The organism is Actinacidiphila sp. bgisy167, assembly GCF_965342175.1.
In the GTDB taxonomy this organism is placed as follows: domain Bacteria; phylum Actinomycetota; class Actinomycetes; order Streptomycetales; family Streptomycetaceae; genus Actinacidiphila.
On the sequence record NZ_CBDRBL010000011.1, the window covers coordinates 1 to 57671 of the forward strand.

General features: G+C 70.7%; 36 protein-coding genes (1 of these 36 running past the window's edge). 19 read left to right on the forward strand and 17 right to left on the reverse strand.

Translation table 11 applies throughout. The features are described from left to right. Positions 1-1097: 1097 nt before the first annotated feature. The 7 genes from ACRWND_RS06560 to ACRWND_RS06590 all read right to left on the reverse strand — a co-directional run bounded on the left by ACRWND_RS06560 (position 1098) and on the right by ACRWND_RS06590 (position 10348). Positions 1098-1877: a hypothetical protein gene (locus ACRWND_RS06560; protein WP_431946886.1), complete on the reverse strand. Its 780-nt coding sequence runs from the start codon at positions 1875-1877 to the stop codon at positions 1098-1100. A gap of 165 nt (positions 1878-2042) precedes the next feature. After that, complete coding sequence (locus tag ACRWND_RS06565; RefSeq protein ID WP_431946888.1) at positions 2043-4463, reverse strand: glycoside hydrolase family 95 protein; 2421 nt, start codon at positions 4461-4463, stop codon at positions 2043-2045. A 69-nt stretch (positions 4464-4532) separates the two neighbouring features. Next, complete coding sequence (locus ACRWND_RS06570) at positions 4533-5594, reverse strand: ABC transporter permease (RefSeq protein WP_431946890.1); 1062 nt, start codon at positions 5592-5594, stop codon at positions 4533-4535. Further along, the gene (locus ACRWND_RS06575) at positions 5587-7098 is read right to left on the reverse strand and encodes a sugar ABC transporter ATP-binding protein (protein WP_431946892.1); all 1512 of its coding nucleotides are present in this window, start codon (positions 7096-7098) and stop codon (positions 5587-5589) included. Before ACRWND_RS06575 ends, ACRWND_RS06570 begins: the two co-directional genes overlap by 8 nt. A gap of 21 nt (positions 7099-7119) precedes the next feature. After that, on the reverse strand, positions 7120-8193 hold the full coding sequence (locus ACRWND_RS06580) for a sugar ABC transporter substrate-binding protein (protein ID WP_431946894.1): 1074 nt from the start codon (positions 8191-8193) through the stop codon (positions 7120-7122). A 95-nt stretch (positions 8194-8288) separates the two neighbouring features. Continuing rightward, positions 8289-9044: an SDR family NAD(P)-dependent oxidoreductase gene (locus ACRWND_RS06585; RefSeq protein WP_431946897.1), complete on the reverse strand. Its 756-nt coding sequence runs from the start codon at positions 9042-9044 to the stop codon at positions 8289-8291. Continuing rightward, positions 9041-10348, reverse strand: coding sequence for an enolase C-terminal domain-like protein (locus tag ACRWND_RS06590; protein WP_431946899.1), 1308 nt, complete (start codon positions 10346-10348; stop codon positions 9041-9043). Before ACRWND_RS06590 ends, ACRWND_RS06585 begins: the two co-directional genes overlap by 4 nt. Positions 10349-10648: 300 nt before the next feature. On the opposite strand from ACRWND_RS06590, the gene ACRWND_RS06595 reads away from it, so the two are divergent. The 8 genes from ACRWND_RS06595 (at position 10649) to larE (ending at position 18194) form a co-directional block, all read left to right on the forward strand. After that, positions 10649-11368 (forward strand): FadR/GntR family transcriptional regulator, encoded by a 720-nt coding sequence (locus tag ACRWND_RS06595; protein WP_431946901.1) that lies wholly within the window; start codon positions 10649-10651, stop codon positions 11366-11368. 83 nt (positions 11369-11451) lie between these two features. Beyond that, positions 11452-12303 carry a fumarylacetoacetate hydrolase family protein gene (locus ACRWND_RS06600; RefSeq protein WP_431946903.1) on the forward strand — a complete coding sequence of 284 codons (852 nt, stop codon included), beginning with the start codon at positions 11452-11454 and terminating at the stop codon, positions 12301-12303. Then, positions 12303-13289 carry an aldo/keto reductase gene (locus tag ACRWND_RS06605; RefSeq protein ID WP_431946905.1) on the forward strand — a complete coding sequence of 329 codons (987 nt, stop codon included), beginning with the start codon at positions 12303-12305 and terminating at the stop codon, positions 13287-13289. Before ACRWND_RS06600 ends, ACRWND_RS06605 begins: the two co-directional genes overlap by 1 nt. After that, on the forward strand, positions 13289-14239 hold the full coding sequence (locus ACRWND_RS06610; RefSeq protein ID WP_431947023.1) for an amidohydrolase family protein: 951 nt from the start codon (positions 13289-13291) through the stop codon (positions 14237-14239). Before ACRWND_RS06605 ends, ACRWND_RS06610 begins: the two co-directional genes overlap by 1 nt. Next, on the forward strand, positions 14236-15516 hold the full coding sequence (gene larA, locus ACRWND_RS06615; RefSeq protein WP_431946907.1) for a nickel-dependent lactate racemase: 1281 nt from the start codon (positions 14236-14238) through the stop codon (positions 15514-15516). Before ACRWND_RS06610 ends, larA begins: the two co-directional genes overlap by 4 nt. Then, positions 15513-16202, forward strand: coding sequence for a nickel pincer cofactor biosynthesis protein LarB (gene larB / locus ACRWND_RS06620; protein WP_431946909.1), 690 nt, complete (start codon positions 15513-15515; stop codon positions 16200-16202). Before larA ends, larB begins: the two co-directional genes overlap by 4 nt. After that, the gene (gene larC / locus ACRWND_RS06625) at positions 16199-17380 is read left to right on the forward strand and encodes a nickel pincer cofactor biosynthesis protein LarC (protein WP_431946911.1); all 1182 of its coding nucleotides are present in this window, start codon (positions 16199-16201) and stop codon (positions 17378-17380) included. The genes larB and larC overlap by 4 nt, the downstream gene beginning before the upstream one ends. Continuing rightward, positions 17370-18194 (forward strand): ATP-dependent sacrificial sulfur transferase LarE, encoded by an 825-nt coding sequence (gene larE, locus ACRWND_RS06630; protein WP_431946913.1) that lies wholly within the window; start codon positions 17370-17372, stop codon positions 18192-18194. The genes larC and larE overlap by 11 nt, the downstream gene beginning before the upstream one ends. Before the next feature lie 476 nt (positions 18195-18670). On the opposite strand, the gene ACRWND_RS06635 is transcribed toward larE, so the two are convergent. Next, positions 18671-27145: a hypothetical protein gene (locus ACRWND_RS06635; RefSeq protein WP_431946915.1), complete on the reverse strand. Its 8475-nt coding sequence runs from the start codon at positions 27143-27145 to the stop codon at positions 18671-18673. A gap of 791 nt (positions 27146-27936) precedes the next feature. Between ACRWND_RS06635 and ACRWND_RS06640 the strand changes: the two genes are divergently transcribed. Both ACRWND_RS06640 and ACRWND_RS06645 read left to right on the forward strand, forming a co-directional pair. Beyond that, positions 27937-28539: a hypothetical protein gene (locus ACRWND_RS06640; protein ID WP_431946917.1), complete on the forward strand. Its 603-nt coding sequence runs from the start codon at positions 27937-27939 to the stop codon at positions 28537-28539. Beyond that, positions 28532-29005: an ATP-binding cassette domain-containing protein gene (locus ACRWND_RS06645; RefSeq protein WP_431946919.1), complete on the forward strand. Its 474-nt coding sequence runs from the start codon at positions 28532-28534 to the stop codon at positions 29003-29005. Before ACRWND_RS06640 ends, ACRWND_RS06645 begins: the two co-directional genes overlap by 8 nt. A 130-nt stretch (positions 29006-29135) precedes the next feature. On the opposite strand, the gene ACRWND_RS06650 is transcribed toward ACRWND_RS06645, so the two are convergent. Beyond that, complete coding sequence (locus ACRWND_RS06650) at positions 29136-29726, reverse strand: TetR/AcrR family transcriptional regulator (RefSeq protein WP_431946921.1); 591 nt, start codon at positions 29724-29726, stop codon at positions 29136-29138. A gap of 123 nt (positions 29727-29849) precedes the next feature. Between ACRWND_RS06650 and ACRWND_RS06655 the strand changes: the two genes are divergently transcribed. The 7 genes from ACRWND_RS06655 (at position 29850) to ACRWND_RS06685 (ending at position 41871) form a co-directional block, all read left to right on the forward strand. Then, entirely contained in the window at positions 29850-30578 is a 729-nt protein-coding gene (locus ACRWND_RS06655) for an SDR family oxidoreductase (protein ID WP_431946923.1), read from the forward strand. A 307-nt stretch (positions 30579-30885) separates the two neighbouring features. Beyond that, a complete protein-coding gene (locus tag ACRWND_RS06660; RefSeq protein ID WP_431946925.1) occupies positions 30886-32334 on the forward strand; it encodes an MFS transporter in 1449 nt (482 codons plus the stop codon). Positions 32335-32754: 420 nt separating this feature from the next. After that, entirely contained in the window at positions 32755-33237 is a 483-nt protein-coding gene (locus ACRWND_RS06665) for a transposase family protein (protein ID WP_431946927.1), read from the forward strand. A 767-nt stretch (positions 33238-34004) separates the two neighbouring features. Continuing rightward, on the forward strand, positions 34005-37397 hold the full coding sequence (locus tag ACRWND_RS06670) for a S8 family peptidase (protein ID WP_431946929.1): 3393 nt from the start codon (positions 34005-34007) through the stop codon (positions 37395-37397). 548 nt (positions 37398-37945) lie between these two features. Next, on the forward strand, positions 37946-38110 hold the full coding sequence (locus ACRWND_RS06675; protein WP_431946931.1) for a hypothetical protein: 165 nt from the start codon (positions 37946-37948) through the stop codon (positions 38108-38110). Positions 38111-38537: 427 nt separating this feature from the next. Next, positions 38538-41486, forward strand: coding sequence for a S8 family serine peptidase (locus tag ACRWND_RS06680; protein WP_431946933.1), 2949 nt, complete (start codon positions 38538-38540; stop codon positions 41484-41486). 169 nt (positions 41487-41655) lie between these two features. Next, the gene (locus ACRWND_RS06685; protein WP_431946934.1) at positions 41656-41871 is read left to right on the forward strand and encodes a hypothetical protein; all 216 of its coding nucleotides are present in this window, start codon (positions 41656-41658) and stop codon (positions 41869-41871) included. A gap of 35 nt (positions 41872-41906) precedes the next feature. Here ACRWND_RS06685 and ACRWND_RS06690 read toward each other — a convergent pair whose 3' ends face one another. Together ACRWND_RS06690 and ACRWND_RS06695 are read right to left on the reverse strand one after the other, a co-directional pair. Further along, positions 41907-42239, reverse strand: coding sequence for a hypothetical protein (locus tag ACRWND_RS06690; RefSeq protein WP_431946936.1), 333 nt, complete (start codon positions 42237-42239; stop codon positions 41907-41909). 413 nt (positions 42240-42652) lie between these two features. Next, positions 42653-43750, reverse strand: coding sequence for a mechanosensitive ion channel family protein (locus tag ACRWND_RS06695; protein WP_431946938.1), 1098 nt, complete (start codon positions 43748-43750; stop codon positions 42653-42655). 835 nt (positions 43751-44585) lie between these two features. On the opposite strand from ACRWND_RS06695, the gene ACRWND_RS06700 reads away from it, so the two are divergent. Next, positions 44586-45158: a GNAT family N-acetyltransferase gene (locus ACRWND_RS06700; RefSeq protein ID WP_431947025.1), complete on the forward strand. Its 573-nt coding sequence runs from the start codon at positions 44586-44588 to the stop codon at positions 45156-45158. Positions 45159-45201: 43 nt separating this feature from the next. Here the strand turns inward: ACRWND_RS06700 and ACRWND_RS06705 are convergent, their stop codons facing one another. Further along, complete coding sequence (locus ACRWND_RS06705) at positions 45202-45780, reverse strand: TetR/AcrR family transcriptional regulator (protein WP_431946940.1); 579 nt, start codon at positions 45778-45780, stop codon at positions 45202-45204. A gap of 298 nt (positions 45781-46078) precedes the next feature. Here ACRWND_RS06705 and ACRWND_RS06710 point away from each other — a divergent pair, with 298 nt between their 5' ends. Continuing rightward, positions 46079-47524 (forward strand): MFS transporter, encoded by a 1446-nt coding sequence (locus ACRWND_RS06710; RefSeq protein WP_431946942.1) that lies wholly within the window; start codon positions 46079-46081, stop codon positions 47522-47524. Positions 47525-47667: 143 nt separating this feature from the next. Here ACRWND_RS06710 and ACRWND_RS06715 read toward each other — a convergent pair whose 3' ends face one another. The 5 genes from ACRWND_RS06715 to ACRWND_RS06735 all read right to left on the reverse strand — a co-directional run. Then, complete coding sequence (locus tag ACRWND_RS06715) at positions 47668-53793, reverse strand: hypothetical protein (protein WP_431946944.1); 6126 nt, start codon at positions 53791-53793, stop codon at positions 47668-47670. A gap of 390 nt (positions 53794-54183) precedes the next feature. Further along, positions 54184-55329, reverse strand: a complete 1146-nt coding sequence (locus tag ACRWND_RS06720; RefSeq protein WP_431946946.1) for a PLP-dependent cysteine synthase family protein — start codon at positions 55327-55329, stop codon at positions 54184-54186. Further along, a complete protein-coding gene (locus ACRWND_RS06725; protein WP_431946948.1) occupies positions 55322-56074 on the reverse strand; it encodes a class II glutamine amidotransferase in 753 nt (250 codons plus the stop codon). The genes ACRWND_RS06720 and ACRWND_RS06725 overlap by 8 nt, the downstream gene beginning before the upstream one ends. A 230-nt stretch (positions 56075-56304) precedes the next feature. Then, on the reverse strand, positions 56305-57132 hold the full coding sequence (locus ACRWND_RS06730; RefSeq protein ID WP_431946950.1) for an amino acid ABC transporter permease: 828 nt from the start codon (positions 57130-57132) through the stop codon (positions 56305-56307). Positions 57133-57279: 147 nt separating this feature from the next. Continuing rightward, a protein-coding gene (locus tag ACRWND_RS06735) for an amino acid ABC transporter permease (protein ID WP_431946952.1) crosses the window boundary here: on the reverse strand, positions 57280-57671 show its 3' portion. Its footprint extends 250 nt past the window's final position; only the last 392 of its 642 coding nucleotides appear in the window; its start codon lies off the right edge, out of view; it ends in the stop codon at positions 57280-57282.

The following is a 57671-nucleotide window of genomic DNA, read 5'->3' on the forward strand; positions in this document are numbered from 1 at the left end:
CTTGAGGCTGCCGTGTGGTCGGCCGAGGTAACCGGCGAATGCGGAGTGGGAGCGCTGGAGCCGCTCCTGCCTCGCGGTGATGCGTGGCGGCACTGGAGCGAGCACCGGAACGGGCGCCTGTACGCTCCGCGCTCCTGGACGCAGGACCTCAACCGGTGTCGGGCGGCGGGAATCCCCGGAGGACTTGAGGTTCGCCACCAAGCCCGCTGGCCACCGGGATGGTCGCCCGGGCTCTGGACGCAGGCGTATCGGCCGCATGGGTCACCGGTAACGAGGTCTGGAGAGCCGTCAGATCGGCTACGCCTTGGCCGTCTCACGCAAGCGGCCGGTCCGCAGGCGTGCGGGCCTCCTCGAAGCAGGCATGCTTGCCACGCAGTTCACCGGGTCCCGCTTACCACGATGGCCAGGTCTTGTCGGGCATCGGCGGTGGACATCCACCGGAATCGACGCCCTGGCTGGATCCGGACCGCTCCCGGCCGAGTAGAGGGAAAGCTTCAGCTTGATACGTGCGCAACATCCGTATGGGAGGGTGTCCTACACTCACCCGACCACCGCTGCGGGTGGCGCCGGCACGCGGAACATCACCAACACCCTAATGCAGTGAACCATGGAGAGTACGTGGAGTTCCTTGACGGGCAGTTCAGCGGATACACGAAACGGCACCAGGATTACATGCACACGGGAGGCGGTCCGCAGTGATAACGCTGGAGGACGCCACGGTTACCGCGCAAGAATTCGCATCCCGCCGTCTCCCCAAAGGCGACGGATTCCAGTGGGGGTTTCGCTTTCGAGGGATTTCAAGTTCGGGCCTCTACCTGTTCCAGATCACCGTGAATCCACCGGCCCCGAACGGGAGGCCAAGGTTCGGCGGCAGCCCCGGATTCGTCGTCGACTCGAAGAGTGGGAGTTGCCGATCTGTGCGAGGCCACTCGGAGTACAAAGACCTTCTCAACCAGATAGCTGACAGAGCCACGTAAGGAAGCCGACGTACCCAGTGTGTCGCTCCGAGCATAGTTGCCCACCGAAGCGGCTGCGGGTGATGTCGGTGGGCAGGTCGGGACGGCCCCGCTCGGGGTGCGGGCGCCGGCCGCACCCGCTCAGCCGGCCGACGTGCTCTGCGTCGCCTCGCGTGCCGCGGTGAGGGCTCGCTGCCTGATGTCGCCGCCGAACAACTGCATCCCGGTGGCGGCCAGGACGTCATCCCTGCCGATGGTCCGCCCGTCCCCGCTGCGGGTGGCCAGGGCCCGGTGGGAATCCGTGAGGAACGGGGAGGGGGCCGGTTCGCCCGGCATCGCCAGGGTGACCGTGCCGAAACGTCTGACCCCGCCCTCGCGGACGACCATGGCCGCGTCTCGGGCAAGGTCCGTCAGGAACACGCTCGCGATCCCGTCCAGGTCGCGGACCATCGCCGGGACGGCCGTCACTCCCCGGCTCCGCAGCAGCTTCCTGACCCCGGCCTGGAACCTGTGGGCGCCGGCAACGGCACTCGGCCTGCGGGACCCACGGCGCCGGCGAGAAGGCACGACGGCGCCCTCGGCGTCGTGGAGGACACCGGTCAGGTTTCGGAACGTCGGGCTGTGGTCGTACCACTTCGTCCCCACGTCGAGCTCGACGTTCCGGTCGAGCGCCGAGAGGAGGTCCGCGGGGATCAGCTTCTTCCGGGCCTGCTCCGCCGCCGCTCTCCTCGCGCCGTCGATGATCTCCGTCAGCACCGTCCGCGTCACCGACGCGGCGGCCCACGCGGCCGACCGGGAGACGTGCATCGGGGTCACGTCCCTGAACACCGCTTTGACGAGAGAAGCCGTGAACGGCGCGACATCCGTCGCGGCGGCGGTCTCGAGTCGGCCGCGCCCAGGACCTGCGGACTGTGTGGTCATCGGAGGAAACGCTCCTTGCTGTCGGAGTGGGTCACCGCCCCACACCTCACCACATGGCCCCGCTCCCTTACTCATCCACCGTCTCTGCGGCACCCCGTCGAAGGGCGCGCCGCCCGCGCCCGCCGAGACATGAGGCCCGGCGGGCGCGAGCGGCGCTTTGCGGTGTCAGCGCGGCGTGATCACGTAGTCGCCGCGCGCCGCGGCCTCGAAGACGACGACGGTGCTCTCCGGACGTTCCACGGCGACCCGGCCGTGGGGACCGGTGGGGTGCACATCGACCGGAGCGGCCGTGCGCAGGCGGACGGTGCCGCCGTGCCGGGCCGTGAGCCGGGCCTGCGACAACGTGCCGTCGCGCCAGGTGAGATCGACGGTCAGGCCCCCGCGGGCGAGCAGGCCCGTGACGCGGCCGTCCGGCAGCTGCGGGGGCAGTGCGGGCAGCAGGTGGACCTCGTCGGTGTGGGACTGGAGCAGCCATTCGGTCACGCCGGCGGTGGCGCCGAAGTTGCCGTCTATCTGGAAGGGCGGGTGGAGGTCGAACAGGTTCGGCGCGGTGCGGCCGGGCGTGAGGAGGTCGCCGAGCAGCTTGTAGGAGCGGGCGCCGTCCTCGGCACGCGCCCAGAAGTTGATCTTCCAGGCGAGGGACCAGCCGGTTCCGGCGTCCCCGCGCAGCTCCAGCGTCTTCAGCGCGGCCTGGAAGAGGTCCGGCGTACCGCGCTTGGTGATCTGGTTGCTCGGGTGCAGGCCGTACAGGTGCGAGACGTGGCGGTGCTGGCGCTCCGGGGCTCCGGCGTCCCAGTCGTCCTGCCATTCCTGCAGCTGTCCCAGAGCGCCGATCTTCATCGGGGGCAGTTGGGCCCGGGCCGCACGCACCAGGTCGGCGTAGGGGCTGGTGTCGCCGAGGGCGTCGCAGGCCGCCAGGTACCCGTCGAACAGGTCACGCAGGATCTGGTTGTCCATGGTCGGTCCCGCGCACACCGACACGCCGCCGTGGTGGGCGTTCTCCGGTGACACGGAGGGACAGGTCACCAGGTGGCCCGTGCCGGGGTCGGGGACGAGCGAGTCGAGGAAGAAGCGGACCGCTCCCTCCACCACGGGCAGCCGGCGGCGCAGGGCTTCCCGGTCACCGGTGAAGCGGTAGTGCTCCCACACGGACGTCGCCAGCCAGGCGCCGCCGGTGGGCCACATCCCCCAGAAGGCGCCGTCCACGGGCGCGGTCCCACGCCAGGCGTCGGTGTTGTGGTGGGCCACCCAGCCGTCGGCGCCGTACTGCACCCGAGCGGTCTTCTGCCCCGCCTCCGCGAGGTCGTCGAGGAGAGCGAAGATCGGCTCCCAGCACTCCAGGAGGTTGGTGGAGGGCGCCGGCCAGTAGTTCATCTCCGTGTTGATGTTGATCGTGTACTTGGAGTCCCAGGGCGGGGACAGCTGGTCGTTCCAGATGCCCTGCAGATTCGCGGGCTGGGTGCCCGGACGGGAGGAGGCGATCAGCAGGTAGCGGCCGTACTGGTAGTGCAGGGCGACCAGTTGCGGGTCGTCTCCCTGGGCGAAGGCCGCGACCCGCCGGTCGGTCGGCGCGCCCGCCGCCTCGGTGGTGCCGAGGTCGAGCGTGACACGGCGGAAGAGCGCGCGGTGGTCGGCCACGTGCCGGGAGCGCAGCCGCCCGTACGGGGTGCCGCCCGCGGCGTTCAACGGGCCCTCGGCGCGGGCGCGGTGGTCGCCGGATGCGTCCTGGTAGTCGTTGTAGCTGGTGCCGACGGACACCAGCAGCGTCACCGCGTCGGCCCCGTTCACCGTGAGCGTGCCGTTCGCGCTGCTCACGGTGCCGCCCTCGGTGTGGGCGCGGACCAGGGCGCGGAAGCGGACCTGGCCGGTCACCCCCTCGCGGGTCTGTCCGGTCCCCTCCAGCCCCACGGTCATCGGGTCCGGGGAGTCCGTCCGGACCTGCTGCGGACTGTCGAAGGCGGCGGTGAAGGACAGGCTGCCGCGGGTGTCGGCGGTGAGCCGGACCACGATCACCTGATCCGGGTGGCTGGCGAACACCTCGCGCCGGTATGTGACGCCGCCGCGGGCGTACGTGGTGGTCGCGACGGCCGTGTCGAGGTTCAGCTCGCGGCGGTAGCCGGTGACCTCGCCCGCGCCCGGGACGGTCAGGCGCAGGTTGCCGACGGTCTGGTACATCAGCTCGCCGACCGGGGTGCCCATGAAGGAGGAGTCGATCAGACTCTGCGCGGCGCTCCACTCCCCGGCGAAGACCCTGCGCCGGATCTCCGGGAGGGCGGCCAGGCCCCGCGGGTTGGCGGGTTCGTAGGGGCCGCCGGCCCACAGGGTGTCCTCGTTGAGCTGGAGCTGTTCGGTGTCGACGCCGCCGAACACCATGGCGCCGAGGCGGCCGTTGCCGAGCGGCAGAGCCTCCAGCCACTGTCCGGCGGGCTTGTCGTACCACAGGGTGAGGGCGGAGGCCTCGCCGGCGGGGCCGGGCGGCGCAGCGGGGGCGGGAAGCGGGGCCGCGGTCGCCTCCACAGCGGGGAGGCCGGCGGCCAGAGCGGCGGACGCGGCTGCGGAGGCGACGAGGAACTCTCTTCGTTCCATGGATTGCCATGCCTTTCGGTCGCGGGTGCGGGCCGGACATCGAGGGCGTGCGTGTTCGGGGGGCGTCGCTCAGTCCTGGACCTTTCCTCCCGTGATGCGGGAGAGCGCCAGGGCGATGAGGATGATCGTGCCGTTGAGGGCGCCGATCCACTGTGCGGGGACGCCGCCGAGGGTGAGGACGTTCTGGATCATGAACAGGAGCAGGATGCCGGTGAAGGCGCCGAACATGGTGCCCTTGCCGCCGTTGAGGCTGATGCCGCCGATGACGGCTGCGGCGAAGACGGTGAAGATGTAGCCGTTGCCCTGGGCGGAGGCCACCGAGGCCAGGCGCCCCGAGAGCAGCAGGCCGCTGAGCGCTGCGAGGACGCTGGCGGCGACGATGACCGTCCACAGGACCCGGTCGGTGCGGATGCCGGCGGCCTTGGCCGCGTCGACGTTGCCGCCGATGGCGTAGAGGGAGCGGCCGAAACTGGTGAAGCCGAGCACCACGATCCCGACGGCGAACAGGAGCAGGCAGATCCAGACCGAAGCGGGCATGCCGGCCCACTGGGCGGTGCCGAGGTAGAGCATCGACGGTGGCAGTTGGAAGAACGTCTGGCCGCCGGAGATCCCGGTCAGGACGCCGCGGAGCACGATGAGCATGCCGAGCGTCACGATGAAGCCGTTGAGTCCGAACCGGATGATGAACAGGGCGTTGATCACGCCGATCAGCACGCCGACCGCCAGGGTGACGGGCACGGACCATCCGCCGGGCAGCAGGCCGATGCCGTGCGTGGCGCCGGCGGGTACGGTGAGCCACGCCGCGACCCCGGGCGCGATTCCGACGGTCGACTCCAGGGAGAGGTCCATTTTCTTGACGATCAGCACCAGGGTCTGAGCGAGGACCAGGAGCGCGATCTCGGACATGGTCTGCAGGACGTTGATCAGGTTGTCGGCCTGAAGGAACACCGGGTTGACGAGTTGTCCGACGATCGCCATGACGATGATCGCGGGAACGAGCGCGAGGTCGCGCAGCCGCGCGAAGGCGATCCTGCGTCCTCCTTGATCCCTGGTGGTCGGCTGCTCGCTCCCGGGCTCCGGCGGGCCGCCGTTCGGGGTCGTCGCGGCAGCCGCGGTCGCGCTGTCAGACATCGAGGTCCACTCCTTCCATCGCGGCCACGAGCTCGTGGTCGTGCCAGCCACCGGCCCTCTCGGCCACGACACGGCCCTGGAACATCACCAGGACCCGGTCACAGATGCGCAGGTCGTCCAGTTCGTCGGAGGCGATGAGCACTCCGGTGCCGGACCCGGCGATCTCCGCGACCTTGCCGAGGAGGAACTCCTTGGACCGCACGTCGACGCCGGCGGTCGGATTGATCAGCACCAGCACGTTCGGATCGTTGGCCATGGCCCGGGCCATCACGACCTTCTGCTGGTTGCCTCCGGAGAGCCCGGAGACGGGCAGGTGGGGTCCCGGTGCCTTGATCGCCAGCCTCTCGATCATGGAGCGGGCGTAGGCGTCCCGGCGGCGGCCGTCGATGAGACCATGCGGGCCGAGCCGCTCGGGGATGGTCAACGTCCCGTTGTCGGCGATGGACATCTGCGGTACCAGTCCCTGGTGGTGGCGGTCCTGCGGGACGAATCCCACTCCCGCCCGCAGCGCGGCCGGCACGCTGCCCGGCCGCGGGCGGACCCCCGCGATCCGCACCGTACCCCTGTCGGCGGACCGCAGTCCGACGACTGTCTCGGCGACCTCCGTGCGGCCGCTGCCGGCCGCGCCCGCCAACCCGACGATCTCCCCGCCGCGGACCGTGAAGGACACGTCCTGGTAGGCGCCCTCGACGACGGCGTCCTCCACCGCGAGCGCCGCCGGGGATGCGGCGGGCACCGGGCGGCGGCCTGCCCCGCCGGTCCCCTTGGTGGCGCCTTCGCCGGTCATGGCGGCCACGAGCTGGGCACGGGGAAGTTCGGCCACGGGCGCCGTCAGGATGTGCCGGGCGTCCCGGAACACCGTCACCGTGTCGCAGATCTCGTAGACCTCCTGGAGGTGATGGCTGATGAACAGGAAGGTGATGCCCTGCTGCTGGAGGTCGCGGATCCGGGCGAACAGCCGCCCGATGGCTGCTCCGTCCAGCTGTGCGGTCGGTTCGTCGAGGATGATGAAGCGCGCGCCGAACGACAGCGCCCGGGCGATCTCGACGAACTGCCGCTGCTCGATGTCGAGTTCGCCGGCGGGAACGCGCACGTCGACGTCGACCGACCACGTCCGCAGCACCTCGCGTGCCCTGTCGCGGACCGTTCGCCAGCTGATCAGGCCTCCGCGGCCACGGCCGTGCCGGTTCAGGAAGAGGTTCTCCGCCACGGTGAGCTGGGGGATGATGGTGGACTTCTGGTAGACGCAGGCCACCCGCTCCCGCCAGGCGTCCCGGTCCGCGAGCCGCGGCGCAGGCTCGCCCCCGAAGGACACCGATCCCTCGTCCGGTGCCTGAAGTCCCGTGAGGACGGAGACCAGGGTGGACTTCCCCGCCCCGTTGCGCCCCACGAGCGCGTGCGTCTGGCCGGGCATGATCGTGATGCCGGCGTCATGCAGCGCGACCGTGGGCCCGAACCGCTTCGTGATCCCCACCGCCTGGGCGACGGGGTGAGCCGTAACCATGCTTGTGTGTCGCCTTTCCGCTCAGCCGAGGTTGTTGCCCCACAGGGACGAGTCGTCGCTCTTGAGGCTGGGAACCCCGCCGTAGGTGCCGCCGTCCGCGGTCACGAGGGGAGCGGAGAGCTGGTCCTCCAACAGGCCGTCACGCACCTGGATGATGGTGCTGTCGTGGTCGGTCGGGCCGGGCTGGAACGTCTTGCCGTCGATCGCCGCCTTGAGGTAATAGAGGGCGTACTTCGCGTAGAGGTCGGCCGGCTGGGAGACGGTGGCGTCGATCTTCCCCTCGCCGATGTTCTTGAGCTCCTCGGGGATCCCGTCGTTGGAGACGATGTACACGTGCTTCTTGTCCTCGGGGCCCACCAGGAGGTTCTTCTGCTTGAGCACCTGGAGGGTGCCGGCGAGCGCGAAGCTGGACTGCATGTAGACGCCCTTGATGTCGGGGTGGGCCGTCAGGTCCGTCTGCAGCTTCTGCGCGGCCACCGCTCCGTCCCAGTTGGTGGCTTCACCGAAGACCTTGATGTCGGGGAAGTTCTTCTTCATGCACGCGTTGAAGGCCTCGGTGCGGTCACGGCCGTTGATCGACGCGAGGTCGCCCTGGAGCATGACGACCTTGCCCTTGCCGCCCAGCTTGGTGCCGAGGAACTGGCAGGCCTTCTCTCCGTAGGCGCGGTTGTCGGCACGGACCACCATGTAGACCTTGCCCGTGTCCGGGCGGGTGTCCACCGTGACGACCGGTATCTTCTTGGCTTCCATCTGCGCCAGCGTGGGCGCGATGGCCGCGGTGTCCTGGGGCGCCATGGCGACCCCCTTGACGCCCTGGCTGATGAAGGTCTGTGCGTTGGCGGTGAGTTTGGCGACGTCGTTCTGCGAGTTGGTGGTCTTCAGCTCCAGTCCGAGTTCCTTGGCGAACTCGGGGGTGTACTTGATGTATGAGTTCCAGAAGTCGGTGTCCGAGCGCGGGTAGTCGACCCCGATGACCGTCGAACCGCCGCCGCCCGCCCCCGACGCGGGTCCTGAGCCGCCGCAGGCGGTGAGCGCGAGGACGGTCAGGGCGGCGGTGCCGCCGAGGAAGGCGTGCCGGGTGAATCTGAGCTCCATTGCTCGTTCTCCTTGCCGGGTGAGTCGCGGTTAGAGCGGTACGCCGGCGGGTGCGGGAGCGGGTGCCGGTACCGCGGGTGAGGGAGGGGGCCGCTTCAGGCGCGCGGGCGAAGCCGCAGACCTTCCATGCCGCCGTCGACGGCGAGGTCCGTGCCGGTGGTCGAGCCGGACGACGGGCTCGCGAGGTAGGCGACGGCAGCGGCGACCTCGTCCGCGGAGACGAGGCGGCCCATGGGCTGGCGTGCGCACAGGGCCGCGCGCTCGGCGTCGGGGTCGGCCGCACGATCGAGGAGGCGGCCGATCCACGGCGTGTCGGCGGTCCCCGGATTCACGCAGTTCACACGGATGCCGTCGGGCACGAGGTCAGCGGCGGTCGCCCGGGTCAGGGCGAGCACGGCGCCCTTCGTCGCGGAGTACAGCGCCCGGTCCGGCAGTCCGGCGGTGGCGGCGATGGAACAGGTGTTGACGACGGACGCCTGACGGGAGCGGCGCAGGTGGGGAAGGGCCGCCCGGGTCACCCGGACCATGCCGACGACGTTGACGTCGAAAACCCGGTGCCACTCCTCGTCGGTGTTGTCCTCGATCGTGCCCTGGGCGCCGATCCCGGCGTTGTTGATCAGGACGTCGATGCCGTCGAGCACCCGCGCGGCCTCCTCGACGCCGGCCCGGACGCTCACGTCGTCGGCGACGTCCGCGCGGATGCCGACGAGGGGTTCGGGAAGCTCGTCCGGGGTGAGGTCGAGGCAGGCGACACGGGCGCCCCGCGCCGCGAGCAGACGGGCGGTGGCCAGCCCGATGCCGGAGGCGCCTCCGGTGACCAGGGCCTTGAGCCCCGCGAACTCGCCGCTCATGCGTCGGCCTCCGCGCTCCACACCGGTCCGTCGGGGTAGCGGTGTTCCTCCAGGGACCGCGTTCGCAGTTCGGCGCTGATTCCGGGCGCCTCGGGAGCGAGGTAGCGGCCGTCGCGGATGCGGACGGGGTCGGTGAAGTGCTCGTGCAGGTGGTCCACGTACTCGATCACCCGGTCCTCGGTGGTGCCGCTGACGGCCACGTAGTCGAACATCGCCAGGTGCTGCACCATCTCGCACAGTCCGACCCCTCCGGCGTGCGGGCAGACCGGGACACCGAACTTGGCGGCGAGCAGGAGGATGGCGACGTTCTCGGTGACGCCGGCGGTGCGGCTGGCGTCGAGCTGCAGCACGTCGAGCGCGTCCGCCTGGAGCAGTTGCTTGAACATCACCTGGTTGTGGGTGTGTTCGCCGGTGGCCACCTTGACCGGCGACAGCGCCCTGCGGATGGCGGCATGGCCGAGGATGTCGTCCGGGGAGGTGGGTTCCTCGATCCAGTACGGGTCGTAGGGCGCCAGCGCGGCCATCCAGTCGATCGCCTGCTGGACCCCCCATGCCTGGTTGGCGTCGACGGCGATCCTGACGTCCGGGCCCACCGCTTCGCGCGCCAGCCGCATGCGGCGTTCGTCCGCCTCGCGGTCGGCGCCGACCTTCAGCTTGATCTGGCCGAAGCCCTCGGCGACCGCCTCCTTGGCCAGCCGCACCAGTTTCTCGTCGTCATAGCCGAGCCACCCGGGGGTGGTGGTGTACGCGGGGTAGCCGTGCTCCAGCAGGTGCGCGGTGCGCCGGGCCCGGCCGGGCTCGGCGCGCCGCAGGATCTCCAGGGCCTCGTCACGGGTGAGGGCGTCCTCGAGGTAGCGGAAGTCGACGAGGTCGACGAGCTGCTCGGGGGAGAGTTCGGCGAGAAGCCGCCAGACCGGCTTTCCGGTGCGGCGCCCGTACAGGTCCCAGACCGCGTTGACGATCGCCGCGGCGGCCATGTGGATGGCCCCCTTCTCCGGGCCGAGCCACCGCAGTTGGCTGTCTCCGGTCAGGCGCCGCGAGAAGCCGCCGAGATCGGCCAGCACCTCCTGCACCGGCAGTCCCTCCACGAGCGGGGCCAGGGCGCGTACGGCGGCCACCTCGACGTCGTTCCCGCGTCCGACGGTGAAGGCGAGCCCGTACCCCTCCTCCCCCGCGCTCGTGCGGACGGTCACATAGGCGGCCGAGTAGTCGGGCTCGGGGTTCATGGCGTCGGAGCCGTCGAGCTCACGCGAGGTAGGGAACCGTACGTCGACCGCCTCGACGGCCGTGATCACCTCAGTCATGGCTTCCGCCACCTCCGGTGCGGAGGTGATGGTTCTGTCCCGGCATCATGGCAACCACCCGTCCTCATGTGTCGGCTAGATGTCCGTCGCGCTACGGCACTCGGACATTGGATGGATTTATAGGGTCGACTCGAGTCGGTGTCCATACCCTCGGACGGCAAAGGTTTCCGTCAAGCTTTCGACCTGCACACATGCGAAACTCTCGATCCGCAGAGCAGGGACCGGCCATCCCATGTCTTCCGCAGCGATGGGATGTATTGCTACGCTGCCGCCGCCTGAGCAGCCATCAGGGGGCAACGGATGTCATTGACGGACAAGGCGATCGACCGCATCAGGGACCTCATCCAATCCGGTGAGCTGCGGCCGGGGGCCAAACTCCCTCCCGAGCAGCAGCTGGCCACGGAGCTGGGCCTCTCCCGCAACCTGATGCGAGAGGCGGTGAAAGCGCTGGTCGTCGCACGGGTGTTGGAGATCCGCCGCGGTGACGGAACGTATGTGACCAGTCTGGAACCCGAGTTGCTGCTGAGCAGCATCGGCTCCGCGGTGGAGTTGCTGCGCGGTGACACCCTGCTGGAGCTGACCGAGATACGCCGGCTCTTCGAACCGGTCGCCACCGGGCTCGCCGCCACACGGATCTCGCCCGCGGGGCTGGCGGAGGTCGAACGGCATCTGGAGGCGATGCGGGCGACCCGCGACGACGTGGAACTGCTCACCGAGCACGACGCCGCGTTCCATCGCGCGGTCGTCGCCGCCACCGGCAACGCCACCCTCGCCACCGTGCTGGAGGGGATCTCCGGCCGGACACTGCATGCCCGCGTCTGGCGCGGACTGGTCGACGAGGACGCCGCGGGACGCACCGTGGCCGAGCACGAAACCATTCTCCGGGCATTGGCCGCCGGCGACGCCGCTCTGGCCGAAGCGGCCGCCCTCCTGCACGTCAGCACCACCGAGCAATGGCTGCGCGAGCACCTGGAACCCGACGGCGACGTCCCGGGCGGCGCCGCAGGCGACCCGCACTGACCGACACCCGAGGCCCCACCCGAAGACCGCCCGGGGCGTGCCGGTCACGGACGGGCACGCGTCACGAGCAAGGAGCACCCGCCATGAGATTCCTGCGCGTCGGCCCCGTGGGCCGCGAGCGTCCCGCCGTCCTCGACGCCGACGGCGTCGCCTACGACCTGACACCGCTCACGGGCGACATCGACGGGGCCTTCCTGGCCGGCGACGGCCCGGACCGCGTCCGCACCGCCCTGACCGACGGCGCCCTCCCGCGCGCCGACCTCACCGGCCTGCGCACCGGTGCTCCCGTGGCGCGTCCCGGAAAGGTCGTGTGCGTCGGACTCAACTACGTCGATCACGCCGCGGAGACCGCGACGCCCCTGCCGACGGAGCCGGTGGTCTTCATGAAGGCCTCCAACACGGTCGTCGGACCCGACGACACCGTCCTCGTACCGCGCACCAGCACCGCGACGGACTACGAGATCGAACTCGCTGCCGTCATCGGCCGGACCGCCCGCTATCTGGAGTCCCCCGACGCCGCTGCCGAGGTGATCGCGGGGTACGCCATCGCCGACGACGTCAGCGAGCGCTCCTTCCAGCACGAGCGCGGCGGGCAGTGGGACAAGGGGAAGTCCTGCGAGACGTTCAATCCGCTCGGTCCCTGGCTGGTGACGCCCGATGAGGCCGGGGACCCCCAGGACCTCGGGATGCGGCTGTGGGTCAACGGCGAATTGCGCCAGGACGGCCACACCAAGGACATGGTCTTCGGTGTGCACCACATCGTGTGGTACCTCAGCCAGTTCATGGTGCTCGATCCCGGCGACGTGATCAACACCGGCACCCCGGCCGGGGTCGCCTTCGGCGCCAACGACTTCGCCTACCTGCGGCCCGGCGACGTGGTCGAGGCGGCGATCGACCGGCTCGGCCGTCAGCGGCACGTCCTCGGGCAGGCCTGATGCTCTCCGCAGAAGGACCCTGGTACACCGAGCGGGTGCCTCTGGGACGTTCCGACGTGACCGTCAGCCGCCTCGGGGTGGGCACCGCGCCGCTCGGCGGTCTGTTCTCGGCCGTGGGAGAGCGGCAGGCCGCCGACACGCTGGAAGCCGCCTGGACGGCCGGGATCCGGTACTTCGACACCGCCCCGCACTACGGCGCCGGGCTCGCCGAGCGGCGGCTCGGCGCCTTCCTCACCGGGGCCGGCCACCCGCGCTCGGCCTACACGGTGTCGACAAAGGTCGGACGGCTGCTCGTACCCGGCGCGTCCGCTCCGGGCGACGAGGCCTTCCACGGCGCACCCGGGCTCGTCAGGGTCCGGGACTACAGTGCCGAAGGCGTCTACCGCTCGCTCGCCGAGAGCCTGGAGCGCTCCGGTCTCGACGCCTTCGACATCGTTCTCCTCCATGATCCGGACGAGCACTGGGAGGAGGCCGTCACGGGCGCCTACCCGGCTCTGGCCCGGCTGCGCGCGGAGGGAGCGGTACGGGCGATCGGCGCGGGTATGAACCAGACGGCGATGCTCACCCGTTTCGTCACCGAGACCGACCTCGACTGCGTGCTCGTCGCCGGCCGCTACTCCCTGCTGGATCGCAGCGCGGCCGACGAACTGCTCCCGGCGTGCGCCGAACGCAAGGTGGGCGTCCTGGTCGGCGGTGTGTTCAACAGCGGCATCCTCGCGAATCTGGCGCCGGACGCCATGTACGACTACGCGCCGGCCCCCGAGGCGGTCCGCCGCCACGCTCTCGCCCTCGGCGCATGCTGCGCCGAGTACGGCGTCCCCCTGGCCGCGGCGGCACTGCGTTTTCCACTGCGGCACCCGGCTGTCACCGGTGTCGTCATCGGCGCGCGCAGCGCGCAGGAGGTCACCGTGAACGTCGCGCACATCACCGCGACGATCCCCGAAGAGCTCTGGGCGAGGCTCGACGCCATGGAACGGAACGGATGATGAACAGGATCGACGCACACCACCACATCTGGCGGCCGGCATCGACCACCTCCCCCTCCCTTGATCCCGCTCCGCTCGCCGGCACCGGGCCTCGACGCCGTGTGCACGCGTGGCTCGACGCACCCGGGATGGCCCCGGTGCGACGGGACTTCACCTTGGCGGACCTGGCACCCGCCGCCGCGGCGGCGGGCATCGACCGCACGATCCTGGTCCAGGTCCTGCCCGACACCGACGAGACCGCGGATTTCCTGGCGCTGGCGGAGGCGGACGAGACGGTCGCCGGTGTCGTGGGCTGGGCGGACCTCACATCGGACCGGCTCACCGACACGCTCGACTCCCTGCGGGCGGCACCCGGCGGTGGACTCCTGGCGGGCGTGCGGCATCTCGTGCAGGGCGAACGGGACCCGGGCTGGCTGACACGTCCGGACGTGCGCCGCGGGCTGCGCACGGTGGCCGACGCCGGCCTCGCCTATGACCTGCTCGTCGTTCCCCGGCAGCTGCCCGCGGCCATCACCGCCGTCAGCGAGCTGCCGGAACTCACGTTCGTCCTCGACCATCTGGCCAAGCCGCCCATCGCCGGCGGCGAGACGGAGCCCTGGGCCTCGCTGATCCGCGAACTGGCGGCGCGTCCGAACGTGTTCTGCAAACTGTCCGGCATGGTCACCGAGGCGGGTCGCGACTGGAACGTGGCCGCCCTGCGTCCCTACGCCGACGTGGTGCTCGACGCCTTCGGACCGGACCGGGTGATGTTCGGATCGGACTGGCCGGTGTGCCTGCTCGCGGCCTCCTACGAGGAGGTCGTCACCGCCGCCGAGGCGCTGACCACCGGCCTCACCGATGCCGAGCGCTCCCGTGTCTTCGGCGGGACCGCGGAACGCGCCTATCGCCTGGGCGCGGGCCGCAGGCGGGAGCGGACCGGCGGCGAAGGGGCCGAGGAGGCGGTCCGGTGAAGCTGCGCCTCGCCTACGGGCGGTCGGGGCTCGAGATCGACGTCGATCCGCGCAGGACGACCGTCGTCGAGCCCGTCCACCACAAGGCGGCCGCGGACCAGGCGGCCGTGCTGCGCGCGGCCCTGCGCGACCCGGTCGCCGGGCCCCCGCTGCGCGAGAGGGTGCGCCCCGGGCAGACGGTCGCCATCTCGGCGTGCGACGGGACCCGTCCGCAGCCCCGGCGCCTGATGATCCCGGCCGTCCTGGACGAACTGGACGGCGTGGTCGACCGGGAGGACGTGGTGATCCTCGTGGCGACGGGTACCCACCGCGGCAACGACACGTCCGAGTTGAGGGCGATGTTCGGTGACGAGATCGTGGACACCGTGCGCATCGTCAACCACGACGCCCGCGACGCGGGGCAGCTGAAGTGGATGGGCAGGCACGGCAACGGCGTCCCGGTGTGGCTCAACCGGGAGTGGGCGGAGGCGGACGTCCGGATCACCACCGGCTTCGTCGAACCCCACTTCTTCGCCGGTTTCTCCGGCGGCCCGAAGCTCGTCGCCCCGGGGCTCGCGGCCCTGGAGACCGTGCTCGTGCTGCACGACGCGGCGCGCATCGGCGACGCGCGCGCCACCTGGGGCATCACCCGGGGAAACCCGGTCCACGACGACGTCCGCGCCATCGCCGAGGCCACCGGTGTCACCTTCGCCCTGGACGTGGTGCTCAACCGCGACAAGGACGTCGTCGCCGCGTTCGGCGGCGATCTGCTGCCGATGCACGCCGCCGCCACCGCCGCGGCCGCGCGGATGGCGATGCGCCCCGTACCGGCGCCCTTCGACGTCGTGGTCACCACCAACTCCGGATTTCCGCTGGACCAGAACCTCTACCAGGCGGTCAAGGGAATGTCGGCCGCCTATCAGGTGGTCCGGCCCGGAGGAACGATCGTGTGCGCGGCCGAGTGCCGTGACGGCTTCCCCGACCACGGCTCGTACCGCAGTGTGCTGGCCTCCGCCCCTTCCCCCCAGGCGCTGCTCGACGAGATCACCGCGCGGACCGAGACGGTTCCCGACCAGTGGCAGGTGCAGATCCAGGCCCGCATCCAGTCGGGCAGCCGCGTCATCATGCACACCTCCTTCCTCAGCGACGCGGAGCTGGCCTCGGCGCATCTGGAGCAGACCCACGACATCTCCGACACCGTCGCGGAGGCGCTGGCCGCCGCGGGCCCCGACGCCCGCTTGTGCGTTCTGCCGGAAGGTCCGCAGACCATCCCGTACGTCGAAGGAGGCCGGGCGTGAACGAGGTTCTGGATCTGGGGTACGCACGAGTCGACATCGGCCGCGAGGCACGGCAGGGGCTTCCGGAAGTCGTGTACGGCCCCGGCAAGACCGTGGCGCAGATCGCCGGCATCGTCACCGGTCTCCTCGAGCACAACAGCGGGCCCGTCCTCGCCACCCGCGTGGCCCCCGACACGGCGGCGGCCGTCCTGGAGCGGGTGGACGCCGGATCGTACGACGAGGAGGCCCGGCTGCTGCTGTGGCGACCGGCCGCCCCCGCCGGCTTCCACGTCGTGGTGGCCGCCGCCGGGACGTCCGACCGCCCGGTGGCCGCCGAGGCCACCGCTGTGGCATCCGCCGTCGGGCTGGCGACGACGGTCGTCCACGACGTGGGAGTCGCGGGACTCGACCGCGTCCTGCGGGTCCGCGAACTGCTGCGGTCCGCCGACGCGGTGATCGTCGTCGCGGGCATGGAGGGCGCCCTCGCCAGTGTCGTCGGCGGCCTCGTGCGCGCCCCCGTCGTGGCGGTGCCGGTCTCCACCGGGTACGGCGCCTCGCTGGAGGGTGTCACCGCGTTGCTCGCCATGCACGCCTCCTGCGCGGCCGGAGTGACCGTGGTCAACATCGACTCGGGGTTCTCCGCGGCCATGGCGGTCCACCGCATCGCCGTCTCCCGCCCGACGGCTGATCACGGGGGCAGCGCATGATCTGCTGGATCAACCCCTTCACAGGACTGGCCGGGGACATGTTGCTGGGCGCCCTGATCGACGCGGGAGCACCGCTCGACCGGATCCGGGCCGCCGTCGCCGCCACCGGCCTGACAGGCTGGGACCTGACGGCCGAACGCGTCACCGACCACGGGCTGTCCGCCACCCGCGTGCGCGTGGAGGTCTCCGATCCGTACACCGAGCGCCGCGCCGCCGAGGTGCTCGACCTCGCCACCCGGGCGGCTCCCCGGCCCGTGGCGGACATCGCCGTCGCCGCCCTGACCGCCGTCGCCGAGGCGGAGGGGCGGCTGCACGATACCGACCCGGCGGACGTCCACCTCCACGAACTCGGCGGGCACGACGCGCTCGTCGACATCGTCGGCAGCGCCGCGGCCCTGCACGCCCTCGGCGTCACCGAGGTCGTGAGCGCGCCCCTGCCACTCGGCCGGGGCGAGGTGAACTCCGCGCACGGCGTCCTGCCCTGTCCGGCACCCGCCACACTCGCCCTGCTGGCCGGCGCGAGCGTCAAGGGCAGCGACCTCCCCGGGGAGACGGTGACACCCACGGGCGCCGCGCTGCTGCACGCCGTCAGCGCCCGGTACGGCCCGCCCCCGCCCATGACGCTGGGCCGCACCGGCTACGGGGCGGGCACACGCAGCCTCCCCGACCGGCCCAACGTCGTCTCCGTCACCCTCGGCGCCCGGACCCCGGCCGGAGGGAACGAGGAAGTGGTCGTTCTGGAGACCAACCTCGACGACGTCACCGGAGAGCTCCTCGGCCACGTCATCAGCCGCGCGCTGGACGCGGGCGCACTCGACGCCTGGACGACGGCCGCGGTGATGAAGAAGGGCCGGCCCGCGCACGTCCTGCACGTCCTCACCGCCCCGCACCACGAAGGACGGCTGCGTGACCTGCTCCTGGCCGAGACCGGCACCCTCGGCATCCGGCGGATCGGCGCGACGCGCACGGTTCTGCCACGCGCCTTCGAGAGCGTCGACGTGGAGGGGCGTCCCGTCCGGATCAAACACGGTCCGCACGGGGCCAAGCCCGAGTACGACGACCTGGCGGCCGCGGCCGCGGATCTGGGTCTGCCGCTGCGCGTCGTCGCCGCGCGCGCACTGCGTCTGAGCCGAGAAGGGGCAGGCATGACGGACCGGGAGGAACCCTGTGCGCAGTGACGACGAACTGGAGCGCCGGCTCCTGGACCGCGTGCGCGCCCTCGGCGGTCCCCTCGCCGTCGCGTACTCGGGCGGCGCCGACTCCGCCCTCGTCCTCGCCGCGGGGGCACGGGCGCTCGGGCCGGAGCAGGTCCTTGCCGTCACCGCCGTCTCGGAGAGCCTGGCCGACGGCGAACTCTCCCGCGCGCGGCACCTGGCCGACGACCTCGGCGTCGTCCACCTGACGCCGCGCACCCATGAGTTGGCCCGAGCCGGATACCGGGCCAACGGACCCGACCGGTGCTACTTCTGCAAGTCCGAGGTCCTGGACACCATCTCCGCACTCGCTCGCGAGCGGGGCTTCGACGTGGTGGCCACCGGCACCAACGCCGACGACGCGGCGGACCCCTACCGCCCGGGCATCCGCGCCGGGCGGGAGCGCGGCATCCGCACGCCCCTCCTGGACGCCGCCCTGACGAAGGCGGACGTACGCCGCCTCAGCCGGCACTGGTCGCTGCCCACCTGGGACAAACCTGCCACTCCCTGCCTGGCCAGCCGTGTCCGCTACGGCGTCGAGGTCACCTCCTACCGCCTGGCACGCGTGGACCGCGCGGAAGCGGCCGTACGGGCGCTGGCGGCCGAGGCCGGGCTGCACCCGCGGGACCTTCGGGTCCGAGACCTCGGAGACCGGACCCGCGTCGAGGTGGATCCGCCCCTCGTGGCCCTGATGGCGGCGCTGCCGGGCATCGCCGAGGCACTCGCCGAAGCGGGCTTCGCCGGCCTGCCCCACCAGGTCGGGGCGTTTCGCTCGGGGCGGCTCAACACCGAGGGGTGACGGCCCCCGGATGTTCTTGGTGCTCCTTCAGGAGGGCCGCTGACCTTCGGGCCCGCATGACTGTCGCCCTATCTTCTTCACGGGTTCGCACCGGTCACTCGTAGGATCGGCGGAACCCAGGGGTTCCAGGTACGGCTGTGGCTGTTCCGCCGCCGGATGGCTCAGGGGGCTTGGCCACCCGGAACCCTGTGACGACTCGACCGCTGGTGGGGAGACGCGCCTCGATCGCTGCGTAGGGCAACGCCGGCGAGGTCGTCTGCGGGACCAACGTACGACGATCGGCCTATTGGTGCTGGCTGCGCTGCGGCGCAACGGCGGACGAATGAGGTTTTCTCAGCGAAATGATCTACGCGAAACGGCGTGAGCCGCCGCATGTGCGAGCGATCGACGCACCACCGCAGACCCACCCTGAGCCGGATTCCGGCGACTGGTGCCGACGCATGCGGCCGTCACCAGTCGCCGGGGGCCGAGCCCCGTCAGGAGGACGGGCAGAAATTCACCTCCGGGCCGTCCCCTCCCAGTCGGACCCGGATGGTGGCCTGCAACGCGTTCGCCGCGTGGCTGATGGCCGCCGACACCGCGCCCACGTGCTGGACGTCGACGACGAGGGTCACGACCCCCGGCGTCCGGGAACCCCAATGTCCAGCGATGTGCTTCGCCAGGTCGCCGCCCAGGGTGGCCATCGCACCGGCATCGTCTGTGGCGGCACCCAGGGCCGCGAGGATGCGGTCCAGGTGCAGGACCAGCAGCTCGGAAGGCACCGCCGGCCCGGCCGCGTCCGCCTCCACGACGGGCGGTTCCTCGGAGACACGGCCCGCGCCGGTCGCCCGCACCAGCCCCTTCGCGGCGCCGCCGGGCTCCGGCACCCGGCCCCACGACCGCAGGGAGCTGTGCGCGAGGGACCGCTCTGCGGACCCCGCGGTGCGATCCTCGCGCAGTTGACTCAACCTATCCCCATGCGACGGGGTTTCCTCGGGCGCCTCCCGCGCGGCGCCGGTAGCCGCAGGCCCGCCCGCGACGTCGAGGGAAACCGGTCGCGGCGCGTCCAGGAAGGCCATGGCGGATCCCTGACCGGTGCGCGCCGGTTCCGCGGCTTCAGCCCGCGTCCCGACGAAGGGGCCGGGGGGCGCTTCGGCCGTGTGCCGGTCCTTCCGGGGGTGCGCTTCCGCCTCGGGCAAGGCGGCTTCTTGCGCGGTAAGCGGCACGTCCTCACGGCTCGCGGACACGGGCGCCCCGTCAGCCGGACCGGTGCGAACACCCGCCTCTGGTTCGGTTACCTCCTCGATCGGGCGGCCCTGCCCGAAGAGCGCCCCGCCGTCGGCGTCAAGGAAGCGGTTGTCCCACCACTGGTCGAAGACGACGTCCGCATACGAGGCTGATGCCTGGTGGGGCTTCACGGTCGCGACGTGGCCGGGTACGGGGTACTCCGCCAGCTTGAGGTTGAGGACCTGCACACGGGAGTCGGACAGGACAGTCCGCTTGAGCTCCTTCTTGAACGCCGCTACGTCATCGAGCAGGGCGTCCTGGGACACGACCTCGTCGGCCAGTTGCGTGATCTGCGTCCGCAAGGACTCTCGAAGCCCGTTGACCATGCTGTCATCGGTGTTCGCCATTCCGATGAAAGCCGTGTGACCCCCTTGCGGTCCGACCTTGCTCGTGGCGGCTGCGGTGCGGATGGAGACCGGTGGCGCGGTGGCCATGGACGAGGTGAGGTAGCGGGTGGTGTGCGGGTCGTGGGTGCCGGGTTCCTCCCGTAGATCCTCGGCCGGTCGCCGTGCCGGGTGGAGCAGCTCACGGTCCTGTGTGGAGGTGCCGGTTACGCGGGCTGTGCGCTCGGGGGGTGTGGTCGGCTCCTGTGCCGACGTGTCCGCCTGGGACGCCGGGTCCACAAACGGGACGGTGCTACCGGGCCACCGGGCGGGACCCGCGGCCAGCGAGGACAGAGGTACGCTGACCAGTCCCTCGCCGGCGGTCTGACGGAACTGGACGAGATCGTGTGCCAGTCCGGGCAGGTGTCCCTCGGCTTGCGTCTGCTGATTACCGTGCCGCGTCTGGTCATCGCGGGACGTGCCGATGTTCTTGTCCAGCTCGGCCAGCCGTTCGTTGTGCTTGTCGCGGGCCCGAGTCGCCGGTCCGTGGCGGCGCTCGGCCGCATCCAGCCGCTCCTGAGCCGAGTTGAGTTCGCCCGAAAGCCCGCGAGTCTCCTCCTTGCCGGCTTCGGCGCCGGTCAGCCCCTGCTCAGCGGCGTCGTCGTCGAGCTTCCGCTTGGCGGCGGCGAGCTTGTCGAACTCCTCCTTGGCGGCGTCGAACTCTTTCTGGGCGGCCGTGAACTCGTCGTCAATGGCGGTCTGCTGCTCCGCGAGCGACTTCCTCTCGCCGAGCAGCTTCTCTTCCGCAGCACGAGCTTCTCGCTGCTTGCCGGCACTCTCAGTGATCGTCCCGACCTCGGCCGCGAACTTCTCATAGGCACCGGCGACCCGGGCATCGGCGGTTATGAGCGACCCGGTGCGATCGAAAAGCCAGTACTGCCAACCGGCCTCGGTACGGAACACGAGCTCCACGTCGCGGTCGGCGGTGACGGCGGTCCGGGATGCCGCGTACAGGGCCCGTCCCAGCAGTTTCGCGCCGCCCTCGGCGCCGGGGGCGAGCCACAGCTGAACGCCCTGCCGGTCGGCCGGGTCGAGTCGCCGGGCCAGTGCCTCCGGCAGGTCGGCCAGCGGATGGGTGGCCCAGTTCCGCAGGTGCTGCTCGGGTTGGTCGGCGAGCATCGACCGCACGTCGTACACGTTCCGCGAGGTACGCTCGTCGGTGACGCCGAAACCGAGAACGTCCCGCTCCAGCAGCCGTGTCACCGCGCTGCCGGTGACGTGCCGTACGCCTTCCGGGCCGGCGACCGTGATGACCATGTCCACGGTTGCCTCGTAGGTGCGGTTGCCCGGCTCCTTACCCGTCAGCGGCAGGGGTCCTCCGACAGCGGGGCCGAGCTTGAACCACTCCCGGCGATGGCTCATGGTGCCCGAACTCAGACTCTGACTGATCGGCTGCTGCGCCAGCAAAGGCACCGTCGCGCCCACGGTGTGCGACATACCGGCGTCGTAGGCGGTCTGCACGTTCAGCGCGGCTGCATTGCCGGCCGTGGTGGTACTGCCGGCGGCTGTGGCGGGGATGTGCAGCCGGTCGAGGGTGACACCGCCCGCGTCGGTGATGCGCCGGGGGTTGTAGACGGCGATCTGCAACGTGGCGGGGGCTTCCTGCGGCTCCTCCCCGGGATAGGCACCCGGCATGGAGCTGGTCATGCTGACCGAACGGGGAAGGTCGAGGCTGATCTTCCCGGCCTGGATGAGTTCCCCGAAGCGTACGGCGACGGTCTCCGCGGAGGAGGAGGCGGACAGCTGCTGCCAGTCGCTGGACAGCCGTGGTGCGACCTCGTGCAGGGCCTGGACGAGCTCGGTGTGGAAGTTGACGTGGAACACCGGAGTGGGCCCGGTGGGTACGAGGCGCAGGCCGTCGGCGATGCGGTTCTCCCCCGGAGTGGCATGCGGCGTTTCGGCCGGATGGCGGGTCGAGACACCGGGCGCCAGGAGATCGATCTCTTGTGCGGGCTTGGCCGTTTCCTCGGCCGGGAACCTCAGGCCGAGGCGCACCGGTACCGTCGCGGTGCGCACCGGCCGGCCGTTCAGCATCCGCTGCGCCCAGGCGGACACGCTCGTCCCGTCGCTCGCGTAGGCGCGGATGCCCTCTTCGGGCACTCCGGTGATGACGTTGGGCGGCCACTCGGTGACGAGTTCGGAGCGCACCTCGCCGATGTAGTTGTACAGGACCACGAACTGTGCCGCGGTTTCGGTGCGAAACCAGAAGCGCTGCTCATCGGTCGCGGAGACCCTGGCGGTCTGGGAGCGCGTGGCGCTGAGGGAGAGGGCGGGAGCGGTCCGGTCCGTCCGGGTGTCCTCGGCGGGGCGCAGGTAGTTGGCGTTGGGGGTGACCGTGGTGTTGTGCTGGCGGGTGGTGGTGACGCTTCGCGTGGTGTTCGCCGGGGCATGCAGGTGCATCTGCTCCATGCCGCTGCCGAGGGCCCCCGCGTTATAGCCGCGCACGGTGCGCAGGCCGGCGGCGTCCTGGCTCGGCTTGGCACTCAGTGCGACTTCCACCAGGCGGGCACGGCCGTAGGCCACGTGGCGGAAATGGAACCGCAGAACGCCCGCGGGGCCGCGGCCGGCCAGCACGCGCAGGGCGCTCGGCGACGTGGCGTCGGCGATCCTGGCCATCACACCGGGCATATAGGACGCATGACCTGGCTGCGTGGCACCCGGCGCCTCCTGTTCCACCAGGTCGGTCAGGACCCGGCGCAGCCGGTCGCGCTGTTCGTACAGGCGACCGGTGACCGGGTCCGGGGCGTCGCTGAGCTGCGTGACCGACAGGACGCTCGCCGAGCCGAGCTCGCGCGTATGGACGAACCGTTCCGGCAGGGGGAGATCAGCGAGAGGCCGTTGGGGCGGGGTCAGGCCGTCGACGTTCCGGAACCACCGCTCGTAGTCCAGCAGTTGTGCCGCGCTCATCATGAACTGGACCCCGCGCGGCAGGTCGACGGCGACCGTGACCGGCGGCGCGCTTCCGAGGTTCACCGTGTTGCCGACCACGTTCCGGGTTCCCCGGCGGACGGTGAGGAGGATCGTCGCGTCGGCGCCCATGCGGTATTGGGTGCCGCTCTCGGTCGGCAGCCGCATCACGCCGGTGGTCGACGTGAGCGTGTCGCTCTGCTCCGTCCGTCGGGTCTGGCCGTACCGCGCGGAGGAACCGGGCAAAGCTGACGGCTTGCCCTGGCCGGCGGCGTGACCGGGAACGACTCGGGGAGCCGACTGCTGCGCGTTGAGCGCGATCGCGGTCTGGTGCCCGCTCGACTTGCTCAGGTGCTGCGACGCGGTGTCCATGGCACCGAGGTCCGTCTCGAAGTACTGGCCTCCGGTGCTGATGTGCTTCGGCTGGTGCAGATAGCCCTGGAGCTCGATCGAGATTTCCTCGTCGGAGGCCAGGCCCGGCAGGGTCAGTCCCTCCACGACGTAGGAGCCGCTGAAGATCTGGTGGGCGCGGGCGGTCAGGTTGGCCGTGCTCAGCACGGCGTGCAGAGCCTCGGCGGCGGACGTGGTCTGGTCGTGCGCCGCGGCTCCGACCAGTTTCCGCGAAAACCAGTTCGCAGCCGTGGCCAGGGGCTGCGGAGTCCATGCGGCAGCGGTCTGCCGCACTGCCCCGAGCGTTCCGTGCTGCGTACTCGCACCCGGCTGGGTACCCGTGATGATCTGGTGGAACGCGTCCCTCAGCGCGGCCGAGGCATGCATCGTGTCGACGATGGCGTCGTCGGGGAGCCTGGTCGCCCCCGGGACGGTGCTGCCCGCCTCGTCCGTCATGGCCAGGCGGCGCTCGTCGTTCCGGTCGGACGCACGGATCCTCGGGGCCGGAAGGGCGGCCTCGTCCGGTCGCGTCGGCTCGATCGTACGCCGACGCGGCACCAGGAGCGTGATGCTTCCGGGCACGGTGTGCGCTGCGGCGCCTTGTTCCGCGGCGTCCGTCCGGTCTCCAGCGACGGGCTCGGCGAACCGCACCGTGGGGTCGCTGCTCGTCGCTTCGTAGACGTCGAGCGCGAACCGCGCCGGGATCCGGAAGGACTCGACGCTCTGCTCCTGGTCGTCGTAACCCCCCACCGAGGAGTTTCGGTAGAACTGGTCCTGGCTGAGACCGGCGCCGACGGTGGACGTGTGTCCGGTCTGCCGGGAGTGGGTGTAGTCGAGGCTGGGGCCGAGCGTCCACGGCTTGCCGGCCGTCCCGACAGGGAGCTTCGGACCGCCGCCGACGCCGGCCTGCCAGCCGTAGCTGTAGCCGTGCTGCTGGGAGCCGCCGACGCTGAACGTCGACATGCCGATGAGGTGGATGTCGGGCAGGTGTCGCACATGCCGGGTGGGCTTGCTGACGTCCCGGGACGCCGACAGCCGGAGCTGCACCCGACGTGTCCCGCCGGCGGCGCCGGGCTGGTCGAAGTACAGCGTCTGCCCGCCGTCGACCATGTTGTCGACCGCGGAGCGCAGACCTGCCCAGGAACGCGCCTGCTCGAAACGGCGCAGGTTCGCCAGCTGGGCCTGCACCCGCGCCTCGCTGAAGGGCCACCACGCTGTCGGCGTGGCCGGCGGCAGAAAACCCTCCCGGCGCAGCCACTTCTCGGCCCGGTCGAACAGGACCTCCGTTCCCTCCACCTTGAAAGGAGCCGCGGACACTCCGACACTCTGGAGATGCTCCAACTCCGCCGGCAATTTCCGCAGGGTGGTGGCGGGGTCAGGCACCTCCCCGCGTGCGGACTTCGCGTTGAGAACGCGCAAGTGCATTCCGTTTTCCCAGGGCCCGAAGTCGTGTGTGACGAAGCCGCCACGGGCACGGATGAGGGTGACGGTGTGCCTCACCTGGGCCGGGACGAGTGACTGGTCCCGGTTGCTGCGCACGGAGTGCATCATGACGGCCGAGCCGCCCGAGGCGAGCGAGTCGCTGGTCTGCCACTTCCCGCCGAGTTTGCCAAGAGCGCCACCCGTGATCACCGGTTGGCGGGCAGAGGTCAGCGACGGGCCCGCGCTGCCGTCGAGACTCAGACCGCTGGACACCTTGGCCGAGCTGTCCACCCTCGTGATCTGCTGGAGGTGGCTTTCCAGGATGACCTTGCGCTTGGTACCGGAGACGGCCTTGCCGGGGACGACTTCGGTGGTCAGCTGGAACACCCCGATCGCCCGGCCGCTGCCGTCCAGCAGGGTCGGCGACAGCACGCCGCCTTGCCGCTGCATCTGGATCGTGCCCCGGAGAGCCGATTCGGAGAAGAACGCCTGCACATCCTTCGCCGAGGTCTCTGACATGCCCGCCAGCTCGGTCGCGAACTTCCGCCGCACCCCGAGCAGCAGTCTGGCGGGGTCCCTGACGTCTTCCACGCCCCATACCGGCAGGTCGTCAAGGTCTGCGGGCCTGGGCGGCTCCTCCGCGGAGTCGGTGTAAAGGTGTTCAGGGAACCAGATGGTGACCGGGCCGTGCTCCGCCTTGTCCCATGCCGTCGGCGCGTTGGAAGCGGAGCCGTCGGTGCGCACCTCCCAGACGGACTGGAAGTCGACAGGCCGGAACAGTTCACGTCCGCGCAGCACGCCGTACGACAGCACACCGTTGGTGACCACGGTCGACAGCGACAGCTCGTTGTGCGTGAGGCCGAGCGAAAGCCCGGCGTCGATCCCCTTGACCAGTGCTGCTGCGTGAACGGGGAACGAAGCGGACCAGGGCACCGACACCGTGCGGACCGTACCCGCGGACACGCCGTTGGCCGACTCCTGTATCCCGAGGGCGCGCCGTTCCACGCGCGCTGAGGGGTCCTCCTCCAGGTCGGTGGCCCCGTACCGCTGCGAGGCCGTCGGAGACGTCAGCGCCATCCGAACGTCCACACTGTGTTCCCGACCCGCCACCTGAACCATGACCCGGTGGCCGGTACTGCCCCGCAAATACGGCATGTGCACGCTGAGTTCTTCGGCGCTCAGCCGGTCGCGCAGCTGCGTCATCACCTGGTCGTGTTCAGCCGCCGACGCCTGGATACCCAGAGTCCTCATGACGTGCTGATGCAGTCCGTCGACCACAGGAGCCGGGATCGGCTCGATGTTCGTCATGCCGATGATGCCGTCGTGCCGGGAGCCGTAGTTCCGGATGTAGGCGGAGAGCTCCGCGGACCAGCTCCTGGGGGCCTGGCTGACGTCCCAGCGATCGTCCCGCTCGTCGACGTGCGGCAGGACTTCGTACGCCGCCTTGCCGGGGAACTCGGCGAGCGGCTTCAGGGGGTGACTGCGCACGACGGGACCGGAGTCGGCGACCTCTTCGAAAATCCTCAGGTCGTCCTCCGTCACGACCACGTCGGGCAGCTCGTCGGTACGCGCCATCACACCGCGGTCGTCGGCTCTCCCGGCCAGCCTGCGGAACAGCGAGTTGTCGTCCTGGGCCCGGTCCGGCAGACCCGCGTAGTGCATCACCTCGTGCAGCACGGTGGCGTCGTTCACGTTCCGGAGCCGCTGCGCTGCCTCCGCAGTGGCCGACGGAACGACGGCGTGCAGACGGAAGTGCAGTTGGTCGGAGGGGGCGGGGCCGGTGGTCCTGCTCAGCTCGATCGCCTCGGGGTGCTCCGGGGCGAGGGTGAACGACAGGTCGAAGTGGACCTGGTCACCCGAACCAGGCAACGTGAGACCGCGGTTGACATGGCGGTCCAGCAGCTCGCGCATCCGGTTCTGGAAATCATCCAGCTGTTCGGGGCCGAACCCCTGGCCGAGCCGTACCGGAAGGTTGAGGGAGAGACTGCGCACCCAGCGCCCGTCGTACGCCTGGATCCGACCGATCCACATCCGGATGAGAGTCATGCGGCCGTGCAACCTGCCCGGCGCCTGCTGGGACGGATCCCGTCCGGGATCGAACCTCTCGGTGCGCAGCAGCGCGGCAGGAGCGTCCTGCCGACGGGACCGCCACTGCTCGGGACGGATCGGCTCGCGCGACGGAACCGCCGGACGCGGCGCGACGGCCTCCTCGGAAACGGGTCCGGCCGGCTTGGCCGCAGGGGTGCGGTCGACCACCTCGGCGCGTGTCTCCGGCGCGGCGGCGCTCCCCGTCCCTTGCGGCCAGTCCTGTCGGGGGGCGGCCAGCAGCCGTTCGTCCAGCCTCTCCCGAGTCAGATCGGTGAGGCGGTGGGACGGAATCCGCACGAGTGCCCGTAGGGCCTGCTCTCGCGTCAGCCCTAGGGGCGGATGCGCCACCACGTCCCGGTACACCTCGATCACCGCGTGGGCATCTGCCGCGAAGCCATCGAATGCGGAGATGTCAAGGCTTCCCGTCCCTGCGAGGACTTCATGCAAAGACGCGGGCAGCCCGAAGCAGATCCGGTCGAGGGCGCGGGGACTCACCGATCGTTCCTTTCACGGTGGACGATGGGGCGGGATCGTCTCCCGAAAGACAGGGCTCGGTGGGCGATCCGTCCACCGCGACCAGCCCAGCCTGAAGCCCGTACGACTCTGTCTACGCGGGTCCTCCTCCGGGTTCCAGCCGAGGGAGCGCTTTTTAACGCTTTCCGAGCGCGGGGCATCGAACGGGGAAACCGAGGTGGAACGGCCCAAGGGTCGGGGTCACGCTCCTGCGCGATGATCGCGCTGGCACGTCCCCTCCCGCGGTGGCGGCGGCGCTTCGCCTGGAACGCCTCCCGGCCGGCTTCGCCACGGCACGCTGGGGGCGACGACATAACCTTCTCGCCGCTGCCGAGGCGTATGCAGTCGCCGGGCTGCACTGTCTTGGACGCGAAATGTGCACGCCCGCGAATGAGGTCGGCGAGCACGTCCCGCAGAGCCGGCACGACGGCGAGACCGCCCACGCCGAGGGCGGTGGTCAGGGGCGTGACCGAGATGCCCAGGGTCTGCTCACGAAGATCGCCGCGGAGGCGGCGACCGCGGAGCGGGACAGCGCCGGCGATGCGGGGGGGCAGTGGGTCGCAGCGGACTTTCGGTTGCGGGCCCGCTGCCGGCACCGGGCCGGCGAGGACACCGGGTTCGCCTCGTGCGGGGACGGAGGCGCGACGCCCGCGGCACGCCAACGCGCGTCCGGGCTCCCCTCGGCCACCGGGGGCCCAATGCCGGGCCGTGGTCCAGCCTCCTCCCGCACCGTCGGCACACGGCCCCCCTGCGCCCGACCCGCTTGACGGGATGTGCGGCACGACCGGTCCGGCGCGGCGCGCTTCGAGCCGGGACGGCGCCCAGGTCGGCGCGGTGCTGTCGGGGCGACCCGGCACGCGCGGGCGCACTCCGCCTCCGCGCTGCTGGGCCTGCCCCGTTCGGACCGCGACGAGCGCCTGCTGCGCCACCGCTCGCTGGCCGTCCTGCGGGAACTCGGCGCCGCGGACTGGGCCGGCCGACTGCCCGGGGAACCCCCTACGGGGTGGGCAAGCAGGTCGCGCTCGCCCGGGCGCTGGTCGGCGAGCCGCGGCTGCTGCTGCTCGACGAACCGGCGTCGGGGCTGTCCGAGGACGGCATTGCGCGACCTCGGCGAGGTCATCGCGGGCCTGCGCGAACGGATGGCGGTCGTCCTCGTCGAGCACCACATGGACCTCGTCATGCGGGTCTGCGACCGGGTCCTCGTCCTCGACATCGGCAAGGTCATCGCCCACGGCACCCCGGACGAGGTGCGCGACGGCCGGCTGGTCACCGAGGCGTACCTCGGCGACGAGGTCGGCGAGGGGATCGCGGCGGCGCCGTCCGGCAGCGCCGCACCGGCTTCGGATGGCCCCGGGAAGGAGTCCCCCCGTGCTTGAGGTACGCGAACTCATCGTCTCCTACGGCATGGTGCGGGCCCTGGACGCGGTGTCGATCAGCGTGGACCGGGGCGGAATCACCGCCGTGCTCGGCGCCAACGGCGCCGGCAAGACCACGCTCCTGCGCGTCGTCGGCGGACTCGTCCGGCCCCGCTCCGGCAGCGTCCTGCTCGACGGCGCCGACATCACCGGACTGCCCGCCGAGGAGGTCGTGCGGCTGGGGCTGGCCCATGTGCCCGAGGGCCGCGGGGTCATCACCGAGCTGACCGTCCATGACAACCTTCGCATGGCGTCCTGTGGTGCGAGGAGTTCTCGGTTCCCAGTGCCCGCGGATCGCGGCGGCCAGATCGGCCGGGCCGGCCTGGTGGGCGTCCAGGCTGGTCACGGCGTAGACGCTCTCGCGCTGGCCGGTGGGCGTGCGGCGGCGGTGGACGCGGATGGCCAGGCGGGCGTGGGGAGAACTTGAAGCCGCCCTGGCAGACCAGCGGTCGCTCCACGCCCGCAACCGAACAGCCCGCCCCCATCACCGAAGGCAAGCACTCACGAAGTCAGCCGGTGGATTCGGGCTCAGTGGACCGGTGACCGGACCGCCTGGCTCACGCGCCGATCAAGATGCCGCGGACCGCGGTCAGGAATTCCTCCGACAGCGGGTCTCCGGCCGTGGCCCGCGCCAGCGTGAGTGCTCCCACCATGGCCGCGACATCGAAGACCGCGCGGCGCCTGATGGCTTCGCCGTCACCGTCGGGCACGTCCATGGCCCGTTCGAACTCCACAAGGAAACGCTTCACGCCCTCGACGTACGACCGCCGCAACGCGCTGTCCGCGGCGGCCCGGGTGGCGTCGGTGGCGAAGGCGGTGCCGGCGCATCCGGTTCCGGGCGAGTCGCGGTGCTCGGCCGTCAGGTACTCGTCCAGCAGCCCGGCTCGCCGGCCGGAGACGTCCGTGGTCTCCTCAACGGCCTGGTTCAGCAGGGACAGCAGGCCGTCGAACGACTCCGCGACGGCGAGACCCGTCAGCTCCTCCTTCGACGCGAACTGCTTGTAGAAGCCGCCGTGGGTCAGTCCGGCCGCCGACATGACCTCCTGAACGCTGACCGCGGAGCTCCCGCGTTCACGGAACAGCCTGGCGGCCGCGGTCACCACCTCGTCGCGGTGCTTCGCCGCCTCGGCACGTGTCGCCTTGGCCATGTCCTCCTCCTTCGCCCGAAGCGGATGATCACCGCCTAATTTAAATGGTAACCCTCATCTAAGTTGACATCCCGCCGAACCTCTTAGATTATGGAAGACATCCAACTTTGAAAGGAAGCCCCCGTGAAACTCGAAGACTCCGTGGTCGTGGTGACAGGCGGAAACCGCGGCTTCGGCCAGCACCTCGTGTCGCAGCTCATCGAACGTGGCGCCAAGGTGTACGCTGCAGCCCGCAGGCCGGAAACGGTCCAGACGCCCGGAGCCATCCCGCTCCAGCTGGACATCACCGACCCCGAGTCGGTGGCGGCTGCGGCCAAGACGGCATCCGACGCCACCCTGCTGATCAACAACGCCGGAACCCACAGCCGCGCCCACCTGATGGACGGCGACTTCGAGAGCATCCGTCACGAGATGGAGGTCTCCTACTTCGGGACCCTCAACGTCACCCGCCACTTCGCCCCGGTCATCGAGGGCAACGGCGGCGGCGCGATCCTGAACGTCTGCTCCCAGCTCTCCTGGATCCACTGGCCGGACTACGGCGCCTACAACGGCGCGAAGGCCGCGGAATGGGCCATGACCAACGTGTTGCGGCAGGAGCTGGCCCCGCGCGGAATCCTGGTCTCGGGCCTCTACGTCGGATACATGGACACCGAGATGGTGTCCTACGCCCCGGCCGTCCTGAAGAACGACCCGGCCGCGATCGCTACGCTCACCCTCGACGCGCTCGCGGCCGACGAGCCGGAGATCGTCGCGGACGACATGACCAAGCTGATCAAGCAGAACCTGCCGGCGGCGCCCGGCGAGCTCAACGGCAAGGTCGTCGAGATCCTGACCGGGATCCTGAGCGCCTGAGCGCCTGAGCGCCTGAGCCCACAGTCCGTGGTGGCACGTTCGGGAGCGTGCCACCACGATCCTCGGCAGAATTACAGCGGCGTGCACCGCCCTCCTATCGTCATGCACCTGGCAATGAGTGCACTCGACGGCGGATGCCGCCATCACCGCGGCCCGCCCCTGGACGCAGCGACACGATGCCGCGCGATTGCCGCTTGACGGCCCTGTCGAGTCAACAGGAGTGCATGCCCACGGGCTCGGACCCGGCGGTGCACCGCCTGACGTGACCTCCAGCAGATTCACCATACGCATCTAGGTCGTTGAGCAAATGAACACGAACGAACGTTGGACCCCCCGCGTCTGGGGGACGCTGATTGTCCTCTGCGCCGCACTCTTCATGGACGGCCTCGACCTGTCGATGGTGGGAGTCACCCTTCCCTCCATCGGCCACGATCTGGGCATGTCGACCTCCGCGCTCCAGTGGGTGGTTAGTGGATACGTCCTCGGCTACGGCGGACTCCTGCTGCTGGGCGGCCGGGCCGCCGATCTCATGGGGCGCAGGGAAGTGTTCCTGGTGGCGCTGGGAGTATTCGCGGCCGCCTCACTCTTCGGTGGCCTCGTGGACAGCGGAGGTCTCGTTATCGCCTCCCGCTTCATCAAGGGCGCCAGCGCGGCGTTCACCGCTCCCGCCGCACTGTCCCTGATCGTTACCACCTTCCCCGAGGGCCCGCAGCGGAACAAGGCCCTCGGCATTTTCTCCGCGACCGCGGCGAGCGGATTCTCGCTCGGCCTCGTCATCAGCGGGCTGCTGACCGAAATCGGCTGGCGCTGGGCGTTCTTGCTGCCCTTCCCCATCGCCACCATCGCGTTGTTCGCGGGTATACGGCTCATCCCGCACCAGCCCGCCCCGCCGCGGGCCGAGCGCCGCTATGACAGCGCCGGGGCCATCGTGGGCACCGGCTCGCTCTCCCTGCTCGTCTACACCGTGACCCAGGCTGCCGACGCCGGCTGGGGCAGCGCGAGGACCATCGGGTCACTCGCCGGTGTCGTCGTCATGGCCGTGGCCTTCCTGATCATCGAGTCCCGCTCGGCCGCTCCGCTGGTCAGGCTCGGCATCTTCACGAACGGCAATGTCAGCAGAGCGAATATCGGGGCCCTGCTCTTCTTCGGCGCCTACACCGGCTTCCAGTTCGTGCTGACGCTCTATCTGCAGGACCTGCTGGGCTGGTCCGCCCTCACGGTGGCCATGGCACTGCTCCCTAGCTCACTGATGGTCATCCTGGGATCCACCCAGATGCCCCGGCTGTTCGCGCGGTTCGGCCCGGCCAAGATCATGGCCGGCGGATTCATCGCCTACGTGGCCGGCTACGCGCTGCTCCTGAGGATCGGGCTGCAGACCTCCTATGCGCCGGTCCTCCTGCCGTCCGTCGTACTCGTCGGGATCGGATTCGTCCTCTGCTTCTCGTCGAGCACGGTTGCCGGCACCATGAACGTCCGCGACGAGGAACAAGGCCTCGCCTCGGGCCTGGTCCAGACGTCCCTCCAGATCGGCGGCGCGATCGTGCTCGCCGTTGTCACCGCGGTCGTCACCTCGGGAAGCCACGGTGCGGCCGATGCACATGGTCAACTGGAGGGTTACCGCACCGGGATCGCGGTGGTCGTGGGCGTCGCCCTACTCGGATTCGTCATCAGCCTGTTCGGTGTGATCACGGAACAACGCAGCCGGATCGCACCCCACCCCGAGTCCGCGGACGCGGCCTCGCTCCCGGTCGGCTGATTTCCCGCTCGCGGGGCACGCATCCCCGACCGAGCGCATGCGCCGGGTGGCGCCGCCCTGGTCGACGCGGTTCTGTTCGCTTCGGCTTGCGGGAGTCACCACAGCGCACCGATGCTCCTGCTTCTGCTCGGTGCCCCCGATGTCGTCGTGGGCGATCACGGGCTGGGAACCGGGCGGCTCGGGCGTGCCAGACGGAGAATGTCGAAGGGCCCCACCGCGACCGGTGGGGCCCTTCGACAACGTGCCCGGTGAGGCACTGGCGGAGGATATCAGGGCGGCTTCAAGTTCCGCGCTCGCGGTAGTTGTTGCGTGAGGGGTAGACAGCAGTGCAGGCACGAGCTTGGTGATCATTGTGGTGTCTTACGCCCGATGATCATGAGGTGGCCCGTGCCTGCCGCTGTATCTTCTCCGATCCCTGCCGTGCCGGGGAAGCTGGGTCCGCTGAACGTCGGCCAGGTCGCCGACCTGCGTCCCTACTTCGACTCGATCCCCGACCCGCGCTCGCGGCGGGGCCGGCGGTACTCGCTGACGTCGATCCTGCTGGTGTGTGCCTGCGCGGTTGTCTCGGGTGCCAAGAGCATCGACGAGCTCGCCGAATGGGGTGCGAGGGCCTCGGGCAGGCTGCTGGCGGCCCTGGGTATCCGCCGTCATCTGCTCGGGTGGCGGCGCACCCCCTCGCCCGTGACGATCGGGCGCGTGCTGGGCGCCGTGGACGGTGATGCCCTGGACCGGGCGGTGGGCGCCTACCTGACCGACCGGCACCACGCCGCCACCGGCGCCGCGACCAAGGCCACGGGGCAGCCGACGGCGCCCGCACCCGGGCGGCTGCGCGTCCTCGCCCTCGACGGCAAAACACTCCCGATCCTGGGCATCACCACTGACACGGACACCTACGGAACTTGATCAAGCCCTGGGGGCCGCCGAGAAATAAGTCGTGTGGAGAAGCTCTTGACGGCGCAGCTCAGACTGGGTGTTCACCGAGGAGTTATTTTTCGGCAGCTCCCTGGCCGGATGCCCCTGCCGACGGCATCCCGGCGTCCTGAACACCCAGGGTGCGATGCCGGGTGCCGCCCCTGGTGTGGTGGCACTCGGCGCCGCGCGGCCGCGAGAGGGGACGGGCGGGCCCGATGGCGAGTAGCCCGCCATATCGAACTCTCCAAACTCCGCTTGCAGGATGGGCTGTTGGGGCCGATACCGGTCCCGACACCCCGCCGGGCGCCGAGCCACGGGGAACCGTAATGCATGGCATAACCGGCCCACGGTCGCGGGCAACTCCTCCCCCGTGCATTCGGCCGGCGCTTCCCCACATGATCACCCCCATCCGGACGAAAGGACCCTGCGGAGACATCGCCTTATGGCAGACGACGCCATCACCTCGCGGATGTCATGAGATCTTCCCCCTAGCACACCGGTCTCCGTCGCCGGCGTCCGACGGTGACAGCGCAGGCCGCACACGGTCTGTGCCTGTCTAGCCGGATAGCGAGCGAGTTGGGGTCGAAAGTGCGGAAATTCCGTTCACAATACAGCAGTCCACCGTCCTTACACCTTCCGTCAATTCGATTTCAACCCGTTGACTTCCTCTCGGGACCGGTGCTTCGCTGTGCGGCGCGCACCCCAAGCCCACCGTGATATCCACGCGCCGGCGCGGGGTGAACGAGTGAGAGGAAACCGTGAAATTCACGTCCAAGAGACCTGCCGTCGGCACGGTCTTGGGAATCAGCATGCTGCTGGTCGCCGCCACCCCGTCGGCGTCCCTTGCACTTTCCGGCCCCACCGCAACGGCGTCGTCACCCGCGCCGTTCCCCGCCTCGGCGTCGGTCCCGGCCTTCCCCGCGGACTCCACGTCCACGGGTGCCGCGGCCGCCACCGGCGGACAGCGGTGGATCCCGCTGGTCACCGGCGACCGGATAGCGGTGAACGCGAAGGGCGAGATCGTCGGCGCGCGTCCCGCCAAGGGCCGGGAGGGCATCCCCATCCGGGTGGAGTCCCGTGACGGCCACACCTACGCCCTGCCCGACGACGCCCGGGACCTGGTCCGCAGCGGCCGGGTGGACCGGCGTCTGTTCGACATCACCACGCTGAGCTCGCCGGCCTACGCCGACCGCCGCGACCTGCGGCTCATCGTGATGTACGACGCGGCCCGTCCGGCGGCCAGGACGGCCCTGCGCACCGCCGGCGGAGCCGAGGTCCGGCGCACGCTGCCGAGCGTCAACGCCGACGCCGTCGCCGCATCCGCCGACGGCACCGCGGAGCTGTGGTCCGCGGTCACCGAAGGTTCCGCCGACGCCGGGAAGCGCACCGTCGCACCTGGTATCGCCTCGGTGTGGCTGGACAGCGTCGTCCAGGCGAGCCTGGACCGGAGCGTCCCCCAGATCGGCGCTCCCGAGGCGTGGGCCGCGGGCTTCGACGGCACCCGTACGCGCATCGCCGTCCTCGACTCGGGCGTCGACACCACCCACCCGGATCTGGCCGGGCAGGTCGTCGCCGAGAAGAACTTCTCCGACGCGCCGGACACGGGGGACCACTACGGTCACGGCACGCACGTCGCGTCGATCACGGCCGGCACCGGCGCCAAGTCCGGCGGCGTCTACAAGGGGGTGGCGCCAGGAGCCCGCCTGCTCAACGGCAAGGTCCTCGGCGACAGCGGCAGCGGCAGCATGTCGCAGATCATCGCGGGCATGGAGTGGGCCGTCGCCGAGAAGGCGGACGTCGTCAACCTCAGCCTCGGCGGCTACGACTCGCCGGAGGTCGATCCGGCCGAGGCGGCCGTCAACAGGCTGTCGGCCGAGAGCGGGGCGCTGTTCGTCATCGCGGCGGGCAACAACGGCGAGCAGGGAGCCGGAACGGTGGGCTCGCCGGGCAGCGCCGACGCCGCCCTCACCGTCGGCGCGGTCGACAAGCAGGACAAGCTGGCCCCGTTCTCCAGCACCGGCCCTCGCGCCGGTGACGGCGGCATCAAGCCGGACCTGACCGCGCCCGGTGTGGCCATCGGGGCCGCAGCCGCGCACGACAGCTACCTGGCCAGTGTCGCCCCCTCCGTCGCTGACGGCTACATCGCCCTCAACGGCACCTCCATGGCCACCCCGCACGTCGCCGGCGCCGCCGCGATCCTCGCCCAGCAGCACCCCGACTGGACCGGCGACGACATCAAGGACGCGCTGGTCTCCTCGACGACGCCCGGCGGATACACCGCCTTCGAGCAAGGCTCGGGCCGGGTCGACCTGCGCAAGGCGATCAAGCAGACCGTCGTCGCCCGCGAAACCTCCCTCAACTACGGTGTCGCGCAGTGGCCGCACACCGACGACCAGCCGGTCACCAAGGACCTCACCTACCGCAACTCCGGCGACGCCCCGGTCACCCTGAAGCTGACCGTGGACGCCACCGGACCGGACGGAAACCCCGCCCCCGGCGGGATGTTCACCGCTGACGAGCAGGTCACCGTCCCGGCGCACGGCGAGGCGACCGTCAAGGTCACCGCCGACACCCGCCTCGGCGGCGACACCACCGGCGCCTTCACCGGACGGGTCACGGCCACCGGCGACGGGCAGACGGTGGGCACCGCACTGGCCGTGGAGCGCGAGTCCGAGAAGTACACCGTCACGGTCAAGGCCCTCGACCGCATGGGCAAGCCGGCGCCGGCTCCCGCCTGGGACGCCCAGCTGCAGAGTCTGACGGGACCCTCCAGGGGCTCCAACATCGCGCTGGCCGGCGACACGCACTCGGTGCGCGTCCCCAAGGGCCGGTACTTCCTCAACAGCATGGTCCGGGTCGATCCGGAGGGCTCCTACGACAAGGGCGGTGACTGGTTCAACCAGCCCAACCTCGTCGTCGACAAGGACACCACGGTGACGGTGGACGCGCGCACCGCCAAGGCGCTCGACATCACCGTCCCCGACCGCTCCGCCCAGCCCGTCCTCGGCTACTTCAGCGCGGGCATCGAGATGCCCGACGGATTCGGCACCCGTTACGGGGTCTTCACCAACTCCCTCGCGCAGTACCGCACCGGCCACCTCGGCCCCAAGGCCGCCGCGGGCGACCTGCTGACCCAGCAGCTCATGACCACCTTCTCCACCGGCACGGGCGGGCACGACGAGTACCACCTGGTGTACCAGCCGACCGGCGACCGCTACCTCACCGGCTTCACCCACCACGCCAAGGCCCGGGAGTTCGCCGAGGTGACGACGAAGCTCGGAGCGCCCGCAAAGGGCAAGTTCGGGTTCGTCACACCGGTCACCGAGGGCGGCGCCGGCCTCGGCACCGTGCACGCCCTGCCCTACACCGGCACCCTGCACCTGTTCTCGGGGAACCCCTCGTGGCAGCTGGGCTTCATGCAGACCGACGCGAACGACTCCTACGAGTCCTCTTACGACGCGCTGCCGCGGACGTTCAAGCCCGGGCGCTCCTACGAGCACGTCTTCAACGTCGGTGTCTTCGGGCCGGATCTACCGGAGGACGCCGGACTCGTCGGATTCATCCGGGCCGACGAGGCGATCGACGGTCGGCTGCCGCTCTTCTCGGACAGCGAGGGGAACACCAGCGACAACAACGCACCGGTCGAGAGCGCGCGGACGTCCCTCTACCGCAACGGTGAGCTGGTCAGCACCAGCATCTACCCGATGGACGTCTTCTACATCGCGGAGAACGAGCGGGCCGACTACCGGGTCACCGTCTCGGTCAACCGCGGCGCGGTAGCCGACGTGTCCACGAGCATGACCGCGAGCTGGACGTTCTCCTCCGAGTTCGCCCCGGGGATCACCAAGCTCCCGACCTCCGTCGTGCGCTTCACCCCCGTACTGTCCCTCGACAGCACGGGCAAGGCCGGCGCGAAGGTCTGGGTGCCGGTCACCGTCCGCGGCACCGCCGCGGGCGGGAACCTCAAGTCCCTGAGCGTGTGGGCCTCCTACGACCAGGGAGCCCACTGGCAGAAGCTGAGCGTGCGCGACGGCCGGGTCCGGGTCACCAACCCGAAGGCCGGCGGCAGTGTCTCGTTCAAGGCGCAGGCCGTGGACAAGCAGGGCAACACCGTCGACGAGACCATCGTCGACGCCTACCGGACGAAGTAGCCGCGCCGGGCCGGGACCGCGGCGGGGTACCACCCGCCGTGGTTCCGGCCCGCGTACGTCCGGGCTTCCCGCGTTCGCGACGGCGCCCCGGGGCCGTGCTCAAGGCACGGCGATCACCGGGCACCGGGCGCGGCGCGCCAGGCGGTCCGCGACCGGGCGCAAGAGTGTGGTGCCGTCTCCCCTCCCGCGCCCCACGATGACGGCGTTCGCCCGGCAACTGCGACCGGCTTCCCCAGCTCTTTCGCGACGGCGCCCCTGCGGTGGACGAGCGTCCAGGGCAGGCCCGACAGGTAGTCCTCACGAGCGAGCCGCCGCAGGAGCGCCTGCACGGTGCCCGTCGCCGGACTCGTGCCGTCCATGTGGCTGCTGCACCGCGGGGCCGCCGGGGCCCCCTCCGTGCTCTTCGCGGTACACGTGCGCGCCGGGGCGGCGGTTCCCGCCGCGACCTTCGGCCCCCCCGGTTCTCCTGGCGGGCGCCGTCGCGGCGCTCCTGGTCGCCGCGACCTGCGTCCCGCGCAGCGGCACGGCCGCACGCACGCCCGGGTCCGGTGGCGGCCTCAGCCTCGTCGTTCCTCCTCTTCCTGACCGAGGGCGGCGCCGGCCTCCTCGCGGCGGCCGGCACCGAGGGCGCGGTCCCGGAAATCGACATCCGGCTCGTCAACGTGGAGTTGGTAGGCGCGGCGTGCCCTGCTGAAACACTCGGCCAGCCGTGAACGTGCCCACGGTGTCGGCATCCCGACACCTGTCTGCAAGACGCCAGACAGGCGGGTGCCCACGTCGCTCAGGTCGTCGGCACCGTGCCACCTCCCGGGAACCCCGCTTTCCGCACTCGGGAGCACGGACCGAACCGCGGTCACGCGTAGGCAGGTCTGCGCTCGTCACAGCTCCGAGATGCGCAATTCCCCCTCGCACTAAGGCGATCGACCGGACATCGTTCCCGTCGCGCTGCACTTACCGCGCAGCGGCGGCGAGATACCCCGCAGGCAGCCGCGGCGACGCCGGGGGCGACGGATCGTCATCCGGATGTGATCTCCACGTGATCGATCAGGGATTGGGTGTGATCGACATACGCACCGTTCACTACATGGGAGGAGACTCGTGGTCACGAGCGCGAGCCTTCGACAACGACGCCGAATAGTCGTGGCGTCGGCAATCACCGTCCTCGCCACACTCTTGAGCGGCCTGGGGAACACCGGGCCGGCCGCGGCACAGACCGGCACTCCGCTGCCGGACCTGCAGCCGGGCCGGTCCGACCACACCCCGGCATCGCTCACCGGCGGTGGCGCCCTGCACACCGACGCGCAGCCCGACACCATCAAGGGCCAATACGTCGTGCGGCTGCGGGAAGCGCCCGTCACTTCGTACACGGGCGGCGTCGAGGGACTCGCGGCGACGAGGCCGGCGGCCGGGCAGGAGCTCCAACCTCATTCGGCCGCGGCCGAGAAGTACCGCCGGCACCTCGGCGAAGCGCAGCGTGACGTACTCGGCGACTTCGGTGTGCGGGCCCAGCAGACGTACACCACCGCCTTCAACGGCTTCGCCGCCAAACTGACCGGAACGCAGGTCGGCGAGCTGGCCAAGGACCCGCGCGTCGAGGCGGTCACCCCGGCCCGACTCGTGAAGGCCGACACGGCGACGGCCCTGACCGCGCAAGCGGCGCAGCACACCGCACAGGCGCCGGCGCGGACGGCGTCCGGGACGGCGGCGCAGACCAAGCCGGTCCACGGCTCCGATGTGGTCGTCGGCGTGATCGACACCGGGATCTGGCCGGAGAGCGCCTCCTTCGCCGCCACCATGGCGCCGCCCGCGGGCTGGCACGGCACCTGCCAGAGCAGTGGGGACTTCCCGGCCTCCGCCTGCAACGGCAAGATCGTCGGGGCGCGGTACTTCGCCGACGGGTACCTCAGCGCCCACGGCTCGCTGCCCGAGGGCGAGAACCTCTCGCCCCGGGACATGATCGGGCACGGCACCCACACCGCCTCCACCGCGGCGGGTCTTCCCGTCAAGCACGCGATGGTCCTCGGGCACGACTACGGCGCGATCTCCGGGGTGGCGCCCGACGCGCGGATCGCCGTGTACAAGGCGCTGTGGGGCGGCATGGGCACGGACGCCGACATCATCGCGGCGATCGACGCGGCGGTGGCCGACGGCGTCCAGGTGATCAACTACTCGATCGGCTACGAGATGGGGGACGCCCAGCCGAACAGCCCGATCGGGAACGCCTTCCTCAACGCGTACCTCGCCGGCGTCTTCGTCGCCGCATCCGCCGGCAACGACGGCATGTCCGGAATGATCAGCAACGCCGAACCCTGGGTCACCACGGTCGGTGCGGCGGTGTTGCGGTCCCACGAGGCGACCGTACGACTCGGCGACGGCACGCGCATCATCGGCACCTCCATGGACGAGCTGCCGTCCCGTCGCAGCACGCCGATCGTCTTCGCCGACCAGGCCGGATCGCTCGTCGACGGGGCGCGCTACTGCTCGGCCGGAAGCCTCGACCCCGCCAAGGTCAAGGGCAAGATCGTGGCCTGCGACTTCCTTGACGCCGAAGAGGCGGTGGCGACGGTCAAGGCCGCCGGCGGTGTCAGCGTGGTGCTGTTCCAGTCGACCGGCAACGCACGCCTCAACGTGATCTACGACTTCCCGACCGTCTACCTGTGGAGCGCCGAACAGGCGGGAAGGCTCTTCAACTACCTGTGGGCGCACCGTACCGACGGGACCGCGTCGCTGACCGAGGGCGGGGACGGCAGCAGCGTCGTGGGACTGCCGAGCGTCGCGAGCCTGTCGTCCTACGGCCCCGACCAGGTGCACACCGGACTCCAGAAGCCCGACCTCGTCGCGGACGGCATCGACGTGGTCGCGGCGGTGTCGCCGATGACCGGCGGGCGTCTCTTCGACGCCTACTCCGGCACCTCGATGGCGGCCCCGCACGTGGCCGGCATGGCCGCACTGCTGCGCACCAGGCACCCGAACTGGTCGCCCGGCGCGACCGCCTCGGCACTGCGCACCACCGCCACCGACACCCGGGGCACGACCAGCCCCCTGCGCCAGGGCTCGGGCCTGCCGCAGACCTCGTCCGCAGACGACCCCGGCCTGGTCATCGAGCCCTCGGCCGCCGAACTGACCGCTTTCGCGGCCGCGGCGACGCCCGACGGCAAAGAGATCAACCTGCCGTCGATCGCGCTGCGCGAGTACGACGGGACAAAGCCGGTACGGCTCACGCGCCGGCTGACCAACGTCGGCACGCGGACCGAGACGTACACGGCGCGCGTCGACGGGCTCGCCGGGATGAAGGTGACGGTCAGCCCCCGGGCGGTCTCGGTGAAGCCCGGAGCGACCGCCACGGTGACCATCACCCTGGAGCGCGGCACCGCGACCTGGGACCGCTACACCACCGGGTCGCTGACCTTCGTCAGCCCCCAGCACCGGGTGCGCCTGACGGTCGCCGGCCGGCCGTGGGGACTCACGCCGCGGCCGTACGACGACACGGGCATCGAGTTCGGCCGCATCGGCGGGCAGGGCCAGGCGAACATGGAACCCGGCTTCACCGGCCCGCTGGCCGGCCGCACCACCGGGTACGTCCCCGTAACCTGGACGGACAAGAAGCTCACGACGTCCGTCACCGGCGGCGTCTTCTCCCCGGGCGGGGTGGGCACCCAGGGCACGAAGATCGTCGTGCCGCGCGGCTCGGCCGGGCTGGTCGTGCAGACGGCCTCGGACGACCCGGACACCAACCTCGACCTCTACCTCTACAAGGACGGCGAACTCGTCGACCGGAGCTGGGCGTCCTGGCACAGCAACGAACGCAGCGCGCGGTTCTTCCCCGAACCCGGCGTCTACACCGCCTACGTGCACGCCCGGACGACGACCTCGCCCGAGGTTCCCTACCGGCTCGGGGTGACCGTCATCCCTGAGAAGGCCGACGGGCGCAACGCCACCTTGACCGCACCGTCCCAGGTGAAGCGGGACGAAAGCTACCAGGTGACGCTGAACCCCGTGGGCCCGCAGCCCGACGTCGAGCAGTGGGCGTACACCGAGTTCCGCACCGGCAAAACCGTCGTGCCCGGCCTGCTGATCAGCTCCCGCTGACCGCGGACCGCGGACCGATGCGCTGACCGGCGCACGCCGACCGCTGGGGCCGGCCTTCCCGAGGGAGGGCCGGCGTGCGCGGCGGCGGTGGGGGCCGGGTTCGCCGTCAGCGTCTCCCTGGCCACCGGGAGCGGCCATCCGGCTCCCTCGCGCGGCGGCCGCCTACACGGTGCCCGTCGCCGGATTCGTGCTGTCCGTGTGGCTGCTGCACCGCGGGGCCGCCGGGCGCCCCTCCGCGCCCGACGCGGTGCACGGGATCGCCGTGGCGGCGGTCCTCGCCGCGACCTTCAGCCCCGCCCCGGTCCTCGTGGCGGGCGCCGTCGCGGCGCTCCTGGTCGCCGCGACCTGCGTCCCGCACGGGCGCGTACGCGCGTTGGCGGTCTGAAGGGGGCGCGCGGGAACGAGCCGCTACCGCCGCGCTCAGCAGTAGGCGTTCCAGCCCGCGCGGTAGCCGTCGCGGTAGCCACGGCGGTATTCGGAGTTCCAGCTCTGGGGACGGTAGTTGTCCCACTGGTTACGGCAGCGGGGGCGCGAGCGGGCGTCGTAGCGTCCGTCGTCCCGCCCGTCGCGGAAACCGCGCCAGTAGCGCTTTCCCGTTTGCTGGGCAAGGGTGTGCGCGGCCTGCGCCTGGACGGTGCCGGCCGTGACGTGGCCGGTGGCCGTCGCGGCCTGCGCGGGCGCCGCCGGCAGCACCGCCAGGGCTCCGATGGCCACTGGGCCTGCGAGCAGTGCGAGAGATCGCTGCGCGCGCATGGCTGTCTCCCCTCTCGGGAGCGTGCGGGGTGGGTGCGTCGTCCTCGGTCGCATCCAAGTCCATGCGCGGACAGTGCGATTGAGGAGTGCCGGGGCTCGGCTTCAGGAGTGGTCTACCCACACCCCGACCGTATCGAGCACGGTCCGCCATGTCCACTTATGGAGTAGTAGACCCGTATTGTCCCGGTCCGCGAATACCGTCCTCGGCCTCCGCCGTGGGCACGTGCGGACGCCGCCCTCGTCGTGATGGCCCGCGGCACCCTGCGGCGGCACGCGGTGCCGGGCGGTCGGCTGCCCGGCACCGCAGGACCGGCCCCGCAGGGCGGCGCGTCCGTCTCCCGGCGTACGGGAGGCCGCCGGGCACGCGCCCGGGAGTGCCCGCCCGGACCGAGCCGCCTGTCAGGTGCCGGCGGTCAGCTGCCGGCGGCGCGGCCCGGTGCCGCCGGGACCGTACGCTGCTGCGGCAGCGTCATCTCGCCGGGCTGCCCCTGACGCAGCACCACATTCCGTGTCGGGAAGGCGATGTCGATGCCCTCCTCCCGGAAGCGGCGGTGCAGGCGCTTGATGAACTCGTGCTTGATCCGGTACTGCTCCCCGTACTCCGAGGTCCGCAGGATCACCGAGAAGTCGATCCGCGACTCGCCGAAGGTGTGGAAGCGGACGGCCGCCTCGTGCTCGGGGATGCCGCCTTCGACGTGCGCCATGACCTCGTCGGCGACCTTTATCGTCACCCGCTCCACGTGCTCGAGGTCGTTGTCGTATCCCACGCCCGCCTGGACGATGAGCGACATTTGCTGCTCGGGCTGGTGGAAGTTGGTGGCGATCGCACTCGCTAGCTTCGCGTTGGGGACGATCACCAGGTTGTCGGACAACTGGCGCACCACGGTGTTGCGCCAGTTGATGTCGACGACATAGCCCTCCTCGCCGCTGCTGAGGCGTATGTAGTCGCCGGGCTGCACCGTCTTGGACGCGAGGATGTGCACGCCCGCGAAGAGGTTGGCGAGCGTGTCCTGCAGAGCCAGCGCGACGGCGAGACCGCCGACGCCGAGGGCGGTGATCAGGGGCGTGACCGAGATGCCCAGGGTCTGCAGCAGGACCAGGAAGCCCATCGCCAGCACGACGACGCGGGTGATGTTGACGAAGATCGTCGCGGAGGCGGCGACCCCGGAGCGGGACAGCGCCAGCGATCGCACCGTCTCGGCGACCATGCGGCCCGCGGCGATCGTGGTCGCCAGGATCAGCACCGCGACGAGCACCTGGTTGACCGTCCGGTCGACGACACGGGTCAGCGGCAGCGCCGCGGCGCCCACCCAGCCACCTGCCGCGAGCGCGGCCCACGGCACGGCGGTGCGCAGGGCGGTGACGACGATGTCGTCGCCGCCCCACCTCGTACGCGTGGCCCGTTCGCCGAGCCACCTCAGGGCCAGGCGCAGCAGCAGCCCGGCCAGGACGCCGGCGGTGATCGCCGCACCGGCGACGATCAGATCGTGCAGCGTGAGGGCGCGGTTCACCGGCCGCCTCCGCACAGGGGTGCGGACTCGCCCAAGGGGCGCGGGAGTTGCTGTGTGGTCACGGGTCGCCTCATCGATCGGGGAACGTTCAGCGATGTGCGGGAACGTTCGGATGCTCGCGAGCGCCGGGCCGAACGGACGTCGGCCCGGCGCGATCTGACACATCCTCCCGCAGTTTCGGCGCGCTCCGCACGCGGCCCCCGCCACCGCGACCCGATCCCGCGAAGATCGTGGCGGGCGGGCGGCGCATCGGTGGACGTGCCGGTATCCTCCCTGGTCACGCCCCTCGCTCGCTGGGCGTTCCCGTCGCTTCGTTCCGGGTGCGCGCCCGGCGGCGCCCCGGGTCTTCCTGTACAACGCCGTCGGCCTGAGTCCGGGCGGCAGCACGGGGGCTCTCCACACACCCGGCATCCCCCGGCGCGGCGGCGGACATCCGCTCCTGCCACGCCCAGGCCCGCCGCGCCGACCGGCGATGTATCCACGAGCAACTGACCGACGCCTCGCCGACGCCTATGACGGCCGCGGCCTGCTCGGTTCGGCGACGGACGCCCTGGGCCGCAGGACGACCTGCGAGTACAACGACGCCGGGCAGTCGCCGTCGGCGCGCGCGCCTGCGAGCGCCACCGCCACGCCCGGCTACGACGGCGCGGGGAACCTGACCCGGACCACCGTCCAGGCAGGGGCGACGCCACCGCAGCGGATGCCGCCGGACTCGGACGGCCGTCAGACCCCGCCCGGTCGCGGCCCGACCAACCACCCGCCCCCGTACTCGCCCGAGCCCTGCGGGGTGACCACGGCACCGCCACGCCTCGGCCCCCTGTGGTTGCATACCCCGGTGCGCGAAGAGACGGCAGGTGCGGTGATCCGGGTCCGGCGGCGGGAGGAGCGCGACCTCGACGCGTGCGTGCGGGTGCTGGCCGCGGTCCACCAGCGGGACGGCTACCCCGTCGACTGGCCCGCCGCGCCGGCGGAGTGGCTCACCGGGGCGGGCTCGCTCGGCGCGTGGGTCGCCGCATCGGACGGCGCCGTCGTCGGCCACGTCGGTCTCGGTCGGGGCGCCGAGGGCGACGCGGCACCCGGGCTGTGGAGCGCGCGCGAGGGGGCGGCCGCCGCCCCGGTCGCGGTCGTCGGCCGGCTCTTCGTCGCTCCGGCGGCCCGGGGCCACGGCATCGGGGCCCGGCTGATGGCCGCGGCCGTCGAGGAGGCGCGGCTGCGGGGCCTGCACCCGGTGCTCGACGTCGTCGCGTCGGACACGGCCGCCGCGGCCCTGTACGAACGGCTGGGGTGGACGCTGCTGGCCACCGTCGAGCAGCGTTGGGGCCCGGACCGGAGGGTCTCCGTCCGCGCCTACGCCGCGCCACGCGGGGCGACGGCGACTGCGACTGCGACTGCCGCCGAGGGTGCCTGAACTGCGGGGGCACCTGACCTGCGCGGCCCTGACCGCCTCGGCCTCAGCGGCGCACGCGGACGCCGTCGAGCGCGACGGACAGGATCCGGTCGCGCTGGGCGTCGTCGAGGAAGTTCGTCGCGCTGATGCCGGCGATCATGCGCAGTAGGTCGTCGAAGGAGATGTCGCCGCGGGCCTCGCCTGCCTGCTGGGCCCGCTCGAAGAGGGGCCCGCCGGCCTGGAACATGGACTCGCGGCAGGCGAGGATCACGTCCGACTCGGTGTTGAGGGCCTCGCGGATGGCGCGCTTGGTCACGGTGTAGTCGACGAAGCGGCGCAGCCAGGAGGTGAGGGCCGCCCACGGTTCACGGTCGGCGACCTCCTGCGCGACCTTGCACAGCTCGTCGACCTCGTCCGCGTAGACGGACTCGAACAGGTGCCGGCGGGTGGGGAAGTTCCGGTAGAGCGTGGCGATGCCCACGCCCGCGCGACGGGCGATGTCCTCCAGGGAGGCCTCGGCGCCGTTCTCGGCGAAGGCCTCGCGGGCGGCCGCGAGCAGCGCGTCGTAGTTGCGTGCCGCGTCCCTGCGGTGCGGGCGCTGGGACGCGACGATCGCGCTGACGGGGAACGTGTCGGCCGTCACTGTGCCTCCCTGTCCGGAACATTTGAAGTGGAGGATGGCCTCCGCTACATTGGAGGCATACCTCCACTTTATCAGTCGGTGTGTGGTTCCCGTCGGCGCGTGCCCCGTACGCGACGACGAGACGCCCGCGCCCTGATGTGACCCCCCACGGGCCCTGCGCCGACGCACCGCCCGTCCTCCCCCGCCCTCCCCGGCGGCCGCCGCGCGGTCACCGGTGCCCCCGGGCTGCCCGCGCGGCCCGTACGACCACGGCCGGACGAGCCCGGCCACGCCCCGTCCCGAACCGAAGAGGCTTTTCATGCCACGGAAGTCCACCACCCTCACCTTCACGGTCCTCGCGACCGGTGCAGGTGTGTTCTCCATGCTCCAGTCGCTGATCGCGCCGGCCCTGCCGACCGTCCAGGACGCCATGCACACCTCGCAGTCCACCGTGACCTGGGTGATGACGGCCTACCTGCTGTCCGCCTCGGTCTTCACCCCCATCCTCGGCCGGGTCGGCGACCTCATCGGCAAGAAGCGCACCCTGGTCGCCGTCATGCTGGCCCTGACCCTCGGCTGCCTGCTGGCCGCGCTCGCGCCGTCGATCGGCGTCCTGATCATCGCCCGCGTCATCCAGGGCATCGGCGGCGCGCTGTTCCCGCTGTCCTTCGGGATCATCCGGGACGAGTTCCCCGGGGAGCGGGTCGGCCCCAGCATCAGCAACCTGTCCGCCGTGATCGCCGCGGGCGGCGGCGTCGGCATCGTGGCGGCCGGCCCGATCGTCTCGGCGCTCGACTACCGCTGGCTGTTCTGGCTGCCCGTCATCGTCGTCGGGATCACCGCGCTGATCGCCTTCCGCTACGTGCCCGAGTCCCCGAGCCGGGCCGACGGACGCGTCAACTGGCTCGGCGCCGTCCTCCTGTCCGGTTGGCTCGTGGCCCTGCTGCTGCCGCTCAGCCAGGCCGGCCGGTGGGGTTGGACCTCCGGCCGCGCCCTCGGTCTGTTCGCCGCCGCGGTCGTGCTGTTCGCCCTGTGGCTGGCCGCCGAGGCCCGCTCCCGCAACCCCCTCATCGACCTGCGCATCATGCGGCTGCGCGCGGTGTGGGCCACCAACACCGCCGGCCTGCTCTTCGGCGCGGGGATGTTCTCGATCTGGTCCTTCCTGCCCGGGTTCGTCCAGACCCCGAGCGGCGCGGGCTTCGGCTTCGGCGCCAGCGTGACGGGAGCCGGCCTGCTGATGCTGCCGATGCTGATCGCGATGTTCCTCTCCGGTGTCCTCGCCGGCCGCCTGGAGCCCGTGGTGGGCGCGAAGCACCTGCTCACGGCCGGTGCCGCGCTCGGAGCCGTGGCCTGCGGCACCCTGGCGGCCTGGCACGACCGGCAGTGGCAGGTGGCCTTCGCGGCCGGTGTCTTCGGCCTGGGCATCGGTCTCGCCTTCGCCTCGATGGCCACCCTGATCGTGCGCAGCGTCCCGGCCGAGCAGACCGGCGCGGCGACCGGCATGAACGCCAACGTCCGCACCATCGGCGGTTCCATCGGCGCCGCGGTCAGCAGCGTCCTGGTCACCAGCCGGCTCCAGCCCTCCGGTCTCCCCTACGCCTCCGGCTACACCCACGCCTTCGGTCTGCTGGCCGTGCTGTGCCTGGCCGCCGCCCTGGCCGCGCTCCTCGTCCCGGTCCGCCGTGCGGCCGCGTGCCATGGCGCCGGACACGTGCCGACGGCTCCGGCGGAGTCCGAGGCCGTCACGTCGGGCGCCCGCGGCTGACCCCCACACCCCCAAACCACCCCGGGCGGGTGCGGCGCCCCCGTACAGGCCGCCGCACCCGCCCGCGCCCGTCCACGAACGACCTCGACGACCGGGTGACCGAACTCGGCCCGCGGCTGTCACCGGTGAGCGAACCGCCTCCCTCAACGCCCGGACTCAGGTGGGCAGAGGTTGAAAGGCCGGTCCTCGTCCCCTTCCATCACGAGAGTGATAGTGCGCCCGAGGACAGCGGCGAGTTTATTCAAGAACAGAATTTCCGGCAGCTTCGGACCGTGGTCGGTATCCAGCCGGACGGCCGTGCCGCCGCGCCCCCCGCGCGGCATAGCGAGGATGTCCCTGATATTCCGGGCTGCTTGTTCCGCGAGGTCGGCCATGCGTTCCTCCGTCACCGGCCCGGCCTGAAATTCGTCTGCGGCTGCAGACGTCATCCTCATGACCTGCCCGAATTCGAACCCTGCGGTGTGGCGTACTTCCTTGTCCCGCGTGTTGTTCGGCTCCGGCTCGAGTACTCCCGGATCGGCGGCGGTATTGCCGGGTCCAGCGAGCGCCGTGTCCATTTCAGCCGGCACCGTGACCGGCGACACGGCGGGCGCGGGCACCACTGCCGGAGGCCGCCGGGTGGTCGTGAAGAGCCAGGCGGGAGGAGTCTCCGTCACCCGCAGCAGGGTTTCGCCGGTGACCCACCGGCGCCCCCGGGGGCCGCCCACCTCCACGACGGCGACAGCACGGAGCAGGTGGCCCGTCAGTCCCTCGCCCTGCGCGTTCACCATCGGCGTACCGAAACGCAGCAGTTCACGTCGGTTGCTGCTGATGGCGGCGGTCTGGCCGAAACGAGGATGGTCGCCGCCGGTCGGCACCGTGAACGTGCCGCGGTCCGCGGAACCGTATGGCGAGGAGACCCCGAAGTTCGTTTCGAGCACGAGGGTGCTGTCGACCTGGGATGTGAAACCGTCGGTCGCCGAAGCGATATGGTCGATGGCGGTGTCCTTGCTCGTGACCTCCTTTCTCACCACGAAGATCTTGACGCTCATCTCGGTCTGCGAGTGGGTTGCGCGCGGACGGCCGACAAAGGCGGCGACCCCGCCCGGTTCCTGCAGAGTGATTCTCCCCTTGGCCGCCAGGGTGGCGATTCGGATCATCAGCCCCTCGCCGGACCGGGTGTTCTGCGCACGCAGATCCTGCCGCAACGACGGGTCCACCTCACGCAGCGCCTGGGTCAGCAGATCCAGGCCGGTGAATTCGTAGATCTCGAACGGACGGCTGGGCACCCAGGGGCCTGCGGCGAGCAGCGTCCGCAACTCCGGAGGAACCTCCATCTCGACGACCAGGCTGCCCTGGGGCGGCTCCGAGAGTACGGATTCCCGGGGGTCGCTCCTGAACAGCAGGGGTTCCGTCGTCCGAGCCTGGTCCGCGCCGGTGACCGTGCCGTCTGCGACAGGGGCGACGGGGGCCTCCGCTCCGTTGAACCGCAGGCTGACCTCGGCGGGCACGGACTTCCTGGTGTGCCTGATGACGGTGTGCTGCTGCTGCCCGCTGAGCAGGGACACCACCGCGGAGGGGTGAAGAACGCTTCGCACCGCTGTGCCGACGATGCGGACGAGCAGCGCTTCCTCCAGGGGCCGGGTGCTGACATCGATGACGTACTCGTACGGTACACGGCTGAACTCGACGGTCGAGCCGAAAGTCCGTTGCCAGGCCCGTCGCTCACGGGTGGAGCTCGCGGTCTGCGCAACGGAGTTCACCCGGCCGGTGGTCAGCGAGAACTTCGGACGGTGGCCGCCCGTGGTCTGTCCTGCGGGGGCGGCGGTGAACAGATGGCTGCTCGACCGCGTACCGCTGATCTGCGTGGCACCCGGGATGTGGAGAGCGCCGCCGTCGCCGTTGGTGTGACCGTAGATGTTGTCCATACCGCTGGTGCTGGTGACCGTCCGGCCCCGGATGCCCTCCAGGTCGGCGGTCGGATCCGGCCGGGCCGACAGGGCGACCTCCACCAGCTGCGGGCCGAGCCAGGAGAAGTGGACGAAGTGGAAGACGGAGCGGCCGTCCGGGCCGGCGTTGGGCAGGGTCCGCAGCCCCACTGAGCCGGTGGCCTCGTTGATGCGTGTCAGCACGCCTTCGACGTAGGCGGGATCTCCTGGCCGGGTCACACCCTGCGCGTGCTCCTCCACCACGTCACGCAGGACGTCCCGCAGGGCGTTGCGCCCTTCGCGGAGGTGGACCTCGGTCACCACGGCGAAACCGAGAGTGCCACGGCCGCTGCCCTCCTGCCGGTACCAGGACGGCAGCATCCTGTCCGGCGTGGCGGCGGCGGGGATCTCAGCCTGTGCCGTCGCAGGGAGCAGTCGGGTCAACTCGGGGTGGTTCTGCAGGTCGTTGTTCATCAGGAGGAACTCGACCGCGTGGGGGACGTCCAGCACCGTCGTCTGCTCCAGACGGGGGGCCGTCTTGACCACGCCTGCCAGCGTCCGCCCGGCTGCCACGACGGTGACGACGTAGTGCGCGTCCGCGGCGAAGCGGTGCGCGACCGTGGTGTCCTCGCTGGTGACGCGGAAGACGCCCGTGTTGTCGAGTGCGCCGACGCCCTCGGCGGAGGTGGTGGCGTACTGGTAGCTGCCCGACGGTGTGAACGACCCCGCTCCGGCCTCGTAGCTTCCGGCCAGAGTCGCGCCGAATCTGTGGGAGGACTGGCCGGTGACGGTGGACATCGACGTGTTGGTGGACTGGAGCCAGCGCTCCGCGTCCATCTTGGGCGCCTGCGGGAGCACCTGCAGATTCGTGAGATAGCCGGTCACGCTGACGGTGATGACCGTGCCGCTCAGGAGGCCCGGGGTACCAAAACCCTCGACGTCATAGGAGTCGCGAAATATGCGCAAGGCGTTCGCGGCGATGTGCTGGGGCGACAGTGCGGCGTACACGGCTTCGCTCGCCATGGACTCCGGGTTGGCCGCGGGCTCGCCCACCGCGGCCTGCCACAGCCAGCGGCCGACTCCGGAGGCCTGGTCACCCACCCACTTCGTGAAGCCGTTCATCCCCCGCCAGACCGGGGACATGATCCCCGGTTCCTGGGGCACGACGGCTTGCCCGCGCCGGGGAGGGTAGGTGGCGGGCGGCGGCAGCGAGGAGGACGAGGTGCTCGGGGTTTCCCGCCTCGCCCCAGCTGTGTTCGTGGCGTCGTCCGGGTAGCGCCCCGGCAGGTCCAGGGGCTCCTGGGCCAGCCGGGCGGCTTCCTCCTCGATCTCGCCGAGCAGGCTGCGGACTGCCTTCTGCAGGTCGCCACTGCCGCGGATGTCGGTGAAGAGCGCGGTCTCGGGTATCCGCAGGACGCCGGTGTCGTAGGTGCGCCCCGCGCGGGGCAGCGCCAGGCTCCGGGTGTCGGCGTCGGTGGAGCGTCTGGCCACCACCGGTCCGGGACGCGGTTGGGTGGGGGGTCCGTCGAGGGTCTCGTAAGTCGGGACGATCAACCGTGCGGAACCGTGCACCGGATCGAAGGCGGCACCCTCGCCATGGCTGTAGGAGATCGTCATCCGGAAGGTGACCGGGACCTTGAACCTCTGCACTCCGTTCTCCGTCGGACTGAGCACATAGTTCTCGAAGCCGCTGCCAAAGCCTGCGGCGTCACTTCGGCTCGTCTGCCGGCTGTACGTGTACTGCCCGGTGGCCGCCTGCAGCGGGAGGTTGCCGTGTCGGCCCAGCGGGTTGGTGACCGTCGCGCTGACCCCGGCGTTCCAGGCGTACGGCGTGTTGTTGAACTGCTCGTTGCCCACGATGGACGAGCCGATGTAGTTCAACGTCTGGACACCCGGGTAGCTCCACTCGTGCACCACCTGGTCGTCGCTGTTTCCACTGCCCTGTCCGTCGCCATGCCGGCGCTCCGCGGTGAGGGTCAGGACGACGCGTTCGGTCCCGGCATACGTGGGCTTCTCGAACCACACCTTGGTGCCGCCGTCGGGCATCTGGGGGAAGGCCGCCCGTAGCTCCAGACCGCTGCGCATCTGGTCGAGCTTGCGGGCGTTGACCAGCAGCATGGCGCGGCCGGCCTGGTCCGTCCTGACCGGACTCTCTTCGTCCGGCGGCAGGAAGTGGCGGTCGCGCAACCACTGCTCGGCTTGTGTGAACAACGGCTCGGCGCCTTCGACCCGCCCTACCGTCGTGGTGATTCCGAAGCTCCGCAGATCGCTCATCTTGGGCGGGAGATGCCTCGGTCCCTCCGGGGCGTGGCCGAGCGAGACCACCGACGGCACGAGCATGGGCAGCGGATAGGAGTGTCCGCCGTGCATCGGTGTGCCCGGTGCGGCCTCGACGGGCCCGGCATCGGCACGGATCAGCGTCACACGCGCGTGGAGATCGGGCGTGACATGGAGCAGTGGCGCGGCGGACCGCAGGGATTGCGCCGTACGAGCGCTTCCACCCGAGTTGAGCGTGTGGCTGGACTGGTGCAGCGCACCGCCTTGCGCGGTGATCTGACCGCTCCTCGGGGTGTCTTCCGAGCCCAGGTTCGCCCGGGACACGCCCAGGGTCACGCCGGCCCCCAGGGCGTTGGTGGTGGACGCGCTCACCTGCATGCGCGTGGACCTCAGGACATAGGACTCCAGAACCGTCTTCTCCGAGGTCGGCCCGGTGATGGCCTGAGTGTCGCTCAGGGTGCCGGTCAACCGCAGATACCCAAGGGCGTTGCCGGTCCGGTCATACAACAGGGGGGAGTTTACCGAGCCGTTGACCATGCTGATGACCGACGTGCGGAGCACGCCCTCGTCGAAGAACGCGCGCAGCGCATCCTCGGAAGCCTCCGACAGGTCCAGCGAGAAGGACGCCATCACGTCGGCGAAGAGCCGGTCGTGCTGAGGGAACGCCTCCACTCCGAACAACCGCTCGTCGGACACGGCAAGTCGGGAGACGTCGGGGGGAACGGTCTCGGGCTTGCCGGGGTCTGCCACCGGCAGCGGATTGTCCTGGAGAAGGTAGGTGGGGAACCAGACGACCAGGGGATCACCGCCGTCAGCGGTGACGGGTTGCCAGCCGTCGTCCGGGATCCGGCCGGAAACCAGTCGCCGCAAGGCGTCGCCGAGCCGCAGTTCCCATGTCACCTCGAAGTCGTACGGCCAGTGGCGACCCCTGCTCCGGAGGAATTGCATGGGTTGTGTCGTCGTACTCGCAGCCACGTTCGTCGCGAACTGGTTGTGTGTCAGGTTGAGGCTGAAGCCGACGGGTAGCGTCCACTGACCGCTCCCGGGAATCGGGAACGTGTGGTTGAAGGCGTAGGACATGACGCGGTGGTTGCTGGTGGCCGCGGTGTCACCCGTTTCAGCCATACCGATCGTCCAGGTCTGAGTCGCTACCGGAGGACCGTCGGGCATGGGATCGAGTTGTTCCGCCGAGGGGCCGGTCGCCCTCAGGCTCGCACGCAGGGAGATCGGGTAGCGCTTCCCCCGGTACTCCACGGTCAACGGAAGGCCGGAGACGCCGAGCAACCTGCCCCATTCATAGCTGAGCAGGCGGTCGGTCAGTATGCGGTTCACCGAGAGCCGGAAAGCCTCGTCAGAACCTCGATCGCCCTCGACCCTGTCGATCACCTGCTGCCGCAGCATGGCCATCGTCGACTCCGGGACCGGCCCTATGTGCACCATGGCCTTGGTGCCCGTGTGCCTGGCTCCGAAGCTGAGCACGCTGGCGGGGATCGTCGGCTCGTCCTCCTCCGTGAGGTCGTCCGCAGGCCCTCCGCCGTTCTCGGCAAGGGGTGGATGAAGGGTTGACGCGGTGCTGGAGGCGGGAGTGGGAGGGAGGACGTCGGTGTCAGCGGTGACGTGGTGGTCGTACGGCTCCTCGGACACGTCCGGGAGGTGGGAGTGCGCTTCGGAGGGGAAGGTGCTCATCGGGGCCTCGATCCGCTCGCCTCCCCAGGGCGCCTCGAACTCCTGCGGAACGACCGGTGACCGGCGCCGGGCGGCCGGCACGACATCCGGGTCACCGAAGGCCGGCACGAGTGGAGTGTTCCTTGCGGCGTCGGCAATGGTGGTGTTCACGCGCTGCTCCGCACCGCCTGCGGTCAAGGCTGCCAGTGCGGACTGAGGTGGTCCGAGGAATGCCTGCCCCGCCGTCCGGGCAGGCGGCACCGTCACCTGGGAGAGCACATCCCGGTACGCCTCGGCCAACAGTTGTCTCGCCCGGTTCACCGCGGCCTCGAGCGACTCACCCTGCAGCCGCTCCGCCAGGTCCCTCTCCAGCGGAAAACAGTCCTGTCCCTCACCGGCGACACCGCTGTTTGTTTTCACCGCACGCCACATCCTTCCCCATCGGGCGCCGCACATCCCCTGAGGAGACGCCAGCACCCGACCGCGCAACAAACGGACACCAGCAGCAAAAGAGGTCGGGGCTGAGCCGATCCACCGGACCCTCGATGGCCCTCCACGGTTCCCCGAACTTTAGTAAGCCTTTTTCACCTGGGGGAATAAGAGAGTGTTTCGCGTTTGTGAAGCGGGTCGGGTCAAGGGCGACCCGGCGTTCTGGTCCGGCCCGTGCGGACGACGGCCACCGGCTGATCCCAGCACAAAGGGAAACAGCCCGTGCGAGTGGAACGCACGGGCCGGAAGCACTGGATTTACCCTGCTCGAGTGTGCAACTCCGATCTGCACTCGGGCGGGTGAGCGCACGCCTCGGCGTTTTCAGGCGGGGATGGCACCGGTTTTCAAAAACCGTTCGAGCGCCTCCGTGTACGGCGCCGTCTGCAACCCCTGACCGGCCAGCCAGCCGTCGGAGTAGTAGGTGTCCAGGTACCGGTCACCCGGATCGCAGATCATGGCGACGACGCTTCCCGAGCGACCCGTCGATCGCAATTCGCCGACAATACGCATCGCCGCCCACAGCCCCGTGCCCGTCGAACCCCCGGCGCGTCGTCCGGTGAGGCGTTCCAGCATAGTCAGCGCGGCAATTGAGGCCGCATCAGGAACGAGCATCATGCGATCCACGATCTGCGGCAGGAAACTCGGCTCCATCCGGGGACGTCCGATCCCCTCGATACGGGAGCCGCCGGGACGCACGGTGTCCGGATCGCCGCTGACCCAGCCGTCGAAGAACGCCGATTTCTCCGGGTCGGCGACGCACACCCGGGTGGAGCGCTCGGTATAGCGAACGTAGCGGGCGATGGTCGCCGAGGTCCCTCCGGTGCCGGCGGTGGTGACGATCCACTCCGGCTCAGGATGCCGTTCCTTGCGCAGCTGGGCGAAAATGGACTCGGCGATGTTGTTGTTGCCCCGCCAGTCGGTCGCCCGCTCGGCATAGGTGAACTGGTCCATGTAATGGCCCCCGCTGACGGCGGCGAGCCGCGCAGCGGTCTCGTGGACCTCTGCCGCGGAGTCGACCAGATGGCATCGACCGCCTTGTTGCTCGATCAGCCGCTGCTTGGCACGGCTGGTGGAGCGCGGTATGACGGCGATGAACGGAACGCCGACAAGGGCGGCGAAGTACGCCTCGGAGACCGCGGTCGATCCGCTGGACGCCTCGATCACCGGACGCCCCGGGAGGATCCACCCGTTGCAGAGGGCGTAGAGGAAGAGCGACCGTGCCAGGCGGTGCTTGAGACTGCCGGTCGGGTGGGTCGACTCGTCCTTGAGGTAGAGCTCGACGTCCCACTCCTCGGGGAGCGGCAGGCGCACCAGGTGCGTATCCGCCGAGCGGTGAGCGTCGGCGTGCAGCTTTCCCACGGCCTCGCTCACCCATGCCCGATGAACGTCGTTGCTGCGGTCCACGTCCAGTGTGGTGGCCGCGTCGGCTCCCGCTGCCGGGCGTGTGCCCGCATGCGCCTTAGACATCGTGCACCACCACGTCCCGGTTCTCCGCCGAGATCTCCATGACGCATCCCACGGGCGCCTGCCGGCTCACCGCGTCCGGCCGGAGCGCACCCTCCGAGCCGATCACCAGCCTGCCGCCCTCGGTGCGGTGGTAGAGGTCGAAGTACGTCGCGCCCCGCCGCTGGATGACCTCGGAGTCCGGGCTGTGCTCGTTGTACGCGAACAGACCGGAAGGTGTGAGCAGCAGGCAGTTGAGGCTGACGTATGCGTCCGCGAGCATGCGGATCTCCTCGGCGGTCCTGGCGACAGCCTTGGCCGGCGGTGTTCCCCTGTCGAGCAGCGTGCGGACAGCGAGGTAGTAGCGTTCGCTGTCGGTGTCGCCCTCCGCCGTCCTGAGCAGGTCCGGGTCGATGGACGTGTCGAGTATCTTCCTGGGGTTGAAGTCCCCGTTGTGCAGGAAAGCGGCTCTGGCGTCACCGAACGGATGGGTGTTGCCCTGGTGCACAGGCAGTCCGGGGCTGGCCATGCGGAGATGCACGACGGCCATGTCGGTCACGCAGGTGTCCAGCAAGGACCTGAGCTTGGCGCTGCGGTCTCCGCGCTCGGGTTCTTTCGTGATCCGGATCGCCCCGTGCGAGTCACGGTAGGCGACGCCCCATCCGTGCTCGTGCTCGCACGCCATGGCGAGAAACGGTTCCAGGTCACCGGTGAGCAGTTCGCTCACCGGTGCGGGTCTGTCGGCGACGACGCCCAGGAAACGGCACATGCGAGATCTCTTTCTGTTCTTCTGTGTGCGTCAGTGTGGTGAGGTGAATCGGTGGGCAGCCCTGGCTCGGGAGTCGCGAGGCTTCACGCAACGGCGACAGCCGGCAGGGCCCCGCCCGGCCGGGGTACAACGGCCGCTTGCGTCGCCGGACAAGGCGGCAAGACGCAGCGGAGCTGCGGCGACCGACGACGCCACCAGGCGAGAGCCGTCGATCCGCGACGCCGCTCCGCCTATACGCGCGGGCTCTTACCGCCGATGCTCCGCTCCAGCCGTCCGGCGGCTGACGCCAGCGCGCAGTTGAGGACCACGTAGACGGCGGCCACCACCAAGTAGGCCTGGACCACGGTGTGGTTGAACTCCCCGAGCACCTTGGCGGCGTTCAGCAGCTCCAGGAAGCTCACGACATAACCCAGGGTGCTGTCCTTCAGCAGCCGGATCAGCTGGCTGACCAGGGCCGGTGCGGTCAACCGCACCGCCTGGGGCACCACGACACAGCGCATCGCCGTCCAATGACCGAGGCCGAGGGCGTACGCCGCCTCGGTCTGACCAGGCGGCAGCGCACGGACTCCGGCCCGGAAGATCTCGGCGAACACCGCTGCGTTGGTCAGCACGATCGGCCACACCAACTGCCAGAACAGCGGGACGTGCAGGTTCGCGCTGGGCAGGCCGAAAAGGAACGCGTAGATGAGCAGCAGCAGCGGAACAGAGCGCAGCACCTCGACGTACACCGACGCGGGCCATCGAAGCAGCGGCGTACGAGCCATGCGCGCCAGCGCCAGCAGAGCACCGCAGGGCAGCGCGATCGCACAGCTGACGAGCGTGACCTGGGCCGTCGCCCACAGCGCGGTCAGCAGGTAGCGAATGACCGGCCACTGGCCGAAGACACGCCACTTGTCCCCGTCCAGCTGGCCGTGGGCCGCGAACTGGTGCACCACCACCACCGCGGCGGCGGCGATACCGGCCAGCGAGACGGCGGTGCCCACCGCGATCCTCCGCCGGCCGCGCGGGCCCGGCGGGTCGAAGAGGCCTTCGTCCTCCCCTTCGAGTCGGGCGAGCACCGCGGGCACGGTCCGGAGGCGGGCCGCGCCGCGCCGGTTGGCCTTGGCTGACAGATCAGACGGCGCGGACGGTGGTGAGTCCGCAGTCAGGTCCGCCCGTCCTGCCACCGTCCCGCCCGCAGGTGCGTTCAGTGAGGGGGTCAATGCTCAGGACACCAGCCTTCGGTCGAGGGCCCCGGCCACCCGGCCGATGCACAATGCGAGAGCGACATAGCAGACCGCCGCGGCGCCGAAGGTGACCATCGCCTGTGCGTATTGCTGGTCCAGCAACTGCGTCTGGCCGGTGAGTTCGTCGGTCACGCCCACGGCGGCGGCGAGCGAGGAATTGAGCAGTACCGCGATGAGCAGGGAGGCCACCGGCTGGATGACCGACCGCAGTGCCTGCGGGAGGATCACCAGGCGGAGGGTCTGGCCGAATCCCAGGCCCAGCGCACGAGCCGCCTCGATCTGTCCACGCGGAACCGCTCTGACCCCCGACCTCAGCACCTCGCAGAAGAAGGCGGCCCAGTACAGGCCCATCGCGGTCACCGCGGTCCAGA

Excerpts from the sequence above, each read along its gene's own strand:
- ACRWND_RS06570 (WP_431946890.1), bottom strand. The coding sequence starts at position 5,594 with ATGTCTGACAGCGCGACCGCGGCTGCCGCGACGACCCCGAACGGCGGC.
- larC (WP_431946911.1), top strand. The coding sequence starts at position 16,199 with ATGATCTGCTGGATCAACCCCTTCACAGGACTGGCCGGGGACATGTTG.
- ACRWND_RS06650 (WP_431946921.1), bottom strand. The coding sequence starts at position 29,726 with ATGGCCAAGGCGACACGTGCCGAGGCGGCGAAGCACCGCGACGAGGTG.
- ACRWND_RS06720 (WP_431946946.1), bottom strand. The coding sequence starts at position 55,329 with ATGTCTAAGGCGCATGCGGGCACACGCCCGGCAGCGGGAGCCGACGCG.
- ACRWND_RS06565 (WP_431946888.1), bottom strand. The coding sequence starts at position 4,463 with ATGGAACGAAGAGAGTTCCTCGTCGCCTCCGCAGCCGCGTCCGCCGCT.
- ACRWND_RS06605 (WP_431946905.1), top strand. The coding sequence starts at position 12,303 with ATGCTCTCCGCAGAAGGACCCTGGTACACCGAGCGGGTGCCTCTGGGA.
- ACRWND_RS06725 (WP_431946948.1), bottom strand. The coding sequence starts at position 56,074 with ATGTGCCGTTTCCTGGGCGTCGTCGCCGACAGACCCGCACCGGTGAGC.
- ACRWND_RS06610 (WP_431947023.1), top strand. The coding sequence starts at position 13,289 with ATGAACAGGATCGACGCACACCACCACATCTGGCGGCCGGCATCGACC.
- ACRWND_RS06690 (WP_431946936.1), bottom strand. The coding sequence starts at position 42,239 with ATGCGCGCGCAGCGATCTCTCGCACTGCTCGCAGGCCCAGTGGCCATC.
- ACRWND_RS06575 (WP_431946892.1), bottom strand. The coding sequence starts at position 7,098 with ATGGTTACGGCTCACCCCGTCGCCCAGGCGGTGGGGATCACGAAGCGG.
- ACRWND_RS06710 (WP_431946942.1), top strand. The coding sequence starts at position 46,079 with ATGCCACGGAAGTCCACCACCCTCACCTTCACGGTCCTCGCGACCGGT.
- ACRWND_RS06560 (WP_431946886.1), bottom strand. The coding sequence starts at position 1,877 with ATGACCACACAGTCCGCAGGTCCTGGGCGCGGCCGACTCGAGACCGCC.
- ACRWND_RS06590 (WP_431946899.1), bottom strand. The coding sequence starts at position 10,348 with ATGACTGAGGTGATCACGGCCGTCGAGGCGGTCGACGTACGGTTCCCT.
- ACRWND_RS06580 (WP_431946894.1), bottom strand. The coding sequence starts at position 8,193 with ATGGAGCTCAGATTCACCCGGCACGCCTTCCTCGGCGGCACCGCCGCC.
- ACRWND_RS06660 (WP_431946925.1), top strand. The coding sequence starts at position 30,886 with ATGAACACGAACGAACGTTGGACCCCCCGCGTCTGGGGGACGCTGATT.
- ACRWND_RS06600 (WP_431946903.1), top strand. The coding sequence starts at position 11,452 with ATGAGATTCCTGCGCGTCGGCCCCGTGGGCCGCGAGCGTCCCGCCGTC.
- ACRWND_RS06595 (WP_431946901.1), top strand. The coding sequence starts at position 10,649 with ATGTCATTGACGGACAAGGCGATCGACCGCATCAGGGACCTCATCCAA.
- ACRWND_RS06585 (WP_431946897.1), bottom strand. The coding sequence starts at position 9,044 with ATGAGCGGCGAGTTCGCGGGGCTCAAGGCCCTGGTCACCGGAGGCGCC.